Origin of the sequence: Streptomyces sp. NPDC089919 (genome assembly GCF_040684615.1) — a bacterium.
Classification (GTDB): Bacteria; Actinomycetota; Actinomycetes; order Streptomycetales; family Streptomycetaceae; genus Streptomyces.
The window spans coordinates 1-57,550 of sequence record NZ_JBFBGK010000029.1; the positions used below are offsets into that span (position 1 = coordinate 1).

The 57,550-nt window shown below is 73.0% G+C and carries 47 protein-coding genes and 1 pseudogene (1 of these 48 cut by a window edge); 29 read left to right on the top strand and 19 right to left on the bottom strand.

Annotation, left to right across the window (positions count from 1 at the left end):
* Positions 1-141: 141 nt before the first annotated feature.
* The 3 genes from AB0O40_RS14875 to AB0O40_RS14885 form a co-directional block, all read right to left on the bottom strand.
* On the bottom strand, positions 142-666 hold the full coding sequence (locus AB0O40_RS14875; protein ID WP_365040341.1) for a peptidylprolyl isomerase: 525 nt from the start codon (positions 664-666) through the stop codon (positions 142-144).
* 325 nt (positions 667-991) lie between these two features.
* Positions 992-1,405, bottom strand: a complete 414-nt coding sequence (locus AB0O40_RS14880) for a hypothetical protein (RefSeq protein ID WP_365040343.1) — start codon at positions 1,403-1,405, stop codon at positions 992-994.
* Positions 1,406-1,427: 22 nt separating this feature from the next.
* Complete coding sequence (locus tag AB0O40_RS14885; protein ID WP_365040345.1) at positions 1,428-2,621, bottom strand: hypothetical protein; 1,194 nt, start codon at positions 2,619-2,621, stop codon at positions 1,428-1,430.
* Between the two features lie 431 nt (positions 2,622-3,052).
* Here AB0O40_RS14885 and AB0O40_RS14890 point away from each other — a divergent pair, with 431 nt between their 5' ends.
* Complete coding sequence (locus tag AB0O40_RS14890; RefSeq protein WP_365040347.1) at positions 3,053-3,427, top strand: SAV_915 family protein; 375 nt, start codon at positions 3,053-3,055, stop codon at positions 3,425-3,427.
* Entirely contained in the window at positions 3,424-4,755 is a 1,332-nt protein-coding gene (gene lysA / locus AB0O40_RS14895) for a diaminopimelate decarboxylase (RefSeq protein ID WP_365040350.1), read from the top strand. Before AB0O40_RS14890 ends, lysA begins: the two co-directional genes overlap by 4 nt.
* A gap of 74 nt (positions 4,756-4,829) precedes the next feature.
* Here lysA and AB0O40_RS14900 read toward each other — a convergent pair whose 3' ends face one another.
* Both AB0O40_RS14900 and AB0O40_RS14905 read right to left on the bottom strand, forming a co-directional pair.
* On the bottom strand, positions 4,830-6,764 hold the full coding sequence (locus AB0O40_RS14900) for an amino acid transporter (protein ID WP_365040497.1): 1,935 nt from the start codon (positions 6,762-6,764) through the stop codon (positions 4,830-4,832).
* Between the two features lie 202 nt (positions 6,765-6,966).
* A complete protein-coding gene (locus tag AB0O40_RS14905) occupies positions 6,967-8,856 on the bottom strand; it encodes an APC family permease (protein WP_365040353.1) in 1,890 nt (629 codons plus the stop codon).
* A 479-nt stretch (positions 8,857-9,335) separates the two neighbouring features.
* On the opposite strand from AB0O40_RS14905, the gene kdpF reads away from it, so the two are divergent.
* The 10 genes from kdpF (at position 9,336) to AB0O40_RS14955 (ending at position 24,106) form a co-directional block, all read left to right on the top strand.
* Positions 9,336-9,425, top strand: coding sequence for a K(+)-transporting ATPase subunit F (gene kdpF, locus AB0O40_RS14910; protein WP_365040356.1), 90 nt, complete (start codon positions 9,336-9,338; stop codon positions 9,423-9,425).
* Positions 9,426-9,431: 6 nt separating this feature from the next.
* Positions 9,432-11,096 carry a potassium-transporting ATPase subunit KdpA gene (gene kdpA, locus AB0O40_RS14915; protein WP_365040359.1) on the top strand — a complete coding sequence of 555 codons (1,665 nt, stop codon included), beginning with the start codon at positions 9,432-9,434 and terminating at the stop codon, positions 11,094-11,096.
* Positions 11,093-13,228, top strand: a complete 2,136-nt coding sequence (kdpB, locus tag AB0O40_RS14920) for a potassium-transporting ATPase subunit KdpB (protein WP_365040362.1) — start codon at positions 11,093-11,095, stop codon at positions 13,226-13,228. Before kdpA ends, kdpB begins: the two co-directional genes overlap by 4 nt.
* 6 nt (positions 13,229-13,234) lie before the next feature.
* Positions 13,235-13,915: a potassium-transporting ATPase subunit C gene (locus AB0O40_RS14925; protein ID WP_365040365.1), complete on the top strand. Its 681-nt coding sequence runs from the start codon at positions 13,235-13,237 to the stop codon at positions 13,913-13,915.
* Between the two features lie 104 nt (positions 13,916-14,019).
* Positions 14,020-14,703: a response regulator gene (locus tag AB0O40_RS14930; RefSeq protein WP_365040368.1), complete on the top strand. Its 684-nt coding sequence runs from the start codon at positions 14,020-14,022 to the stop codon at positions 14,701-14,703.
* Between the two features lie 69 nt (positions 14,704-14,772).
* The gene (locus AB0O40_RS14935; RefSeq protein WP_365040371.1) at positions 14,773-17,316 is read left to right on the top strand and encodes a sensor histidine kinase KdpD; all 2,544 of its coding nucleotides are present in this window, start codon (positions 14,773-14,775) and stop codon (positions 17,314-17,316) included.
* A 467-nt stretch (positions 17,317-17,783) separates the two neighbouring features.
* A complete protein-coding gene (locus AB0O40_RS14940) occupies positions 17,784-18,590 on the top strand; it encodes an SDR family NAD(P)-dependent oxidoreductase (RefSeq protein ID WP_365040374.1) in 807 nt (268 codons plus the stop codon).
* A gap of 174 nt (positions 18,591-18,764) precedes the next feature.
* On the top strand, positions 18,765-19,538 hold the full coding sequence (locus AB0O40_RS14945; protein ID WP_365040377.1) for a GNAT family N-acetyltransferase: 774 nt from the start codon (positions 18,765-18,767) through the stop codon (positions 19,536-19,538).
* Positions 19,539-19,751: 213 nt separating this feature from the next.
* Positions 19,752-19,841: a K(+)-transporting ATPase subunit F gene (locus tag AB0O40_RS14950; protein ID WP_365040380.1), complete on the top strand. Its 90-nt coding sequence runs from the start codon at positions 19,752-19,754 to the stop codon at positions 19,839-19,841.
* Between the two features lie 524 nt (positions 19,842-20,365).
* A complete protein-coding gene (locus tag AB0O40_RS14955; protein WP_365040382.1) occupies positions 20,366-24,106 on the top strand; it encodes an ATP-binding protein in 3,741 nt (1,246 codons plus the stop codon).
* Positions 24,107-24,393: 287 nt separating this feature from the next.
* On the opposite strand, the gene AB0O40_RS14960 is transcribed toward AB0O40_RS14955, so the two are convergent.
* Positions 24,394-26,994, bottom strand: coding sequence for a tetratricopeptide repeat protein (locus AB0O40_RS14960; RefSeq protein WP_365040385.1), 2,601 nt, complete (start codon positions 26,992-26,994; stop codon positions 24,394-24,396).
* 207 nt (positions 26,995-27,201) lie between these two features.
* On the opposite strand from AB0O40_RS14960, the gene AB0O40_RS14965 reads away from it, so the two are divergent.
* On the top strand, positions 27,202-27,609 hold the full coding sequence (locus AB0O40_RS14965; RefSeq protein WP_365040506.1) for a hypothetical protein: 408 nt from the start codon (positions 27,202-27,204) through the stop codon (positions 27,607-27,609).
* A 121-nt stretch (positions 27,610-27,730) separates the two neighbouring features.
* Here AB0O40_RS14965 and AB0O40_RS14970 read toward each other — a convergent pair.
* Positions 27,731-27,832: pseudogene (locus AB0O40_RS14970) on the bottom strand (IS5/IS1182 family transposase); the annotation flags it as partial.
* Positions 27,833-28,046: 214 nt separating this feature from the next.
* Between AB0O40_RS14970 and AB0O40_RS14975 the strand changes: the two are divergent.
* Positions 28,047-28,589 carry a hypothetical protein gene (locus AB0O40_RS14975; protein WP_365040387.1) on the top strand — a complete coding sequence of 181 codons (543 nt, stop codon included), beginning with the start codon at positions 28,047-28,049 and terminating at the stop codon, positions 28,587-28,589.
* Positions 28,590-28,765: 176 nt separating this feature from the next.
* On the opposite strand, the gene AB0O40_RS14980 is transcribed toward AB0O40_RS14975, so the two are convergent.
* Entirely contained in the window at positions 28,766-29,731 is a 966-nt protein-coding gene (locus AB0O40_RS14980; protein WP_365040389.1) for a pirin family protein, read from the bottom strand.
* A gap of 171 nt (positions 29,732-29,902) precedes the next feature.
* Positions 29,903-30,256: a tetratricopeptide repeat protein gene (locus AB0O40_RS14985; RefSeq protein ID WP_365040392.1), complete on the bottom strand. Its 354-nt coding sequence runs from the start codon at positions 30,254-30,256 to the stop codon at positions 29,903-29,905.
* Positions 30,257-30,578: 322 nt separating this feature from the next.
* Here AB0O40_RS14985 and AB0O40_RS14990 point away from each other — a divergent pair, with 322 nt between their 5' ends.
* From AB0O40_RS14990 to AB0O40_RS15000, 3 genes are all read left to right on the top strand, one after another.
* Positions 30,579-31,751, top strand: a complete 1,173-nt coding sequence (locus tag AB0O40_RS14990) for a methyltransferase (RefSeq protein WP_365040500.1) — start codon at positions 30,579-30,581, stop codon at positions 31,749-31,751.
* A gap of 106 nt (positions 31,752-31,857) precedes the next feature.
* On the top strand, positions 31,858-32,427 hold the full coding sequence (locus AB0O40_RS14995) for a DinB family protein (RefSeq protein ID WP_365040395.1): 570 nt from the start codon (positions 31,858-31,860) through the stop codon (positions 32,425-32,427).
* Positions 32,428-32,529: 102 nt separating this feature from the next.
* Complete coding sequence (locus AB0O40_RS15000) at positions 32,530-34,341, top strand: beta-galactosidase (protein WP_365040398.1); 1,812 nt, start codon at positions 32,530-32,532, stop codon at positions 34,339-34,341.
* 56 nt (positions 34,342-34,397) lie between these two features.
* On the opposite strand, the gene AB0O40_RS15005 is transcribed toward AB0O40_RS15000, so the two are convergent.
* The gene (locus AB0O40_RS15005; RefSeq protein ID WP_365040503.1) at positions 34,398-35,315 is read right to left on the bottom strand and encodes an NADP-dependent oxidoreductase; all 918 of its coding nucleotides are present in this window, start codon (positions 35,313-35,315) and stop codon (positions 34,398-34,400) included.
* Between the two features lie 397 nt (positions 35,316-35,712).
* Here AB0O40_RS15005 and AB0O40_RS15010 point away from each other — a divergent pair, with 397 nt between their 5' ends.
* Positions 35,713-36,585 (top strand): chitosanase, encoded by an 873-nt coding sequence (locus AB0O40_RS15010; RefSeq protein ID WP_365040401.1) that lies wholly within the window; start codon positions 35,713-35,715, stop codon positions 36,583-36,585.
* A 74-nt stretch (positions 36,586-36,659) separates the two neighbouring features.
* Here AB0O40_RS15010 and AB0O40_RS15015 read toward each other — a convergent pair whose 3' ends face one another.
* The 5 genes from AB0O40_RS15015 to AB0O40_RS15035 form a co-directional block, all read right to left on the bottom strand.
* Positions 36,660-38,090 carry an NAD(P)/FAD-dependent oxidoreductase gene (locus tag AB0O40_RS15015; RefSeq protein WP_365040404.1) on the bottom strand — a complete coding sequence of 477 codons (1,431 nt, stop codon included), beginning with the start codon at positions 38,088-38,090 and terminating at the stop codon, positions 36,660-36,662.
* A gap of 92 nt (positions 38,091-38,182) precedes the next feature.
* Positions 38,183-38,563, bottom strand: coding sequence for a thioredoxin (trxA, locus tag AB0O40_RS15020; protein ID WP_365040407.1), 381 nt, complete (start codon positions 38,561-38,563; stop codon positions 38,183-38,185).
* 100 nt (positions 38,564-38,663) lie between these two features.
* Positions 38,664-40,103: an aldehyde dehydrogenase family protein gene (locus AB0O40_RS15025; RefSeq protein WP_365040410.1), complete on the bottom strand. Its 1,440-nt coding sequence runs from the start codon at positions 40,101-40,103 to the stop codon at positions 38,664-38,666.
* A gap of 207 nt (positions 40,104-40,310) precedes the next feature.
* Complete coding sequence (locus AB0O40_RS15030) at positions 40,311-41,495, bottom strand: thiolase family protein (protein WP_365040413.1); 1,185 nt, start codon at positions 41,493-41,495, stop codon at positions 40,311-40,313.
* Positions 41,496-41,700: 205 nt separating this feature from the next.
* On the bottom strand, positions 41,701-42,735 hold the full coding sequence (locus AB0O40_RS15035) for a LacI family DNA-binding transcriptional regulator (protein ID WP_365040416.1): 1,035 nt from the start codon (positions 42,733-42,735) through the stop codon (positions 41,701-41,703).
* Between the two features lie 282 nt (positions 42,736-43,017).
* Here AB0O40_RS15035 and AB0O40_RS15040 point away from each other — a divergent pair, with 282 nt between their 5' ends.
* From AB0O40_RS15040 to egtD, 8 genes are all read left to right on the top strand, one after another.
* Complete coding sequence (locus tag AB0O40_RS15040) at positions 43,018-44,265, top strand: MFS transporter (RefSeq protein ID WP_365040419.1); 1,248 nt, start codon at positions 43,018-43,020, stop codon at positions 44,263-44,265.
* 156 nt (positions 44,266-44,421) lie between these two features.
* On the top strand, positions 44,422-45,117 hold the full coding sequence (locus tag AB0O40_RS15045) for an alpha/beta hydrolase (RefSeq protein ID WP_365040422.1): 696 nt from the start codon (positions 44,422-44,424) through the stop codon (positions 45,115-45,117).
* Positions 45,118-45,295: 178 nt separating this feature from the next.
* Positions 45,296-46,708, top strand: coding sequence for an amidase (locus tag AB0O40_RS15050; RefSeq protein ID WP_365040425.1), 1,413 nt, complete (start codon positions 45,296-45,298; stop codon positions 46,706-46,708).
* A gap of 101 nt (positions 46,709-46,809) precedes the next feature.
* Positions 46,810-47,280 (top strand): type II toxin-antitoxin system PemK/MazF family toxin, encoded by a 471-nt coding sequence (locus AB0O40_RS15055; protein WP_365040428.1) that lies wholly within the window; start codon positions 46,810-46,812, stop codon positions 47,278-47,280.
* A 338-nt stretch (positions 47,281-47,618) separates the two neighbouring features.
* A complete protein-coding gene (gene egtA, locus AB0O40_RS15060) occupies positions 47,619-49,034 on the top strand; it encodes an ergothioneine biosynthesis glutamate--cysteine ligase EgtA (RefSeq protein WP_365040431.1) in 1,416 nt (471 codons plus the stop codon).
* The gene (gene egtB / locus AB0O40_RS15065) at positions 49,031-50,335 is read left to right on the top strand and encodes an ergothioneine biosynthesis protein EgtB (RefSeq protein WP_365040434.1); all 1,305 of its coding nucleotides are present in this window, start codon (positions 49,031-49,033) and stop codon (positions 50,333-50,335) included. Before egtA ends, egtB begins: the two co-directional genes overlap by 4 nt.
* Positions 50,335-51,093: an ergothioneine biosynthesis protein EgtC gene (gene egtC, locus AB0O40_RS15070; RefSeq protein WP_365040437.1), complete on the top strand. Its 759-nt coding sequence runs from the start codon at positions 50,335-50,337 to the stop codon at positions 51,091-51,093. Before egtB ends, egtC begins: the two co-directional genes overlap by 1 nt.
* The gene (gene egtD / locus AB0O40_RS15075; RefSeq protein WP_365040440.1) at positions 51,090-52,052 is read left to right on the top strand and encodes an L-histidine N(alpha)-methyltransferase; all 963 of its coding nucleotides are present in this window, start codon (positions 51,090-51,092) and stop codon (positions 52,050-52,052) included. The genes egtC and egtD overlap by 4 nt, the downstream gene beginning before the upstream one ends.
* Here egtD and AB0O40_RS15080 read toward each other — a convergent pair.
* The 3 genes from AB0O40_RS15080 to AB0O40_RS15090 form a co-directional block, all read right to left on the bottom strand.
* Positions 51,947-52,969, bottom strand: coding sequence for a 1-acyl-sn-glycerol-3-phosphate acyltransferase (locus AB0O40_RS15080; protein WP_365040443.1), 1,023 nt, complete (start codon positions 52,967-52,969; stop codon positions 51,947-51,949). The genes egtD and AB0O40_RS15080 overlap by 106 nt on opposite strands.
* Complete coding sequence (locus AB0O40_RS15085) at positions 52,966-53,790, bottom strand: GNAT family N-acyltransferase (RefSeq protein WP_365040445.1); 825 nt, start codon at positions 53,788-53,790, stop codon at positions 52,966-52,968. The genes AB0O40_RS15080 and AB0O40_RS15085 overlap by 4 nt, the downstream gene beginning before the upstream one ends.
* A 322-nt stretch (positions 53,791-54,112) precedes the next feature.
* Positions 54,113-55,372: an extracellular solute-binding protein gene (locus tag AB0O40_RS15090; protein WP_365040448.1), complete on the bottom strand. Its 1,260-nt coding sequence runs from the start codon at positions 55,370-55,372 to the stop codon at positions 54,113-54,115.
* Positions 55,373-55,632: 260 nt separating this feature from the next.
* Here AB0O40_RS15090 and AB0O40_RS15095 point away from each other — a divergent pair, with 260 nt between their 5' ends.
* Entirely contained in the window at positions 55,633-55,848 is a 216-nt protein-coding gene (locus AB0O40_RS15095; protein WP_365040451.1) for a dodecin, read from the top strand.
* A 21-nt stretch (positions 55,849-55,869) separates the two neighbouring features.
* Here the strand turns inward: AB0O40_RS15095 and AB0O40_RS15100 are convergent, their stop codons facing one another.
* Positions 55,870-56,361 (bottom strand): hypothetical protein, encoded by a 492-nt coding sequence (locus AB0O40_RS15100; protein WP_365040454.1) that lies wholly within the window; start codon positions 56,359-56,361, stop codon positions 55,870-55,872.
* A gap of 125 nt (positions 56,362-56,486) precedes the next feature.
* Between AB0O40_RS15100 and AB0O40_RS15105 the strand changes: the two genes are divergently transcribed.
* Entirely contained in the window at positions 56,487-57,527 is a 1,041-nt protein-coding gene (locus AB0O40_RS15105) for an LLM class flavin-dependent oxidoreductase (protein ID WP_365040456.1), read from the top strand.
* Between the two features lie 10 nt (positions 57,528-57,537).
* On the top strand, positions 57,538-57,550 hold the beginning of the coding sequence (locus tag AB0O40_RS15110) for an excinuclease ABC subunit UvrA (protein ID WP_365040459.1). Its footprint extends 2,483 nt past the window's final position; only the first 13 of its 2,496 coding nucleotides appear in the window; it begins with the start codon at positions 57,538-57,540; its stop codon lies off the right edge, out of view.

The window sequence follows — 57,550 nt, forward strand, 5'->3', positions numbered from 1 at the left end:
GGGGGGGGGGGGGGGGGGGGGGGGGGGGGGGGGGGGGGGGGGGGCGGGGGGGGGGGCCGGCGGCGGGGCGGGGGCGCCCGCCCGGGGCCGTTGGGCGGGGGCCGGACGACGGGTGCGCGGCCCGTGGCCGCGCGGAGTGCGTCAGTGGCGGCAGGCCGGCCGGACGCGGAGCAGTTCGGTGCGCAGCACGGGCGTGCCGTCGACCGGTGCCGGCTCCTCGGCGGTCGGCGCGATGCCGCCGGCGGCGACCTTGTCGAGCGTCTTCAGGCCGTCGGCACCGACCGTGCCGAAGACCGTGTAGTTCGGCCGCAGCGCGGAGTCGCCGTAGACCACGAAGAACTGCGAACCGTTCGTGTCCGGACCGGCGTTGGCCATCGCCAGCAGGCCGCGCCCGTAGAGGCGGCGGGTGCCGGTCGGGTCGGTCGGCGCCGGCGGCAGGTCCACCGGGAGCTCGTCCTTGTACTTGTACCCGGGCCCGCCCTCACCGGTACCGGTCGGGTCGCCGCACTGCAGGACCTTCAGGGTCGGGTACGCCGTCAGCCGGTGGCACACCGTGCGGTCGTAGAAGCCGTGCCGCGCCAGGTGCAGGAAACTCTGCACCGTGCAGGGCGCCTTGGCCCGGTCCAGCCGCAGCGGGAGCGCACCCTGGCTGGTCGGAACGGCCATCGCGACCGTGCCGCGAGCGGGCGTGCGCCGCGGGTCGGGCGGCAGCGGCACGGGGCGCGCCGGCGGCTCGTCCGGGGTCTGCGTGTACTGGCACGGGCCGTGCGTGGTGCGCGGCGGAGCGCCATCGGAAGCGGTGGCCACGCTCCCCCCGGACGCGACCAACGCCACCGCCGCTAAAGCGCTGACCAGGACTCGGTTCATCGTGCACGCCCTCCCGAAGATCGTCAGGTTCTGGAGCGGTCGCAGTCTAGGGCGTGGTGCGGCCCGCGGGAATGGGGCCTGGCTCCGGGACTCCGCGGCGGGGCCGGGATCCGCCGCCCGGTCGTCAGTCGGCGTAATACCGGTCGTAGGAGGCGGAGCGCTCCGCCACCGAGAAGTCCTCGAACTGCCCCTGGGCCTCGAGCTCGCACAGCCTCTTCAGCGCCGCCGCCGCAGCGGGTGCGGGGTGGGCCGTGAGGTACGCCTTGGTCGCGTCGAGGCCGCGCCCCAGCAGGAACTCGGCGTCGATCGAGCAGGCCGCGTCGAAGCTGGCCTGCTTCGCGCTCCAGACCAGGAGCACGTCGTCGAGGTCGCCGTTGCGGAACAGCTGGTAGCAGCAGAGCCTCATCAGCTCGGTGTCCCCGTCGCCCTGCCCGCCACGCTCACGCGCCGCGTGCTCGCGCAGCAGCCCCCGGACCTCCTCGAGCTCCGCCCCGACGGGCCGCAGCCCGTACCGCCGCACGCTCTCCTCAGCATCCATCGACGCCCTCCCCCCTGGTCCCTCAGCGCCGCCCCACGCTACCCGACGGCCTACGCCCACCCCCGGGGGACGTCTCGTCCGCCTCCTGCTCTCCCCTGTCGGCACACGCCGCCCAGATCCCGCGCAGCAGCTCCGGGTAGTGCTCGCCGTACGTGGCCACCGCGTGCCACACCGCCTCCAACGCCGCCGTCAGTGGGTCGGGGTCGGCGGCGGCGACCACGGCGGAAAGGGCGAAATACGGCTGTGCGATGCGTCCGGGGCGGCACGGACCGCCGTCCGACCGCGTCCACACCACCGCCGGAGACATCTCCGGCCGGTCCGGCAGCCACGGCGGAGGCACCGCCGGCCGCACCGTCCGATCCGGGACCTGGGGATCGGAACTCAGGGTCTCCCACATCCGGTCCGGGTCGTCGAACGGCGGCGGCAGGGGACGCCTCTCCGTCACCGCGGCGAGCGCCCTGGTGATCCACGGGAGGCCGGTCAGGCCGGCCGCCTCGCAGGCCCGCCGGGCGGCCAGCGACGCCACCGCGCGCTGGACCTCGGCCCCTGCGTCGTCGAGCGCGTGCACCAGATCGCTGTCGAAGCGGAGGAGACCGTGGGCGTTTTCGCTGACCGCGCGCAGTGCGTCGCTCGGCAGCCGACCGCCCCACTCCGCTCGCTCGTGGTCCAGTCGCCGCTCCTCGGCCTCCCGCTCCTCCTCCTGGCGGGCCAGGAGTTCGGCCGCGGCGCGTTCCTCGGGGGTGGGCGGTGGCGGAAGGTCGCGCGCGTAGGCGTGCCAGTAGGCGGCGTCCTGCGCGGTCTGGCGGACCACCAGGTCCGCACGCGGCGGCGCGGGCCAGAACTGCAGGAGGTAGCGGTCCACCTCCGGCTCCTCCGCCATTCTCGTGTCGAGCTGCCCACCCTCGTCCATCCGCTGGGCGCAGTACCGCACCCGGTAGTCGGTCTGCGCGAGATCCAGGTCCCCCACGTCCTCGCCCGACCACTCCACCAGGCTGGTGCGTTCCGACACCGGACGGAAGGACACCTCCACCACGTCCTCCCACTCCGTGTCCAGCGGAGGTTCCTCGTCGTGGACCTCCACGACGAACCCGACGTGGCCCGTGTGCAGTCCGGTGATCAGCCAGAGCGCGCCGGGCACCGCCGCGCCGCACAACCCCCCGCTCTGGCCCGCGAACGCCTCGGCCATCTCCGGGACCTCGTCGTCCGGATCGCTCACGACGTAGATCTGACCGTAGTGAACATGCACGACACCTGCGACCGGCCTGCGCACAGCACCCTCCCCGGACAGCCGACGGCCCCGACGGCCCGCGGTCGGACGGGCCGTCACATGCCGCGCATCATGCCGCAGCCCACTGACAGCGCCGGCCTCCCGGTCGTGGCGTCGCGCAGCCGGGGCGCGGGCCGTCCGGGGAGCCGGTCCCGCTGACGGCCTCCTGATGCGGTCGGGCGTGGTTCTGAGGCGTTGAGGACGCCGCGGCGGTCCCGTCGTCAGCGATCCGTATGGACTGCGGCGGTCGCCGTCAGGATCCCGTCAGGGGCTGGCCGCGGGGGGCGGCGGGCGGGGATAGCTTCCGAGAGCCGCCCCGGACGCCTCCCCGCGTCCGGGGCACGCATCAGCTTCCTGCCACGGCTCCTTCAGGAGGGCCCATGTGCCTCTTCCAGTACGACGACGATCCCGAGCCCGAAGAACGCGTCCCGGCCGGACTCCTCCACGTCCCCGTCCGGCCGGGAAGGGCGGAGGTCGTGGTGCGCCTGTTCCGCACCCCGCTGGGCGCACGCACCGCCGTCGGCTTCACCGACCCCGACCGGCTGACCGCCACCCTCGGCGCCGGTCACCCCTGGATCAGGCTCTCCGAGCCCGCGCTGCGGGCACTGGCCGAGCCCCTCGGAGCGGGCCTGCTGACCGTCGACCCGACGCTGACCGCTCCCCCGGTCGCGGGACCGCCCGCGGCCGGTCCGGTCCCGAGCGCTCCGGTCACAGCCCCGGCCCCGGCCTCACGGGAGACGGAGACGGCACGATGACGACCGCGGTGGTACCGACCCCGGACTCCGGCACCGACGACCTGTCGGTCTGGCCGGCCTCCACGACCCGGCTCGGCCATGGCGGCCTGGCCGTCGGCGGGGTGGACCTCGCCGAGGCGGCGGAGCGCTTCGGCACGCCGGTCTACGTGCTGGACGAGGGCGAGGTGCGCGAGCGCTGCCGGACGTACCGGGCGGCCTTCCCGGACGCCGAGGTCCTGTACGCGGCCAAGGCCTTCCTCTCCCGCGCGATGGTGCGCTGGGTCGACGAGGAGGGGCTGGGCCTGGACGCGTGCTCGGCCGGCGAGCTGGAGCTGGCCGTCCTGGCCGGCTTCCCGCCCGGGCGGATCGTGCTGCACGGCAACGCCAAGTCGCCCCGGGACCTGGACAGCGCCCTGCGGCTGGGGGTCGGGCGGATCGTCATCGACAGCCCGTCGGAGATCGCCCGCATCGCCGCCGCCGTCGGGCCCGCCGGGCGCCAGAAGGTGCTGGTGCGGGTGGTACCGGGCGTCTCGGCCGGCGGCCACGACAAGATCCGCACCGGCACGGACGGGCAGAAGTTCGGCCTCTCCCTCACCGACGGGTCCGCGCTCAGCGCCGTCGCCCACGTCCTGTCCCAGCCGGGCCTGGAACTGGCCGGGCTGCACTGCCACATCGGCTCCCAGATCACCGAGGTCGAGCCCTACCTGACCGCGCTCCGGCGCATGGTCGGGCTGCTGGCCCGCATCCGCGACGAACACGGCCGCGTGCTGCCCGAGCTGGACCTCGGCGGCGGCCACGGCATCGCCTACCGCCCGGGCGAGGCCGCCCTGGACGTCACCGCCCTCGCGCGCAGGCTCCGCGGCGCGCTGGCCGAGGGCTGCGCGGCCGCCGGGCTGCCCGTGCCCCGCCTGGTCATCGAGCCGGGCCGGGCCGTCGTGGGGCCGGCCGGGGTCGCCGTGTACCGGGTCCTCGCCGTCAAGAGCACCGGGGACACCGTGTTCGTGGCCGTCGACGGCGGCATGAGCGACAACCCCCGGCCCGCCCTGTACGGGGTCCGGTACGCGCCCCGGCTGATCGGCCGCACCCCGGCGGCGCCCCGGCCCGCCACGGTGGTGGGGCGGCACTGCGAGGCCGGGGACGTGCTCGCCGCCGGCGTGGCACTGCCCGGCGACGTCCGGCCCGGCGACCTGATCGCCGTACCGGTCGCCGGCGCGTACCAGCTGTCGATGGCCTCCGGCTACAACATGGTCGGCCGGCCTCCCGTGGTCGCGGTCCACGAGGGCGCCGCAAGGCTCCTCGTACGCCGCGAAACCCTGGCGGACCTGCGCCGACGCGACATCGGCGAGTAGCCCGCGCCCACATGAGAGTCCCGGTGGCCCCGCGCCTGCGGGGCCACCGGGACGGGGCTGTCCGTACGGAACGGTCAGCCGGCGTGGACGTGGGGCCGGCGGCTGCGGTCCGGCTCGGCCTCCCGGATGACCTCGCGGGTGACGGGGGCGACCTCGCCCTGCCCGAAGAGGAAGAACCGGAAGAAGTTGGCCATCGGGTTGCCCTCGGTCCACTCGAAGTAGATGTGCGGCCGCTGCCCGGTCTCGTCCCGTACGTGGAGCAGCAGCGCGGCGAGCGCGTTGGGGATGCTGGAGCTCTCCAGGGTCAGGACCCGGTAGCGGTCGTGCAGGACCTCGCCGCGCACCCGCATGCCCGATTCGAACTCTGACGCGTCCAGGACGGTCACCTCGACGAAGACGACGTCGTCCTCGGACGGGATGTCGTTGTCCGCGCGGATCTGCGCCTTCTTCTGCCGGTACTCCTCGGCGTCGCGGCTGTCGGGCTCGTTGGCGATGAAGCGGATCGTGCGGTTGGCGGTGTCGCGGATGAACCGCTGCGCCATGTCGTCGAACTCGATGTCCGTGACGCGCAGCTCGAACACCCGGGCGAGGCGGGAGAGCAGCGAGAGGGCCATGATGCCGGCGATGAAGCAGGCGCCGATCTTCACACCGTCGGGGCGTTCGGCGACGTTGATCGCCGTGGTGTAGATGAAGACGGCCGCGATGACCCCGAAGCCGATGGTCCAGCCGCGTTCGCCGGCCTTGCGGGCGGCGATGGTCACCGCGACGGCGGCCGAGGTGATCAGGACCAGGACACCGGTGGCGTACGCGCCGCCCTGGGCGTCGACGTCCGCGTCGAAGAGCCAGGTCACCAGGAAGGCGATCAGGGTGAAGACGATGACCATGGGGCGCAGCGCGCGGGCCCAGTGCGGGGCCATGCCGTACCGGGGCAGGTAGCGCGGCATCAGGTTGAGCAGGCCGGCCATGGCGGAGGCGCCGGCGAACCACAGGATGCAGATCGTGGAGACGTCGTAGACGGTGCCGAAGGCGGAGCCCAGGTGCTCGTGGGCCAGGTAGGCCAGGGCGCGGCCGTTGGCCTCGCCGCCGGTCTTGAACTGGTCGGCGGGGATCAGGAGCGTGGTGACGAAGCTGCTGGTGATGAGGAAGACGCTCATGATCACGGCGGCCGTGGTCAGCAGCTTCTTCGTGCCGCGGATCCGGCCGGCGGGCTTCTCGTCCGTGTCGTCGGGGGAGCCCGCGACGTGCGGCATGACCGCGACACCGGTCTCGAACCCGGACAGGCCCAGGGCCAGCTTCGGGAAGACGACGAGGGCGATGGCGATCATCATGAACGGGTTGCCGTGCTCGGTGACCAGCGCCTGCTTCCAGTCGGTGATCACGTGCGGCTCGGAGAGGACCTGCCACAGGCCGACGCCGATGACGACGACGTTGAGGGCGAGGTAGGAGAAGACCAGCACCACGGCCACGCCGATGGCCTCGCTGAAGCCCTTCAGGAACACGCCGCCCAGCAGGGCGATCAGGATCAGCGTGATCAGTACCTGGTGGCCGTCGAGGGTGGCGGTCAGGTGCGGGTTCTCGACCATGTGCGCGGTGGCGTCGGCCGCCGAGAGCGTGATCGTGATCAGGAAGTCGGTCGCCGCGAAGCCCAGCAGGGTCAGGACGAACAACTTGCCCTTCCAGAACGACAGCAGCCGCTCCAGCATCGCGATCGAGCCCTCGCCGTGCGGGCTCTCCTCCGCCACCCGGCGGTAGACGGGCAGCGCCCCCAGCAGTGTCAGCACCACCAGCACGATCGTCGCCAGCGGCGAGAGCAGACCGGCCGCCAGGGCGGCGATGCCCGGCTGGTAGCCGAGGGTCGAGAAGTAGTCGAGGCCGGTCAGGCACATCACGCGCCACCACGGGCGGCCCTCGTGCGCGGTCTCCGGCTGCTGCTGCTGTTTGTGGCGCTGGTCGGTCAAGCCTTCCAGCAGCCACGCGCGCAGGCGCGTGCTGCGGGCAGGGGTGGCCATCGTGGGGTCGCTCCCGTCGTACGGCAAGGATTCAGCCATCGACCTCGACGGCCGAGCCAGCGTACGCATCGGAAACTCGACCGATACGTCTATAGCCTCGTCTGATGAAATCCTGACGCGCCCTTAACGCTCTTCCTCCCGGTGGCGCAGCGCAATCAGCCGACAGCCGCACGGAATGCGCCAGGCGGCCGTCACGGGCACGTCAGCGCCGCGCACCGGCCGCGATGCGGAACCGCAGTCGGCAGATCACCGCGTCGGTGTCCCGGCGGACGGCATGGGCGACCACCGAGCCGCGCTGGTTCTGCAGGAGCCGCTGCCACAGCCGCTCCGGCTCGGTCTCCGGGATCAGGACGGTGACCTGGGTGCCGGGCTGCCGCTCCGCCAGCGCCCGGACGTACCCGGAGACGGGGCGGCCCAGGGAGCGGGTGGGCGAGGGGAGTTCGACGAGCTCGACGCCCGGGTTCCACAGCTCCCAGTCGCGGCGCAGCGCCTCCGCGGTCCGGCGGTCCTCGAGGGTGTGATGGGTGACGGTCACCGCGAGGACTTCGTCGCCGAGGGAGCGGGCCGCGGTCAGGGCCCGGCAGGTCAGCAGCGACAGCCCTGAGACGGGTACGACGACCAGGGAGCGGGAGCGTTCGGGGGCCCGGGGGATGCGGCCGAGCTCCAGCCGCTCGCCGATCCGCCCGTACGTGCGGTGCACCTTCTCGAAGGCGAGGACGAGCAGCGGCAGCGCGACGACGATCAGCCAGGCGCCCTCGGTGAACTTGGTCGCGGTCACCACGACCGCCGAGACACCGGTCAGGAGGGCACCGAAGCCGTTCAGCGCCGCCTTCCCCCGCCAGCCGGCGGGCCGCTCCAGCGCCCAGTGCCGGACCATGCCGACCTGGCAGATCGTGAAGCCGACGAACACGCCGATGGCGAAGAGCGGCACCAGGGTGTTCGCGTCGCCGCCCGAGAACACGAGGAGCACGGCCGAGACCACGGCCAGCCAGACGACCCCGTGCCGGTGGACCTGCCGGTCTGCCTTGAGGGCGAAGACGTGCGGCAGGAAGTTGTCCCGGGCGAGCAGGCCCATCAGGACGGGCAGGCCGCCGAAGGAGGTGTTGGCGGCGAGGGCGAGCAGCACCACGGTGGCGAACTGGACCACGTAGAAGGCGGCGTTGTGGCCGAAGGAGGCGTCGGCGAGCTGAGCCAGGACGGTCACGCCCTCGACCGGCTGGAGGTGGAAGCGGCCGATCAGCACCGACAGGCCGATGAGCATCACGCCGAGCAGGGCGCCGAGGGCGACCTCGGTGCGCTGGGCGCGGCGGGCGGCCGGGGCGCGGAAGGACGGCACCGCGTTGGCCACGGCCTCGACGCCGGTGAGGGCGGAGCAGCCGGCGGCGAAGGCCTTGAGCAGGAGCAGGGCACCGACGGTGGTGGCACCCTCGCCGAGGGCGGAGGCGTGTCCGGCCGCGGTCTCGGTGGAGACCAGCCCGTCCCGGAACAGGCCCACGGCGATCATGGCGAGGATCGAGCCGACGAAGACGGCGGTGGGGACCAGGAAGGCCTTGGCGGAGTCCACCACCCCGCGCAGGTTGACGGCGGTGACGAGGACCAGCACACCGAGGCAGATCCACCCCCGGTCCCCGTACAGGCCGGGGAAGGCGGAGGTCAGGGCGGCCGTGCCCGCGGTGACCGAGACCGCGACGTTGAGCACGTAGTCGAGGATCAGCGAGGCGGCGGCGACCAGGCTGGTACGCCGTCCGAGGTGCCGCTTGGCCACGGCGTAGGAGCCGCCGCCGTCCGGGAAGGCGGCGATGACCTGGCGGTACGAGGCCACCAGGACGGCCAGCAGCGCGGCGATCGCCACGGTCACCGGGAGGGTGAAGCCGAGGCCGTGGGCGCCGGCGGCCGCGAGGACGAGCACGATGGACTCGGGTCCGTAGGCCACCGAGGCCATGGCGTCCAGCGACAGGGCGGCCAGCCCCTGGAGGGCGGTCAGCTTGTGCCGCTCCCCCTCGTCCGCAGCCGGCGCGGCGCCGGTGTCGGGGGGCTCTTCCTGGCCCGGCCCCTGTCCGGCGGACGTCGGTTTTCCTGTGTGTGTGGCCATGTCGCCGTGTTCCTCCGAAGTGAGCAAAGTGAGCACAGCGTCGAAGCCCCGCACCACCACCGCCAGCCGTCTTGGCGAGATCCATACGCCGCTCCCACGGCTCTTCACGTGTTTCATACGCGGCTCCCGGCCCGGCGTACGGGACGCGTCAGGAACTCCCCCGCACCCGAGCCGGTCCCGCCCTGGCCGCGCTGGGCCGGTGCCGCCCTCGACACGGCCGGAGCGGCCCGGAGGGGAGGAAACCCGCACTTCTCGGCAGTCGGCGTCAGGGCCGCGTTAAAGGTTCCGGTGCACCCGTATGGAGCTCATCAAGGCGTCCTGACGCGGCCCCTGCCACACGGTTTGCTCGGTCTCGGCCAGTCCGGCCGATTCCATTCATCACTTCATCAGGAGCTCACGATGGCCGATCTGGCCTTCGTCGTCACCACGATCGCGGTCTTCGCGCTGGTGGCTCTCATCGCCCGGGGGGTGACCAAGCTGTGACCGTCGAGAACATCGTCGGCCTCATCGTGGCCGTCGCCCTGCTCGGGTACCTCGTCCTCGCCCTCGTCAAGCCGGAGAGGTTCTGAGCCGACATGAGTCCCCAGATCGCCGGCGTGCTCCAGCTCCTCGCCCTGATCGCCGCCCTGGCCCTCGCGTACCGCCCGCTCGGCGACTACATGGCCCGGGTCTACTCCTCCGAGAAGCACTACCGCCCGGAGAAGTGGATCTACAAGGCCATCGGTGCCGACCCCACCACGGAGATGCGCTGGACCGCGTACCTGCGGGGCGTCCTCGCCTTCTCCGCCGTGGGCGTGCTGTTCCTCTACGCCCTGCAGCGGCTCCAGGGCGTGCTGCCCGGCTCGCTCGGCTTCGCCGCCATCGACCCGGACCAGGCCTTCAACACCGCCGCGTCCTTCGTGGCCAACACCAACTGGCAGTCGTACGCGGGTGAGCAGGCCATGGGCCACGTCGTGCAGACCGGCGGCCTGGCGGTGCAGAACTTCGTCTCCGCGGCCGTCGGCATGGCCGTCGCCGTCGCCCTCGTACGCGGCTTCGCCCGCTCCCGCACCGGGGAGCTGGGCAATTTCTGGGCCGACCTGGTCCGCGGCACCGTCCGCATCCTGCTGCCGCTCTCCGTCGTCGGCGCGATCGTGCTGGTCGCCTGCGGCGCCATCCAGAACTTCGCCGGGATCCACGAGGTCGGCCAGTTCTTGGGCGGCACCCAGCAGTGGAACGGCGGCGCGGTGGCCTCCCAGGAGGTCATCAAGGAGCTGGGCACCAACGGCGGCGGCTACTTCAACGCCAACTCCGCCCACCCCTTCGAGAACCCCACGCCGTTCTCCAACCTCTTCGAGATCTTCCTGATCCTCGTCATCCCCTTCGCCCTGACCCGCACCTTCGGCAAGCTCGTCGGCAGCGTCAAGCAGGGTTACGCGATCCTCGCGACCATGGCGGTCATCTGGCTCGGCTTCACCGCGCTGATGATGTGGACCGAGTTCTCCCACCACGGCCCGGCGCTCCAGGCGGCCGGCGGGGCGATGGAGGGCAAGGAGAACCGCTTCGGGATCGGCGCCACGTCGATCTTCTCGGTCGCCACCACCCTCACCTCGACCGGTGCGGTGGACGGCTTCCACTCCTCCTTCACCGGCCTCGGCGGCGGCATCCAGCTGCTCGGCATGCAGCTCGGCGAGATCGCCCCCGGCGGCGTCGGCTCCGGCCTCTACGGCATGCTCGTGATGGCGGTCATCGCGGTGTTCATCGCCGGTCTCATGGTCGGCCGCACCCCCGAGTACCTCGGCAAGAAGATCGGCACCCGCGAGATCAAGTTCGCCGCCTGCTACATCCTGATCACCCCGGCCCTCGTCCTGTGCTTCACCGCCGCGGCCATGGCCCTGCCCACCCCGCCGCACTCGATGCTCAACTCCGGTGCGCACGGCTTCTCCGAGGTCCTGTACGCCTACACCTCGGGCGCCAACAACAACGGCTCCGCCTTCGGCGGCCTGAACGCCGACACCCAGTGGTACAACTCCACGATCGGCCTGGCCATGCTCCTGGGCCGCTTCCTGCCCATGGTGTTCGTCCTCGCGCTGGCCGGCTCGCTCGCCGAGCAGAAGCCCGTCCCCGAGACGGCCGGCACCCTGCGCACCGACAAGCCGCTCTACGCCGGCCTCCTCGTCGGCACGATCGTCATCATCACCGGTCTGACCTACTTCCCGGCCCTCGCGCTGGGCCCGCTCGCCGAAGGACTGGCGTCATGACCACGGACGTAAAGAAGCAGAACGCCATGTCCACAACCACTTCCGCCCCCGCCCCGCACCAGGACGCCCCCACCGGCCACAAGCCGGGCGAGGGACGCGTGGGCGGCGGCCTCTTCGACCCCAAGCAGCTGCTGACGTCCTTCCCGGACGCGGTCCGCAAGCTCGACCCCCGGGTGATGGTCAAGTCCCCGGTCATGTTCGTGGTCGAGATCGGCTCGGTGCTCACCACCGTCCTCGCCGTCAAGGACCCGACCGACTGGTTCGGCTGGGCCATCACGGCCTGGCTGTGGCTGACCACGATCTTCGCCAACCTCGCCGAGGCCGTCGCCGAGGGCCGCGGCAAGGCCCAGGCCGACACCCTGCGCAAGGCCAAGACCGACACCGTCGCCCGCCGCCTGACCCGGGACGGCACGGCGGAGGAGCAGGTCCCCGGCACCGATCTGAGGATCGGCGACCTGGTGGTCTGCGAGGCCGGCGACATCATTCCCGGCGACGGCGACGTCGTCGAGGGCGTGGCCTCCGTCGACGAGTCCGCCATCACCGGCGAGTCCGCGCCCGTGATCCGCGAGTCGGGCGGCGACCGCTCGGCCGTCACCGGCGGGACGAAGGTCCTCTCCGACCGGATCGTCGTCAAGATCACGACCAAGCCCGGCGAGACCTTCATCGACCGCATGATCAACCTGGTCGAAGGCGCGGCCCGGCAGAAGACGCCCAACGAGATCGCCCTCAACATCCTGCTGGCGTCCCTCACCATCGTCTTCCTGCTCGCCGTCGTCACCCTCCAGCCCTTCGCCATCTACGCCGGGGCGAAGCAGTCGATGATCGTGCTGACCGCCCTGCTGGTCTGCCTCATCCCCACTACCATCGGCGCGCTGCTCTCCGCCATCGGCATCGCCGGCATGGACCGGCTGGTCCAGCGCAACGTGCTCGCCATGTCCGGCCGCGCGGTGGAAGCCGCCGGTGACGTCTCCACCCTGCTGCTCGACAAGACCGGCACCATCACCCTCGGCAACCGGCAGGCCGCCGAGTTCGTCCCCGTCAAGGGCACCACCGAGGCCGAGGTGGCCGACGCCGCCCAGCTCTCCTCGCTCGCCGACGAGACCCCCGAGGGGCGCTCGATCGTGGTCCTCGCCAAGGAGAAGTACGGCCTGCGCGAACGCCACCAGGGCGAACTCACCCACGCGGAGTGGATCGCCTTCACCGCCCAGACCCGCATGTCGGGCGTCGACGTCGACGGCCGCAAGGTCCGCAAGGGCGCCACCGGCTCCGTCATCGCCTGGGTGAACGAACGCGGCGGCACCGTCGCGGCCGACGCCCAGACCCTCACCGACACGATCTCCCAGGCCGGCGGCACCCCGCTGCTGGTCGCCGTCGAGGACGCCGACGGCGCCCGCGTCCTGGGCGTCATCCACCTCAAGGACGTCGTCAAGGAGGGCATGCGCGAACGGTTCGACGAGCTGCGCCGGATGGGCATCAAGACCGTCATGATCACCGGCGACAACCCGCTGACCGCCAAGGCCATCGCCGAGGAGGCGGGGGTGGACGACTTCCTCGCCGAGGCCACCCCCGAGGACAAGATGGCCCTCATCAAGCGGGAGCAGGCCGGCGGCAAGCTGGTCGCGATGACCGGCGACGGCACCAACGACGCCCCGGCCCTGGCCCAGGCGGACGTCGGCGTCGCGATGAACACCGGCACCTCGGCCGCCAAGGAGGCCGGGAACATGGTGGACCTGGACTCCAACCCCACCAAACTCATCGAGATCGTCGAGATCGGCAAGCAGCTCCTGATCACCCGGGGCGCCCTGACCACCTTCTCCATCGCCAACGACGTCGCCAAGTACTTCGCGATCATCCCGGCCATGTTCGCCGTGGTCTACCCGGGCCTGGACAAGCTCAACATCATGGGCCTCGCCTCCCCCGAGTCGGCCATCCTCTCCGCGGTGATCTTCAACGCGCTGATCATCATCGCCCTGGTGCCGCTCGCCCTCAAGGGCGTCCAGTACAAGCCGACCAGCGCCGACAAGATGCTCCGCCGCAACCTCGGCCTCTACGGCCTCGGCGGCCTGATCGCCCCGTTCATCGGCATCAAGCTCATCGACCTGCTCATCTCCCTCATCCCCGGAATCGGCTGATCGGCAATGAACTCTTCCGTATCGAGCACCGCACGTCTGGTCGGAGCGGGTCTGCGGGCCCTGCTGGTCCTGACGGTCGTGTGCGGCGTGCTCTACCCGCTCGCCGTCACCGGGATCGCCCAGGCCCTCTTCCACGACAAGGCCAACGGCTCCGAGATCACCGACGCGCGCGGCAGGGTCGTCGGTTCCTCCCTCATCGGGCAGACCTACGACCTGCCCAAGAAGGACCCGAACGACGCCGACGAGGCCACCCGGCCGGACCTCCACTGGTTCCAGCCCCGCCCCTCCAACGGCCTCGGCACCAACAGCGTCAACACCCAGTACTCCCTCATCCTGTCCGGCGCCACCAACAAGGCCGCCGACAACCCCGACCTCGTCAAGCTGGTCGAGGCCGCCAAGGCGGCCGTGGTCGCCGACAACTCCACCGCCGGCTACCAGGTCAGGCCCCAGGACGTACCCGCCGACGCGGTCACCTCCTCCGGCTCCGGCCTGGACCCCGACATCTCACCGGAGTACGCCCGGCTCCAGGTCCATCGCGTCGCCGAGAAGAACGGCCTGGACGTCCAGCAGGTCGAGAAGCTGGTCACGGACAACACCGAGGGCCGCACGCTCGGCTTCATGGGCGAGCCCACGGTCAACGTCCTCAAGCTCAACATCGCGCTCAAGGGCCTGACGGCCAAGGGCTGAACCGCCCCACGGCGGCAGTGGGAGCCCGGCGCAGGAGCGGACAGGACCGCCCCTTCCGCCGGGCTCCCCGCCACATCGAGAACCGAAGGAAAGGCTGCACACCGATGACCCGGGTGCTCGTGGTGGAGGACGACCCGCAGCTCGTCCGCGCGCTGAAGATCAACCTCCAAGCACGCAAGTTCGACGTCGAGCAGGCGACCAACGGCACCGCGGCCCTCAGACTCGCCGCCGCCGACAAGCCGGACGTCATCATCCTCGACCTCGGACTGCCCGACATGGACGGCATCGACGTGATCAAGGGCGTACGGGGCTGGAGCCGGGTGCCCATCCTCGTCCTCTCCGCCCGGCACACGTCCGAGGACAAGATCCGCGCGCTGGACGCGGGCGCCGACGACTACGTGACGAAGCCCTTCAGCATGGACGAGCTCCTGGCCCGGTTGCGGGCCGCCACCCGGCGCCAGGAGGGCCCGGACCGGCCCGACGAGGTCGTCATCGTCACCACGGAGGACTTCTCCGTCGACCTGGCCGCCAAGAAGGTCCGGCGCGGCGAGCGGACCGTACGGCTCACCCCGACCGAATGGCACCTGTTGGAAATCCTCGTCACCCACCCCGGGCACCTCGTCAGCCAGCGCAAGCTGCTGCTCGAGGTCTGGGGGCCCACGTACGCCGAGAACACCAACTACCTCCGGGTCTACATGGCCCAGCTCCGCAGGAAGTTGGAGCCCGACCCCTCCAGCCCGCGGTACCTGGTCACCGAGGCGGGGATGGGCTACCGCTTCGAACCGTGAACGCCGCCCGCAGCGGGCCGGCCGACAGCACCTCCTGGTGACAACGCCACACCTCGGAAGAATCGGATCATGGGACGCGGAAAGCTTCGGATCTACCTCGGCGCGGCACCGGGCGTCGGCAAGACCTACTCGATGCTCTCCGAGGCCCACCGCCGCACCGAGCGCGGCACCGACTGCGTGGTCGGCTTCGTCGAGCACCACGACCGGCCTCGGACCGAGGTGATGCTGCACGGCCTGGAGACGGTCGCGCGGCGTGCGATCGAGTACCGGGGTGCGTCCTTCACGGAGATGGACACCGACGCGATCCTGGCCCGCCGGCCCTCCGTGGTCCTCGTCGACGAACTCGCGCACTCCAACGTCCCCGGCTCGCGCAACCCGAAGCGCTGGCAGGACGTCGAAGAGCTCCTCCAGGCCGGCATCGACGTCGTCTCCACCGTCAACATCCAGCACCTCGAATCCCTCGGCGACGTCGTCGAGACGATCACGGGCGTGCGCCAGCGCGAGACCGTGCCGGACGAGGTCGTCCGGCGGGCCGACCAGATCGAGCTGGTCGACATGTCGCCACAGGCCCTGCGCCGGCGCATGGCGCACGGCAACGTGTACAAGTCCGACAAGGTCGACGCCGCCCTGTCCAACTACTTCCGCCCCGGCAACCTCACCGCCCTGCGCGAACTCGCCCTCCTCTGGGTCGCCGACCGGGTGGACGAATACCTCCAGCAGTACCGCGGCGAGCACGACATCCGCACCACCTGGCAGGCCCGCGAACGCATCGTCGTGGGACTCACCGGCGGGCCCGAGGGCCGTACGCTCATCCGCCGCGCCGCCCGGCTGGCCGAGAAGGGCGCCGGCGGTGAGGTCCTGGCCGTCTACATCGCGGCCAGCGACGGCCTCACCTCCGCCTCCCCCAAGGAACTCGCCGTCCAGCGCACCCTCGTCGAAGACCTCGGCGGCACCTTCCACCACGTCATAGGCGACGACGTCGCCACCGCCCTGCTGGAGTTCGCCCGCGGGGTCAACGCCACCCAGATCGTGCTCGGCGTCAGCCGCCGCAAGCCCTGGCAGTACGTCTTCGGGCCCGGCGTGAGCGCGACCGTGGCCCGGGAGTCGGGGCCCGACATCGACGTCCACCTCGTCACCCACGACGCCGTCGCCACGGGCCGGGGCCTGCCCGTCGCCCGAGGCGCCCGACTCGGACGTACCCGCATCCTCTGGGGCTGGCTCACCGGTGTCCTCGGCCCTGCCCTGCTCACCCTGCTGCTCAGCGGGGTCCTTCCCGAGCTCGGGCTCGCGAACGACATGCTGCTCTTCCTCACCTGCACGGTCGCGGCCGCGCTCCTCGGCGGGCTGCTGCCCGCGCTGGCCTCCGCGGCCGTCGGCTCCCTCCTGCTCAACTACTTCTTCACCCCTCCCCTCTACCAGCTCACGATCTCCGACCCGCGCAACATCGTCGCCATCGCGATCTTCGTGGGGGTAGCCGTTTCCGTGGCCTCCGTCGTGGACCTGGCGGCCCGACGCACGCACCAGGCCGCCCGGCTGCGCGCCGAGTCCGAGACCCTCTCCTTCCTCGCCGGCAGCGTCCTGCGCGGCGAGGACTCGCTCCAAGCCCTGCTCGAACGGCTCCGCGAGACCTTCGCCATGCGCTCCGCCGCCCTGCTCGAACGAGCCGGCGAGGTCGACGCCTGGACCACCGCGGCTGCCGTCGGAAGCGAACCGGTCACCAGGCCCGAGGACGCCGACGTCGACATGCCGATCGGCGACCATCTGGCCCTCGTCCTGTCCGGCCGGGTCCTGCCCGCCGAGGACCGGCGCGTCCTCGGCGCCTTCGCCGCCCAGGCCGCCGTCGTCCTCGACCGGCAACGCCTGGTCGACGAGGCCGCCAAGGCCCGCGAACTCGAAGAGGCCGGCCGCATCCGCACCGCGCTCCTCGCCGCGGTCAGCCACGACCTGCGCACCCCGCTGGCCGGCATCAAGGCCTCCGTCACCTCCCTGCGCTCCGACGACGTCGAGTGGTCCGAGCAGGACAAGGCCGAACTCCTCGAAGGAATCGAGGAAGGCGCGGACCGCCTCGGCCACCTCATCGGCAACCTCCTCGACATGTCCCGCCTCAACACGGGCACGGTCGTCCCGCTCATCCGGGAGACCGACCTCGACGAGGTCGTCCCGATGGCCCTGGGCGGCGTACCCGAGGACAGTGTCGTGCTCGACATCCCCGAGACCCTTCCCATGGTCGCCGTCGACCGCGGACTCCTGGAGCGCGCCGCCGCCAACATCGTCGAGAACGCGGTCAAATACAGTCCCGGGGGCACACCCGTGCTGGTAGCCGCCAGCTCCCTCGCCGACCGGGTCGAACTCCGCGTGGTCGACCGCGGTCCCGGCGTCCCCGACGATGCCAAGGACCGCATCTTCGAACCCTTCCAGCGCCACGGCGACGCCCCGCGCGGCACCGGCGTCGGGCTGGGCCTCGCCGTCGCCCGCGGCTTCACCGAAGCCCTCGGCGGCACCCTCACCGCCGAGGACACCCCCGGCGGCGGCCTCACCATGGTCCTCTCCCTGCCCGTCGCCGGCGCCGCCACCACACGACCGTCGGAGCCGCCCTCGTCGGCGACCGGCTGAGCCGCGCGCGGCGAACCGGCTGCGTCCCCCGCGTGCCGGACCTCGCGTGCCGGACCTCGGGCGCCGAACAGGCCTTGACGGCCTTCGTACGCCGTGCGGCCTCCGGCGTATGAAGCGTGTCAAAGCGGGACATCAGGGCTTGCCGAGCGCCGGGCCGATGCGCTGGGATACCGGTCATGAACAGCGGCCCGCGCTACGAGGACCGGCCACCTCATACGGTGACGCCGGCGGCGCCCGCTGCCCCCACGGCCGGCTGAGCCGACCGCACCGCTCCCGACGGCACCGCCCGGCGCGTCCGCGCCGACGCAGCGGCAGCCGCGGACAGCCCTCGTCTCCGGACCTCCCGTCCTGCTCACCGCGTGTGCGCCGCTGATCTGGCGCACACGCCGGTGGCCGCTTCCTGTCCCAACGGGGACCGGCCCGGAGCATCCCTCACCATGCGTCCCTTCACACCCAAGGAACCCACCATGTCCTCCACCCTGTCCGGACGTTCCGTCCTCGTCACCGGTGCGACCGCCGGGATCGGCTACGAGGCCGCCCGTCAGCTCGCCGAACGGGGTGCCACCGTCCTCATGCACGGCCGCACGCCCGCAGAGGCCCAGGCCGCCGCAGACGCGCTGGTCGCCACCTCCGGCATCGACTCGTCCCGACTCGTGCCGCTCGCCGCGGACTTCACCCACCTCGACGAGGTCGAATCCCTGGCCCGCACGGTCAACCGTGCACACCCCGACCTGTTCTGCCTGGTCAACAACGCCGGCATGGCCGCGCCGGAACGGCACACCCTCACCGCGGACGGCAACGAGATCGCCCTCCAGGTCAACTTCCTGGCCGCGTACCTCCTCACCAACCTCCTGCAGGACGCCCTGACGAATGCGCCCGGCGGCCGCGTCGTCAACGTCTCCTCCTCCCTGCACCGCACCGCGGCCATCCAGTGGAACGACCCGCACCGGCTGCGCCGCTACTCCCGCCTCGCCGCCTACGCCCAGTCCCAACTCGCCCTCACCGTCTTCGCGTCGGACCCACGCGTGACCGCCGTATCCGTCCACCCGGGCGTCTGCGACACCGGGCTCCTCCACCTGTACGGCAACGAGGGCGAGACCGCCGCCGAAGGCGCCGGGCACGTCGTACGCCTGGTCGACCCGGCCACCGAGATCGTCAACGGCGCCTACTACGACCGTGACCGGTGCGTCGCGCCCGCCCCCGTCGCCACCGAGGAGCGAACCGTCAAGCGCCTCACCAAGCTCGCCGACCTGCTCGTCAGCCACACCGGCTGAAAGCACCGAAGAGAAAGCCACCCCGATGTCCAAGCGCGCACGCAAGAAGAGGACCCGCCGCAGGAAGGGCGCCAACCACGGCCGCAAGCCCGGCCAGTAGCTCCACCACCCCGGCGGGGCGGCCTCCCCACGAGCCGCCCCGCCGTCGTCCGTCCCCACTCAGGAGGAGAGTTCGTGATCAACCTGCCGACCCGCCGGCTCCCGGCCCTCGTCCGCTGGTTCCCCGCCGGACCGCCCGGCTCGGCCGCCCTGACGGAGCACGTACTGAGCACCGACAAGGGCCGCTGGTGGGCCGACCGTGCCGTCCGGCCCCGCGCCATAGCCGTGGAGTGCGGCGACCACGTGCTGCTGCGCGGCGAGCCGGACGCGCTGGTCCCGGCCGACCTCGCCCGGTTCGCCGGCTGCACCATCGAGGCACCCGAACCCTTCCGCCCCCTCATCGCGGCCTCGTTCGAGCCGGTCAGGCCCTGGCAGCGGATCGTGTACGTCAAACGGTCCGCGACACCCCCCGCCCGACCCCCGCACGAGGTGACCGTACGGCGGTTGACCGGACGCGACGGCCGTGCCCTGCACCGGCTCCCGCCTGCCATGCACTGGATCCTGCGCACCTGGGGCGGACCGCACCCTTTCGCTCGCTCCGGCTACGCCTGGGCGGCGTTCCACCAGGGCCGGATCGTGGCCCTCGCCTGCACCTACTTCCTGGGCTCCGAGTACGAGGACATCGCCTGCGCGAGCGTGCCGGATCCGCGGCTGCGGCCCGCGGTGCTCGCCTGCGTGCACGCTCTCTGCTTCGACATCGCCGCCCGCCGCCGTACCCCCAGTTGGACCGTCGGCGCCGGTGACCGCTCCTCCCGCCTGCTGGCCTGGCACGCAGGCTTCCGCCCCGAGCACGAGTTCACGCGCTTCGCCGTCGGCGACCCGGCGAAGCGAGCCGGAGCAGCCAGTTGACGCATCTCCCGTGGCCAGGTCGAGGAAGCGCCGGAGGTTCCGGCGGGTGGTGTCCTCCGATCTCGTGGGCGGCGTACAGACGCGCAGCGTCAATATCGCGTGCCCAGTGCGCCAGGAACGCATCAACGGAGGTGCTGCCAGGGCATCAGCGGTCGTTGACTGCGATTCCCTTGGTGTGCGCCGGGGTTCGGTAGGCGGGGAGACGAGGCACGCGTGAGTACGGAGAAAGTCGTCGGCATCATCATCGCCGCCGGTCTGGTCGGCTATCTGCTCCGGGCCTGGTCGCGGCCCGAAGGGCACTGAACATGACGTCCGTACAGGAGAGAGGCACCTCCGCCCGCGACACGGTCGTACGAGACCTCCCTGGCTGCTCCCGACAGTCGGCGACCACAGGAGTTCCATCACGCCCCTTGCGTCTTCCCGCTCCAGGCCCGAGTCGGCCGAACCGACGCTGTGTCCCTGGACGTTCCGGCGTCGCAGGCCGCTCTGATCGGGGCTCAGCCCGATGACGGTCCGGTAGATTCGGCGACACGGCTGATCTTCAGGGGAGCGACAAGATGCCGCACGTGCGACACGGGGGCAGTGGGGTGCGGAGCAGACACGCGCAGGGTGGTCGGCGGCAGGCCCTGCTGAAGTGCTGGCGCGCGATCGAACTGTTCAGTCCGCCGGCCATTCCGGCGCTACCCCGTCGGCGCCCCGCTGCGCGCACCGGGCCGAGGGACGAGTACGTGGTCGACCTGACGCCGGAGCCGGGCCGGTTACCACCGCTCCTGCCGTGGGCTCCCGACCATCCAGAGACGGGGGTACGGCGGGCACCGCACGGCTACGTGTGGCGGCACGAGGTCTACTGCGGGGTCTTTGATCTGGAGCTGCTCCGCCAGGCGATGATCGCCGTACTGCCCGCCGGTACCGATCCCGACCCCGGCGTGCCGCAGACCGAGCTGGTTCTGCCGGGCCAGAGCGCGATGTTCGCGCTGGTCCTGGACGACGAGGGCCGACCGCTCGAGGACACGTCCGTGATCTCCGCCTGCGCCTGGGCGACCGGCCGCCTGTTCGATCCGGGGCCTTCTGCACCGGGGTGGCTGGACGGATTCGAGGAACTCGACGATGCGTTCGGCGGGGCGATCGACGAGCTCACGGCCACTGCGATCGCTTACGGCCTCACCGCCCCGGCGGCGGGACCGGCGTACGACCGGGGGCCCGTCTCGGGGGGTGGGCCCCAAACGCCCGCCGGGGCCGGTGGCGGGGGCTGGCAGCGGCTGCTCGCCGAGATCCTGGGCGGCGCTGCCGTCGGTGCGGTCGGGGCCCTGTTCGGGGAGGTCGCCGGCGCCGCGATGCAGGGCGCGGCGGAACCCCTGGTTCGCCGCGCCGCGGACTGGGTCGCGGCCCGCCGGACCGCGGAGGAGCTAGCGGGGTCCGGGCGGCCGGACGCCGCCGGGGGCGTTCCCGAGGGGGCGTCGGCCGACGCTCCTGACCGCTCGGCGGATCAGGGGGTCGGCGCCGGTCCCCGTGCCCTCGGGTTCGCCGATCTGGTCGCCCTGACCGCGCAGATCTCCGACCTGTGCGGGGTGCAGGACCACCTGCGGCCCGCGGTGATCCGGGTGCGCAGCAGGCTGGTCCACCGGCCGCGGGACCCGCAGGCGAAGGCCGCCGCCGCGGCGCCGTTCCTGAACAGTCTGCTCCCACCCGATCTGGCCCGGGTGTCCGCGGCCGTCGACAAGGGGATCGGCCCGGCGCTGGAGGCCTACCTGACCGAGCTCGATGCCGTCGCCGTGGGGGCGCGGACGGACGTGCGCCTGGAGCGCGGGGTCGTCCTTGAAGGGGTGGCTCCGGAGCTGGTTCCGGCCGGCCGCTGGCCCGCGCCGGCGGATCGCCCGCTCGCGCTGAGCCAGCAGTTCGCGGTCGACCGCATGCTCGCCGACCGGGCGGGTACCGAGGGCGGGATGTTCTCCGTGAACGGCCCGCCGGGCACGGGCAAGACCACGATGCTGCGCGACCTGGTCGCCGCACTGGTCGTCGAGCGGGCGGCGGTGCTGGCCACGTTCGACCGGCCCGGGCAGGCGTTCACAGGTCCGGCGTGGCGGGGCAGGGACCGCCAGGGCAGGCACGCCCGGTTCATGTCGCGGCTCGACCCGCGGCTGACCGGGTTCGAGATCGTCGTCTCCTCCTCCAACAACGGTGCCGTGGAGAACATCACCGCCGAACTGCCCGGCATCGATGCGCTCGGCCGGCACTGGCGGGCCGGTGGCGACCACCTCTCCGACCACTTCTCCGACCTCGCCTCGGCACTCCTCGGCGGGGAGGCTTGGGGCCTGGTCGCGGCGGTGCTGGGCAACAAGGCCAACCGCAAGGAGTTCGGCGACCGGTTCTGGTGGGGCCGGCTCCCCAAAAAGGAGACCGACGCCCGGACCGCTGCAGGGCTGCCGCCGCTGCGCGGCATGCAGGCCGTTCTGAGCGACTGGATCCCGCCGAAGCCTCCGCCCGGCGGTCGGCATCCCGCCACTCCGGCGGACGGGGGTGCGGCCGCCGGACCCGCCCGGCCCGTGCCCTCGTGGACCGATGCCGTCGCCGCGTTCCGTGCCGCCCGGGCCGAGGTCGAGCAGCTGCGCGCCGGGCGCGCCCGGCTGGCCGGGGCCCTGGCCGCCGTCGAGTCCCCGTCGGCCGGGCAGCGGATCGCGGACCTGGAAGCCTCCGTGTCCCGGGCCGACCAACAGGTCGCCGCCGCCACCGCGGTCCTGGACCGGGCCAGCGCCGCCACCGCCGCCGCCCGGGCCGCCACCGCGGCGGCCGAGGCCGGACACCGGACGGCCTCGGAGCACGTGCCGCGCGCCCGCGGGGAGCTGGCCACTGCCCGGGCGGACCTGTCGGCCGCCCGCGAACTGGTCGCACACCACCGCGAGTACGTGACCGCGCTCACCGCCCGCCACGACGCGCCCCCGGCCGTCGAGCGGGGCCTGCGCGGCGGGCTGCGTCGCCTGCTGCAGAGCACGGCCGACCGGCAGGCCGCCGAACGACAGCAAGAGCACACCCAGGCCGAGATCGCCCACCTTCTCGTCCAGCAGCGCGCCGCGCTCGAGGACTCCCTGGAGCGGGTCGCCGCGGCTGTGCGCGCCGAGTCCCTGGCCGCCGACCGGCACACCCGCTCGGGCGGCGCCGTCGACGATGCCGCCGCCAGCCTCACCACGGCCCTCGACCACGAACGGGCTGCGAGCGCGCGGGAGGCCGCGGCAGCCGCCGCCCTCCGGCACTCCCGGCAGGTCGCCGACTCGTTCCGCCGCGGCCTGCGGGTCGCCGTGACCGAACTCGACGGCCGCCACCGCGAACTGCGGGAGGCGGCCCGGACGCTGCGGTCCCTGCCGCTCGGCTGGCAGCACCTCGACGAAGCCGACCAGGAACTGGGCTCACCCTGGTCCGACGAGGCATGGTCCACCGCACGCAGCGACCTGTTCCTGCGTGCCCTCGACCTGCACCGCGCCTTCGTCGCCGGGGCCGCGAAAAGGGTCCGCGGCAACCTCCAGGTTCTGATGGAGCTGATGGCCGGCACCAACGGACACGTCCCCGACGAGGAGGTCGAGTGCGCCTGGCAGACCCTCTTCCTCCTCGTGCCCGTCGTCTCCACCACGTTCTCCTCCATCGGCAGCATGTTCGCCCGCCTCGGCCGGGAGTCGATCGGCTGGGTCCTCGTCGACGAGGCCGGGCAGGCGACTCCACAGGCCGCCGTCGGCGCGCTGTGGCGGGCCCGCCGTGCCGTGCTGGTAGGCGATCCGCTCCAGCTCGAACCAGTCGTCACCATGCCCACGGCCCTCCAGCGCCGGCTGCTGCGCGCCTACGGCATCGACGAGCACTGGCTGCCCTCAGCCACCTCCGCCCAGGCCGTCGCCGACCGGACCAACCGCTATGGCACCTACCTGCCGGCCCCGGGCACCGACGACGAGCACGTCTGGGTGGGCTCGCCGCTGCGGGTACACCGCCGCTGCGAAGAGCCGATGTTCACGGTCAGCAACGAGGTCGCGTACGGGGGCCTCATGGTCCACGGCACCAGACACGAGGCGTTCCCCGATGCGGATCGGGACGGCCTGCTGCCCAGCCGGTGGCTCAACACCGACGATCCGAATCGCCCGTCCGACGCACCATGGGGCGAACGCGACCGCCGGGCCTTCGAGTTCGTGCTCGACCATGTGCACAGGCAAGGCGTCGGTGTCGAGCGTGTCCGCGTCATCGCCCCCTTCCGGGCCCTCGTCGCCGAATGCCAGAAGATCTGCCGCGGCCGTGAAGGCTGGACGTCCGAACTGATCCAGGAACGCTGCGCCACCGTGCACCGGGCCCAGGGGAAGGAAGCCGACGTCGTCGTCCTCGTGCTCGGCGGGGGCCGGCCCGGCGCCCGCGACTGGGCGGCCCGCACCCCACACCTGCTCAACGTGGCCGCCAGCCGCGCCAAACGCCGCCTCTACGTCGTTGGCGAGCGCAGCCTGTGGGCCCCGCTCCCGCACTTCGACGTCCTCGCAGCCGAGCTGACGGAGTTCCACCACCTCCGCGACCACACCACCTGGCCGCCGGATACCGAGTAACCGCCGACGAATCGGCCAAGAGGTACGCGGATGAGTGAGCTCTGTGACCACGCGCAAGCGGTCACAAAGCTCACCCGCAAGTCCTTAAGAAAACTGGGCAGATCAGGACGAGCCAGCGACAAGATTCCGTGCCGACGGTGTGGTGGAACACACCATTCCGTCGACATCTCCATCACTCTCCGTCACCCTAATCGCGGGTCGGAATCGTTCGCCGCACAGACCCTTCTCGGGCCCTGATCGTCGCACGGATGTCGGGGCGTGTCAGATCCGTGCTCTTCACACAGCGGTCACGACGGCTGAGGGCCTCCGTCGCGTTCGGTACGGACAATGCCAAGTTTGCCCCGGACAATCCCAGTCAACGGGTGCTTCTCGCCCAGCACCCGCACGATGTCGGCAAGAGTCTGCTCGTACAAGTCGATCGCCCGCCCCAAATCCCCCACCGACCCATAAGCCCCGGCCAGGTCGCTACGCGAAGTCAGCGTGTCGGGATGATCCTCCCCCAGCACCCGCACACGATCGGCAAGAGTCCGCTCGTACAAGTCGATCGCCCGCCCCAAATCCCCCACCGACCCATAAGCCCCGGCCAGGTCGCTACGCGAAGTCAGCGTGTCGGGATGATCCTCCCCCAGCACCCGAAGCTGATCCAGCAGCAGGCCCTCAAGGGCCACCGCAGCTCCAGCTGGGTCGCCCGATTCTCCCCTCCAGTAGGCAAGGTGATGGCGGGCCGCGAGCGTGTCGGGATGGTCAGGGCCCAGTACCCGTACCTCGTCACCCAGGAGGTCGGCAAACGCGGCGACGGCTCCTGCTGCGTCTCCTGCCTTGCCTCGCCAGTGGGCGAGGTGATGGCGGGCCGCGAGCGGGTCGGGATGGTCAGGGCCCAGTACCCGTACCTCGTCACCCAGGAGGTCGGCAAACGCGGCGGCGGCTCCTGCTGCGTCTCCTGCCTTGCCTCGCCAGTGGGCGAGGTGATGGCGGGCGGTGAACGTGTCAGGGTGGTCAGATCCCAGGCAGCGGAGAGAGCTCTGGGAAAGGCGTAGGAAGTAGTCCGCGGCGGCGGAGACATGACCTGCCTGCCCAAGGCTGTTCCCCGCGCGGTGGAGGACTGCGTGGATGCTGGGCTTGTACAGCGATTCCTCGGTACGAAGAGTGAGAGCGACGGTGTTGGCCCGCAGGGCCTGAGCCAGTGTGACGTCGCGCTCGATGTCTGGCCAGCTGGCCAGTAGAGCGTCGGCAGCAGCACGCGCGGACAGATCGAGTTCGTGAGAGGCGAGTGTGTCGCGGGTGGCGCGCTGGACCAGTGTGTGGACGCGAACGACCTGATGGGCTTCGTGGGTGCAGTGGTCAATGAGACTCAGGCGGTGCAGGGCACGCAAGGCACGCAGAGCGTCATGAGGTGAGGTCGAGTGAGGTTTCTCGGCGAGGTCCGTGCAGGTCCTGTGCTCGGCAAGGTAGGCCAGGGCGGGATAACTGGTCAGAACGGCCTCGGGAATGCCGGTGGGGTCGAGGAGCGCGGCGAGCTGAAGCATGGGACGGGCCAAGCCGACAGGGCGGAGTTTGTCTGCGCGCTCAACGGACAACGACCAGGCTGCAGCCATGGAGTGAGATTGGCTGTCGGGTAGGACATCAGGGCTGGCGTCGTCGAGCCTGGTGACGTGGTCGGCCAACAGGTTTCGGTAGGCGGCCACGGTTTCCGCGCTGTCTATGAGATAGGCGGCGGCCTGCGCGAGAGCCAGTGGCAGATATCCGAGGGCCTCGGCCAGGGCGATGAGCTCATCGGCGGGCTCATCACGGCCATGTTCGGTCAGGGCGCCGGTGAGGTAGGCGACGGCCTCTGTCTGGGTAAACAGACCGAGCGAGAGCATGGTGCTGCCCTGCGCGATGAGGGCGGCATCCCGGCGACGGGTTGTGACCAAGGTGCGGCCACTGGGACTGGCGGGCGGCCACAGACCGGACAGATCCCCTGGGTCGGTGATGTCGTCCAAGACAACCAGCCACCGGCATCGTTGCGCAGCGCCTTTGGGCGTGAGCCAGGCCAGGAAGGTCTGAGCGGCTCGCTCAGGGCTGTCGGGATCAGCCCCGCACAACTCGACGCCGGCTTGGGCATACGTGCTCACGATGGCCTCACGGCTGCTGGCGGCAACCCAAACCAAGACATCCAGGTTGGCTTCCGCCCAGGCTGTGCGCGCGTAGTCGGCGGCGAGTTGGGTCTTGCCGACTCCGCCCATGCCACTCAGGACTTGGGTGATCACCGCAGTGCCGCCGCCGTCGATCGCCGCACTCAGGTGGTGCGCCTCGGCCGCCCGCTGCTGGAAGGATCGCGCAGCAGGCGGGATGACTCCGACTTGATGCGGCCAGGGTGCCGGCTCACGAGTGCCACCAACTGCATGAAAGAGGGCGTCCCGTACGACACCACGGCGCTCCTTCGGCAGTTCCTCGATGAGCACTCCAGCGGTGTGAAAGCTGAGCGGAAGCGCTTGACTCGGATTGCGCAGCGCACGGTCGATGCTGGATTTGCCTGCGTCGATGCCTTGGGAAGCCATCCGATCCGCGATCTCCCGAACGCTAAGACCTGACTCGTCCTTCAAGGTGTCCAGGAGTCCGGAAAGTTGCTCCTGCCGCGGGGGAGCTCCGGAGGTGAGACCAGCGGGATTCCTCGGCGTCGCCGCATCGCGCTCTGCTTGCGCCATCTCATACAGCTCATGCAATCGGAGGCCCGGCATGTTCGGCTCCAGGTTCAGAGCCTGAACGAGATCGCGCCACGTGGCCGGACTAGGCAAGCGAGACCCGTTAGTGATCTTAGAGAGGGTTCCGGCGCTGATGTGCGCACGACCGGCAAGCTGCCGCAAGGTCAGCCCCGCCTCCTCGCGACGAGATCTGAGCTCGTTCACGAACTCCCTCCAGGCAGGGGGGAGATCGGGCGGAAGGGCCCCTTCGGGACGCCCTGCACCGCGTGCCGTCATGCGGCCTCACCTCCTCGTTCGCGACGTTGTTTCCATTGTTGCCCAAAGTCTGGGACATTGGTGTCGTGGGGGAGCACCCTGCCATCCCACGTTCCTTTGTCGCGCCCGTACTGCACTTCGCTCAGGGGAGTCGCTGTGTCTGTGGTCGTTGCCGTACTCCTAGGGTGCACCGCGCTGGCGGCCGCGGTCGGCGCGCGCATCGCCTTCCGCCTGGCTCGAACTACCGGTTCCACCCCTGCGATGGCATGGGGATCTGCCGGAGCCACCGCTGTCGCAACGATCGCCAACGTATGCACCATCGCCGGCACCCTCGATCTTGGCCACGGACAGCCCACTGGAGGACGGATCGCGATCAGCGTGGTCACCCTCGCCGTGGCCCTAGGACTGGCGTACCTCGCGTACGACGTCACAGGCCCGTCCATCCCCGCGACGGGAGGCACGCCGGCTCCTGGCCTGAGCAGGCCCAAGCGCTTTGCATCAGCAGCGGCTACCTTTACCGGCACGTTCGTCATTCTCGCGCTGATCCTGCCACTACTGAAGTGAAAGAGCCTCCCCGCGCCCTGCCTCGGCCGGTGAGTACCGCGTTCACCCGTGCTGATCCTCGCCCTCGCCCACGATGGGAATCATGACGAGGCCAGGTTCCCATGGCGAAGCCAGTTCCGTGGATGCGGGCGGTGCTGCAGCGGAGCTTCCGCAGGAGGTGCCAGCCTTTCCGCTCGGCCATGGCCTGGTCGTCGAGGCGGCGGATCCTGGCGTGCGTGCTGTCTGGCACCAGACGGGCTCGAGAGTCCCACTCAGGCGGGCCGGCCAGCAACGGTTTTCGGTCAACAATATTCGGACGCAGTGGGACGCAGCTGGACGCCGGCGGACTCACCCGAACACAGCCGGACGCAGTGGGACAGGGCTCACCGGGGCTCCGCCTGTCCGGTCTGCATCCGCCCCTCGTTTCGGCCGGAGCGTACTGCGCAACACTTCACGTCATGCCGAGCTTTCAGCAGAGGAAGGCCGTGGGCGACGCCCACGAGAAGCGCATCGCCGAAGAACTGACCGCGCGAGGGTGGTCGGTCAACCCGTGGGGGCAGGGAGTCCTCACCCAGCCCGTTCAAGCCGCCCTCCGCATGACCGACAGCTCTCTCCGATGGACCCCTGACCTCCTCGCCGCCAAGGGCGATCACCTCACGATGATCGACTGCAAGAGCAGCATGACCAGCCGGGCCACGCGCCGCCACGCGATCGAGCGGGCCGCGGTCCACTCGCACTTCCAGCTCGTCGCTTGGAGCGAGCTGCCCATCTACTACGTGTTCGACAACCTCGACGTACTGACTCCGTACGACGCCCTTACTGCAGGGCAGACCGGCCCGCACTCGCTCTCGGGTTCGGGAGCGCCGTACCTGCTCGTGCCCACCACGGAGCGCCGCACCTTTGACTCCACCTTCGGCCTGCGGAAACACCCCGTCGCCCCTATGACGCAGGCGTCTCGACACCCTCTGCGGCTGACGAACCGTCACCAAAGTCAGCATTGAGTCAGCATTGGTCCTGGCAAAGCTGACCCCAGCCGGTCACACATGGGAAGGATCGACACCCCGGAGATGGTCCTTCCGGAGGCTCTGCCAGCCCCTCCCGCTGAACGATCACCACCGGATCGACCTCGACCCCCGGCTGGGTCTCAACCAGTCCACCTGCATCGCAAAACCGCAGGTCAGCGCACCCGTCCGCGCGGCTTCAGGCGCGTCGGCGGAAGCTCAGGAGCGGGGATGGGGGGGCCGGCGTAGCCCTTTACCTCGCCGAAGCGGTTGCCCTCCATCCAGTCCTGGCGGGCTTGGACGATCTCCTCGTTGGAGCGGCCGATCCAGTTCCAGAACATGATCAGCTCCTCCTCGAAGGGCTCGCCGCCGAGGAGCATGACGGAGGCGTCGGAGGCGGCGCGGAGGGGGAGTTCGGTGCGGCCGCAGCCGAGGTAGAGCATCGAGCCGGGGAGGACCGGGACGCCGTCGACGTGCGCCTCGCCGGACATGCCGAGGACGGCGTACTCGAAGTCCGGCTCCAGCGGCAGCCGGGTCTCCGCACCGGCGGCCAGGGACAGGTCGGCACCGACGATCGGGCTGTAGGTGGTGCCGGGCGAGGTGGCACCGTCCAAGGAGCCGAGGATGAGGGTGGCGTCCACGCCCGGCGCCGTGACGTGCGGCAGGTCGGCGTGGTGCTGGAAGTGCGGGTCGACGTGCCGGTGGGCGTCGGGGAGGGCGACCCAGAGCTGCGCGCCGTGCAGGAAGCGGGCGTGCGGGCGGGGGCTCTCCTCGGAGTGGCTGATCGCCTTACCGGAGGTCATCAGGCCCAGCTCGCGGGGGCGGATGGTCTCCAGGCTGCCGACGCTGTCGCGGTGCAGCACCTCGCCCTCGTGCAGCCAGCTGACGGTCTGGAGGCCCATGTGGGGGTGGGGCGGCACCTGCATGCCGGGTTCGTCGGCGATGTCGTCCGGACCGTAGTGGTCGACGAAGCACCAGGCGCCGATCATCCGGCGCCCGAGGTTCGGGAGCAGTCTGCGGACCTCGGTGGCTTCGCCGAGCTTGACCCGGCGCGGGGTGAGGAGTTCGCGTACGGGCTCGGCGACGACGAAGCCGCGTCCCCCGCACACCGAGAGGCTGGCCTGGCGATCGAGATTGCTCATGCCCCCAAAGTAGACGGACCGGGCCGGGCGGGGACCCCGTACCGCGCCGACCGGGCGCGGGGCGGGCGCGCCCGGCCCGGCCGGCCGGCCGTCGCTCGGCGCCCGCCCCCCCCCTGCCTGCCGCCCCCGCAGCCGAGCGCGGGCCGTCACGTCCCGGCGCCGGCCCCGTCCTCACGCCTCGTCGAAGTCGCCGGACATCGCGGCCGCCAGCCGCAGGTACGGGGCGGCGTCCGCGGCGCGGCCCTGGCGTTCCAGGGTGCGGCCCAGCATCAACTGGGCGTAGTCCTCGACCGGCCAGCGCTCCAGGATGCCCCGCAGCTCGGTCTCGGCGCGGCCCAGCTGGGCCGAGTGGTAGTACGCGCGGGCCAGCAGCAGGCGCGGGGCCAGCAGCTCCGGGGACTCGGCGGCCAGGCCCTTCAGGGTGCGGGCGGCGTTCGTGTACTCCTTCGCGTCGAAGAAGAGCTGGGCCCGCGCCCAGCGCTCGGCCGCCGTCCCGTGCTCGTAGTACGCCGTACGCTCGCTCATCGGATCCTCTCCTTCGGGTGCCGTCCCGGCACGCCGGGTGACGGGCGCCGCGCTCCTGGCGGCGGCACCTCCCGGAACGCCACCGGGCGCCGCCGCATTCCGCCCGGGGGATCTCGCCAGCCGCGCCAGCCGCCCGCAGCGGCGCCCGCACCCCGCCGGGCACGAGGACCGGGGCGTGCAGCACGGCCGTACCCGCCCCCACGCCCGGCCCCAGGTACCGCCGGTACGGGGGCCCGCGGCGCGTGGCGCGGTGCGGGTGCCCGGGGCGGGGCCCGGCTCGGTTAGCCTGGGCAGCACGATGACTGGCACCGCTGAAGACCGCATGACGGCCCCCTGGGGCGACTACCGACTCACCCGCTTCCCGGAGGACCCGCGCGACCAGATGCGCGCGTGGGACGCCTCCGACGAGTACCTGCTGCGCCACCTGGAGGGCGGAACCGGCGAGGTGGGGCCGGTCGACCTCGAGAAGAGCCAGGTCACCGTGGTCGGCGACCGGTGGGGTGCGCTGGTGACGGCGCTGGCCGGGCGGACCGCCGGGCTGACCCAGATCACCGACTCGTACCTCGCCCACGAGGCCACCCGCGCCAATCTGGCGCGGGCCGAGGTCCCGGCCGGCGCGGTGGCGCTGCTGAACACGCAGGACGCGCCGCCGGAGCGGATCGACGTGCTGCTGGTGCGGGTGCCCAAGAGCCTCGGTCTCCTCGAGGACCAGCTGTGCCGGCTCGCGCCGCGGCTGCACGCCGGGTCCGTGGTCGTCGGCACCGGCATGGTGAAGGAGATCCACACCTCCACGCTGAAGCTCTTCGAGCGGATCGTCGGCCCGACCCGCACCTCGCTCGCCGAGAAGAAGGCGCGGCTGATCTTCGCCACCCCCGAGCCCGCCGCGCAGCCGGTCGCCAACCCGTGGCCGCTGGTCTACACGCTGGGGCCGGAGGCGGGCGCGGGGCCGGCCGAGGGGCTGACCGTCACCAACCACGGCGGCGTGTTCTGCGCCGACCGCCTCGACATCGGTACCCGCTTCCTCCTCGCCCACCTGCCGATGTGGCGGGGCGAGGGCCGGGTGGTGGACCTCGGCTGCGGCAACGGCGTGGTCGGCACGGCGCTGGCCAAGGGCAGCCCCGAGGTCGACGTGGTCTTCACCGACGAGTCGTACCAGGCGGTGGCCTCGGCCCGGGCCACCTACCGGGCGAACGCCGCGCACCGGGACGGGCTGGCCGAGTTCGTGGTGGGCGACGGTCTGGCTTCGCTGCCGGAGGGTTCGGTGGACGCGGTCATCAACAACCCGCCGTTCCACGCCCACCAGTCGACCACCGACGCGACGGCCTGGCGGATGTTCAGCCAGGCCCGCCGGGCGCTGCGCCGCGACGGCGAGCTGTGGGTGATCGGCAACCGGCACCTGGGCTACCACCTGAAGTTGCGCCGCCTGTTCGGCAACTGCGAACTCGTCGCGAACGACGCCAAGTTCGTCGTCCTGCGGGCCGTCAAGACCCGCTGACCATGAGCCGCCGGGACCCCGCGGAGGGGGCCCGGCGGCGTTCGCCGCCGGCGCCGCCCCTGAAATCCGGTGGCGGGGCGGCGCCGTGCGGGCGATCATGTCGGCCATGACCGGTACGAGCGAACGGCCCGAGCGCTGGACCCAGTCGACCGTGTACGCCGACATGTGGGCGGATCCGGACGACGATCCCCGGAACACCGAAGGCCCGAGCCCTGAGGGCGAACTCGGCACGCTGCACGACTTCCTGACGAACTATCGGCTGACGCTGCGGATGAAGTGCGAGGGCCTGGACCCGGAGCAGTTGGCCCGCCGGTCCGTTCCGCCGTCGACGATGTCGCTCCTCGGGCTGGTCCGGCACCTGGCGGAGGTGGAGCGCGACTGGCGCAACTGGATCACGCTGGACGAGCCGCTGCCGAAGCTGTACGGGGCCCGGGACGCGGACTTCCACGGAGCGGTGGCCGAACAGGCCGCGGTCGACGCCGCCTTCGCCGACCTGGCCCGCGAACAGCATGCCACCGACACCGCCCTGGCCGCCCTCCCCGACCTCGGCGCCCGGGTCGGCCGCGACGCCGTGGCCGTCCGCGAACTCCTCGTCCACCGCGTGGAGGAGTACGCCCGCCACTGCGGCCACGCCGACCTCCTGCGCGAATCCATCGACGGCCGCACCGGCCAGTAACCGCCTCCGGCGCACGCACCGGCCCCGGCCGCCGCCGGATCCGCAGGTCACAGCGTGGTCAAGAGGGTGCGTGGGGGGTCGGGAGTGGCTGAGGATGCGGCCATGAACCCTGTGTCCAGTTCCCGTGCGCTGACCGTGGAGGGGGACGTCCTGCTGCGCGGCGGGCGTCCGCACCAGGTCGTTTCGGCCGCCGTCCACTACTTCCGCGTCCGGCCCGAGCTCTGGCGGGACCGGCTGCTGCGGCTGCGGGCGATGGGCGTCAACACCGTCGAGACGTACATCGCCTGGAACTTCCACCAGAGCGCCCCCGGCCGGGCCCGGTTCGACGGGGACCGGGACGCGGCCGGCTTCGTCGCGCTCGCCGGCGAGCTGGGGCTGGACGTGATCGTCCGTCCGGGCCCGTACATCTGCGCCGAGTGGGAGGCCGGCGGCCTGCCCGGCTGGCTGCTCGCCGACCCCTCGGTCCGGCTGCGCCGCCGCAACGCCCCGTACCTGGCCGCCGTGGACGCCTGGTTCGACGAGCTGGTGCCGGAGCTGCTGCCGCTGCTCGCCTCCCGCGGCGGCCCGGTGGTGGCGATGGCCGTGGAGAACGAGTACGGCAGTTACGGCAACGACACCGGCTACCTGGAGCACCTGCGGGCCGGGCTGGTCCGGCGCGGGGTGGACTGCCTGCTCTTCACCGCCGACGGCGCCGCGGACGCCTTCCAGCTGGGCGGCACCCTGCCGGGCCTGCTGACCACCGGCACCTTCGGTTCCCGCCCGGAGTCCTCGCTCGACTGCCTGCGCCGCCACCAGGGCACCGGCCCGCTGGTGTGCATGGAGTACTGGCACGGCTGGTTCGACCACTGGGGCGCCCCGCACCGCACCCGGGACGCCAAGGAGGCCGCCGACGTGCTGGAGCGGCTGCTCGCCGCCGGGGCGTCGGTCAACGTCTACATGGGGCACGGCGGCACCAACTTCGGCTGGTGGAACGGCGCCAACCACGAGGACGGCCGCTACCTCCCCGACACCACCAGCTACGACTACGACGCCCCGGTCGGCGAGGCGGGCGAACTCCGGGAGAAGTTCCACCTCTTCCGCGAGGTGATCACCCGCCGGCTCGGCACCGAACCGCACCCCCTGCCGCCCGAGCCGGCCCGGCTCGCCCCGCGCACGGTGGAAGTCACCGGCTCGGCACCGCTGTTGCCCCACCTGGACACACTGGCGCGGGTGGTGCACCGGCGTCTGGACACCGAGCCGATGGAGTCCTTCGGCCAGAACCTCGGTCTGATCCACTACCGCACCCGGCTGCGCGGCCCGCTCGCCGAGGCGGCCCTGCGCGTGGACGGACTCGCCGACCGGGCGCAGGTGTTCCTCGACGGGCGGCCGCTCGGGGTCCTGGAGCGGGACCGGCCGGAGGAGGCCCTGACCGTGCGGGTGCCCGAGGGCGGGGCCGTCCTGGACCTGCTGGTGGAGAACATGGGCCGGATCAACTACGGCCCCCTGCTGGCCGACCGCAAGGGCATCACCGGCGGCGTCCGGCTCGACAACCAGTACCAGTTCGACTGGGAGATCCGCCCGCTGCCGCTGGAGGACCTGGCCGGACTTCGCTTCGGGCCGCCCGCCGGGGCCGACCAGGCGGACGGCCCGGGCGCCCCGGCCTTCCACCGGCTCGAACTGGACCTGGCCGAGCCGGCCGACGGCTTCCTGGCCCTGCCCGGCTGGACCAAGGGCATGGTCTGGCTCAACGGCTTCGCCCTCGGCCGCTTCTGGGACCGCGGACCGCAGCGCACCCTCTACGCCCCCGCACCGCTCTGGCGCGCCGGGCGCAACGAGCTGGTGGTCCTGGAACTGCACCGGCAGGGCGGCCCGTTGGAGCTGCGAGCCGAGCCGGACCTCGGCCCCGGCGAGGCGGCCGAGATCCCGGAGTGGTGACCGGCCGGCCGGGGCTGCGCGGGCCCCGGCCGGCCACTCGGTCTCTGCCCCACCCCTCACACCGCGATGGTGATCTTCCCGTGGACGTGCCCCGTCATGCTCAGCCGGAACGCCTCGGGCAGCTCCTCCAGGGGGAAGACCTGCGCCACCGGCACGCCGAGCTGGCCCAGTTCGGCCAGCTCGCCGACGGCCGCCAGGTCCGCCGCGTCCGGCCGGACCCACATCCACTGCCCGCCGGCCCCCAGTACGGCGGGGTCCGCGATGGAGGCGTGCCGGCCGCCCTCGGCCAGGACCGCGGTGGTCACGTCCAGGACGCCCCCGACGAAGTCGGCCACCAGGTCCACCCCGTCCGGGGCGAGCGCCCGGACCCGCTCGACCAGGCCCTCGCCGTACTCCACCGGCTCGGCGCCGGCCTCCCGCAGCCGCTCGTGGTTGCGCGGCGAGGCGGTGCCGATGACCCGCGCACCGCGCGCCCGGGCGATCTGGGTGCCGAGGAAGCCGACGCCGCCGGCCGCGCCGTGGATGAGGACGGTGTCCTTGCCGGACAGGCCGAGCCGGGTGAGCAGCTGGTAGGCGGTGAGGCCGGCCAGCGGCAGCCCCGCGGCCTCGTCCCAGCCCAGCGCGGCGGGCTTGGCGGCGAGGCACCGCACGGGCACGCTGACGTACTCGGCGAAGGTGCCGCCGGAGACGTGGTCCTTGCGCGCGTAGGCCATCACCTCGTCGCCGGGGGCGAATTCGGGGACGTCGATGCCGACCCGGGCCACCACGCCCGCCACGTCCCAGCCGGGGACGACCGGGAAGACGGCGTCCATCATGCCGTCGAGCCCGCCGGCCATCAGCTTCCAGTCCACCGGGTTGACCGCGGCCCGCCGCACCCGTACGAGCACTTCGCCGGGCGCGACCTTGGGCAGCGGCACCTCCCCCAACCGGAGGACCTCGGGACCGCCGTACGCGTCGTAGAGCATGGCGCGCATCCGCTCGGGCGGGTCGGCGGTCGGGTCGTCCTGGTGCGATGCGGGCATGGGGCAGCCTTCCTGGTCGGACGCCGGTACGAGGGCAGGCGCGGGGCCTCCCGCCCGCAGACCCTATGCGCCCGGAGGGCGTTTCCCCGGGCGGCGCTCAGGGCCTCCGTCGGATGGAGGCGGGCCGGTCGGACGGCCGGGCCGGGTACGGCCGGCCGCCCGGCCGGCGGGACCACTCCGGCCGGCGCCGCATCCGCCCTCACCCCTCTGAACTCGGCTTTCCACCCGGTGGTTTGACCGGTGGCAGCTCGCTCCCGGAGTAACCCCCGAGGCCCCATTGACGGGGGCACGCCATTGGGATCAGACTGACAGGAAAGTTTCCTGTCAGTCCCTCTCAGTCGGAGGTCCCATGACCACCCCTCACCGGCGCCCGGTCTCCCGTCGCGCCCTGATCGCCGGCGTCCTCCTGGGATCGGCGGCGCTCGCCGTCCCCGTCACCGCCCTCGCCTCCACCGACGCGCCCGGCTCCGCCGGCACCTCCGCCCCGGCCGCCGCCCGCACCGGGGTGCAGCGGCTGGGCCTGGACGACCCGGCGAAGAAGGAGATCGCCATGAAGCTGGTCTCCAGCGCCGAGAACTCCTCGCTGGACTGGCAGGCCCAGTACAAGTACATCGAGGACATCGACGACGGCCGCGGCTACACCGCCGGCATCATCGGCTTCTGTTCCGGCACCGGCGACATGCTCGACCTGGTCGAGCTCTACACCCAGCGCAAGCCCGGCAACGTCCTCGCCAAGTACCTCCCGGCACTGCGCCGGGTCAACGGCACCGACTCGCACAGCGGCCTCGGTTCGGCCTTCGAGCGCGACTGGAAGACCGCCGCCTCGGACTCCGCCTTCCGCACCGCGCAGAACGACGAGCGGGACCGGGTCTACTTCAACCCGGCCGTCTCCCAGGGCAAGTCGGACGGCATCGGCGTGCTCGGGCAGTTCGCGTACTACGACGCGATCGTCATGCACGGTGATGGCGACGACTCGACCAGCTTCCGCAACATCCGCAAGCGCGCGCTGCGTTCGGCCAAGCCGCCGGCCCAGGGCGGCTCCGAGACCACCTGGATCGGCGCGTTCCTGGACGCTCGGGTCTGGGCGATGAAGCAGGAGGAGGCGCACAGCGACACCAGCCGGGTCGACACCGCCCAGCGGGTCTTCCTGAACAAGCGCAACCTGGACCTCAACACCCCGCTGGACTGGAAGGTGTACGGCGACAGCTACCACATCGGCTGACCCGGCCCGGGCGGGCGGGGAACCTCCGGCGCGGCGCCCCCGCCCGCCCGGTACGCCCCCGCCCGCCCGGCCGTTCAGCCCCGGTACGCCTCCAGCAGCCGCAGCCAGACCTCGCTGATGGTCGGGAAGGCGGGGACCGCGTGCCACAGCCGGGCGATCGGGACCTCGCCGGCCACCGCCACCGTCGCGGCGTGCAACAGCTCACCCGCGCCCGGGCCGACGAAGGTGGCGCCCAGCACGACCTCCCGGTCCAGGTCCACCACCAGCCGGGCCCGGCCCGTGTACCCGTCGGCGTACAGTCCGGCGCCCGAGACCGCGCCCAGGTCGTGGTCGACGGCGCGGACCCGGCGACCCGCCCGCTCCGCCTCGGCCAGGCTCAGCCCGACCGCGGCCGCCTCCGGGTCGGTGAACACCACCTGCGGCAGTGCGTCGGTGTCGGCGGTGGCGACGTGGGCACCCCAGCGGTCGGTCTCCAGCAGCGGCGCCCCGGCCGCCCGGGCCGCGATCGCCGCGCCCACGATCCTTGCCTGGTACTTGCCCTGATGGGTCATCAGGGCACGGCGGTTGACGTCTCCGACGGCGTACAGCCAGTCCTGCCCGGCCACCCGGCAGCCGTCGTCCACCGCGATCCACTCCCCCGGCACCAGCCCCACCGTCTCCAGCCCGATGTCGTCGGTGCGCGGGGTCCGGCCGGTCGCGAAGAGCAGTTCGTCGGCCTCCACCGGTTCGCCGCCCACCAGGACCACGGTCACCGGGCCGGTGCTGCCGTCCCGGACGACCGCCTCGACCTCGACACCGGTCCGCACCACCACGCCCGCCTCGCGCAGCCCGTCGGCGACCAGCTCGCCGGCGAACGGTTCCATCCGCGGCAGCAGCCGGGAGCCGCGCACCAGCACCGTGACGGCCGAGCCCAGGGCCCGCCAGGCGGTGGCCATCTCCACGGCCACCACCGACCCGCCGACGATCACCAGCCGCTCCGGTACGTGCTGGGAGCTGGTGGCCTCGCGGGAGGTCCAGGGGCGGGCACCGGTCAGCCCCGGCAGCTCCGGCAGCAGGGCGGCGCTGCCGGTGGCGACCACGACGGCGTGCCGGGCCACCAGGACGTGGTGCTCGCCCTCGGGGCTGGTGACCGCCACCTTCTTCGCCCCGTACAGGCGGCCGTGGCCCCGGTAGAGGTGGGCGCCGATCGAGTCGAGCCAGTCGAGCTGGCCGTCGTCCTTCCAGTGGCCGGTCCAGTAGTCCCGGTGCGCGAGCACCGCGGCCGTGTCCAGCGGGCCCTCGACGGCCTCGCGCAGGCCCGGCACGCGGCGGGCGTCGGCCCGGGCCAGGGCCGGCCGCAGCAGGGCCTTGCTCGGGATGCAGGCCCAGTACGAGCACTCCCCGCCGACCAGCTCCGCCTCGACCACGGCCGTGCTGAGGCCGGCGGCGCGGGTCCGGTCCACGACGTTCTCGCCGGCCGGGCCCCCGCCGAGGACCACGACGTCGTATTCCACAGCATCAGTCATACGGTCAGTCTGGCCCGGACGGGCTACGGGCACCCGGGCAACGCGCCGGGGCGGCCGAGCCCCGCTCGGGTCAGGCGTCGGCCCCGCTCGGGTCAGGCGTCGGACTGGCCCTCCGCCTGGCCGGCCTCGATCTTCTTGCGTACCTCGTCCATGTCCAGCGCGCGGGCCTGGCCGATCACGTCCTCGAGGGCGGCCTCGGGCAGCGCGCCCGGCTGCGCGAAGACCGCGACCCGGTCGCGGACGATCATCAGCGTGGGGATGGAGGAGATCCCGAAGGCGGCGGCCAGTTCCTGCTGCGCCTCCGTGTCGACCTTGCCGAAGACCAGGTCGCCGTGGGTCTCCGAGGCGCGCTCGTAGACCGGGCCGAACTGGCGGCAGGGCCCGCACCAGGACGCCCAGAAGTCGATCAGGACGAAGTCGTTGTCGGTCACGACCTGGTCGAAGTTGTCCTTGGTCAGTTCCACGGTGGCCATGGGTGCGTCCCTGCTTTCGTCTACCTCGGGCCTCTTCCGGAGGGCCCATCATCAGGCGTCCCCCTCAACCGTGCCCGGAGCCCGGCTATTCCGGGTCCTCTCAGAACGGGTACCCCGCAGGGTCGCGCCTGACCGTCGTCCACCGGACTTCCGTGAACGCGTCCAGATTCGACTCCCCGCCGAAGCGGGCCCCGGTACCCGAGGCACCCACCCCGCCGAAGGGTGCCACCGCCTCGTCGTTGACCGTCTGGTCGTTGATGTGGACGATGCCGGTGGGGATCCGGTCGGCGAGCGCCAGGCCCGCGGCGGTGTCACGTGTAACGATGCCGAGCGCCAGGCCGTAGGGGCCGGCCGCGGCCAGCGCGGCGGCCTCCTCCGGCGTGCCGAAGGCGCGCACCGGAGCCACCGGCCCGAAGACCTCCTCCGCGTACGCGGCGGTGTCGTCGCCGACCCCGGCCAGCACCGTGGGCCGGTAGAACAACCCCTCGTACGAACCGCCCGCGACGATCTTCGCGCCCTGCTCCGCGCTCGCCTCCACCAGGGCGTGCACCCGCTCCAGCTGGCCCCGGTCGATCAGCGGACCCAGGTGGACCTGCTCCCGGAACGGGTCTCCCACCAGCAGCGATTCCGCCTTGGCGGCCAGCCGCTCCACGTATTCCTCGTACAGGGAGGCGTGGACCAGGTGGCGGCCGGCCGTCATGCAGATCTGCCCCTGGTGGAAGAAGGACCCCCAGGCGGCCTGGCCCACGGCCGCGTCGAGGTCGGCGTCCGCCAGCACGATCAGCGCCGAGTTGCCGCCCAGCTCGAGGTGGGCGCGCTTGAGGCCGCGGCCGGCCAGCTCCCCGACGGCCCGGCCGGAGGCGGTCGAGCCGGTGAAGGACACGACCCGCACCAGCGGATCCGAGACCAGCGCCCGCCCGGTCTCGGCCCCGCCGGGCAACACGTGCAACAAGCCCGCCGGCAGCCCGGCCGCGGCGAACACCGCCCCGACCGCCAGCCCGCCGGACACGGCGCTGCGCGCATCGGGCTTGAGGAGCACCGCGTTGCCCAGCGCGAGGGCGGGCGCCACCGAGCGGACCGCCAGCACCAGCGGCACGTTGAACGGGGCGATCACGCCGATCACGCCCGCCGGCACCCGCCGGGTGTACGACAGCCGGGGCGCCTCGCTCGGCAGCACCTGCCCGGCCGGCCGGGAGGCCAGGGCGGCGGCCTCGTAGCACTCCTGGGCGGCGACGTGCAGCTCGAAGGCGGCCTTGCCGGGCACCGAGCCGGTCTCCCGGACGATCCAGTCGCGCAGCTCCGCGGCGTGCTCGGTGAAGAGGTCCCCGGCCCGGCGCAGCACCGCGGCCCGCTCGTGGTACGGGGCCCCGGCCCAGGCGTGCCGGGCCGCCTCGGCGGCGGCCGCGGCGGCGGGGACGTCCCGGGGGGCGGCGAGTTCGACGGTGGCGAGCCGGGCGCCGGTGGCGGGCTCGGTGACCGGGGCGGCGCCGCCCGTGAACGGGGCGGCGGACTGCCAGGTGGCGGGGTCGAGCAGCGGCATGGGGAGGCCTCCGGGATACGGGCGCCCGGTCACGGCGGGCCCGGCCGGGCTCCGGGCAGCCGCCATGGTAGCCAGCCGCCCTCCCCAAATCTGTTCAGTTATAAGGCAGTTGGTGTCCAGAAATGATCGACGACCGGGTACCGGTCACCGCCCCGGCCCTGGCCGTCGGTCACGGCGGCGGGGGCCCGTCCGGCCCCCGCCGGGGGGTCAGCGCTCCAGGACGAGGGCGATGCCCTGACCCACGCCGATGCACAGCGCCGCCAGTCCGGTACCGGATCCGGCCGCCGCCAACTGGTGGGCCACCGAACCCGCCAGCCGGGCACCGGAGGCGCCGAGCGGATGCCCGATGGCGATCGCGCCGCCGCGCGGGTTGACCAACGCCGGGTCGAGTTCGGGCCATTCGGCCAGGCAGCCCAACGCCTGCGCGGCGAAGGCCTCGTTGAGCTCGACCGTGGTCAGGTCTCCGAAGCCGCGGCCCGCCTTGGCGAGCACCCGCTGCACCGCCTCGACCGGGCCGAGGCCGAAGAGCTGCGGCTCGATGCCGGTCACGGCGGAGGCGCGGATCCGGGCCAGCGGCTCCCGCCCGGTGGCGGCCAGCCCCTCCTCGTCGACCAACAGCAGTGCCGCGGCACCGTCGTTGAGCGGGGAGGCATTGCCCGCGGTGACCGTGCCGTCCGGACGGAAGGCCGGCTTGAGCCGGGCCAGCGCCTCCGGGGTCGAGCCCTCGCGGATGCACTCGTCGCGCTCCAGCGCCACGTCCGGGTAGGGCACGACCTCACGGTCGTACAGCCCGGCGGACCAGGCCGCGGCCGCCTTGCGGTGACTCTCCAGCGCGAAGGCGTCCTGCGCCTCACGACTGATCCCGTGCTTGTCCGCGACCAGTTCGGCGCCCTCGCCCAGCGAGACGGTCCACTCCTCGGGCATCCGCGGGTTGGTCATCCGCCAGCCGAGGGTGGTCGAGTACATCTGCTGGTGGCCGGCCGGGAAGGCGCGCTCGGGCTTCTGCAGGACGAACGGCGCCCGGGTCATCGACTCGACCCCGCCCGCGATCGCCACCGAGGCGTCGCCCAGCGCGATGGCGCGGGCCGCCTGGATCACGGCCTCGAGGCCGGAGCCGCAGAGCCGGTTGACGGTCACCCCGGGCACGCTCACCGGCAGGCCGGCCAGCAGCACGGCCATCCGGGCCACGTCCCGGTTGTCCTCGCCGGCGCCGTTGGCGTCGCCGAAGACCACGTCGTCGATGCGGGCCGGGTCCAGCGCGGGCGTACGGTCCACCAGCGCGCGCACCACGTGCGCGGCCAGGTCGTCCGGCCGCACCCCGGCGAGGGCGCCGCCGAACTTGCCGATGGGGGTGCGGACGGCGTCGACGATGTACACGTCGCGGATGCTCATCGGGGTCTCTCCTGGGCGGGTCCGTACGGGGCGCGTGCGGGGTGCCGCGTGCGCGGGGGTGCCGACCGGGGCGCGCCCTGCGGTCGGGGCGCATCCTGATCAACGCGCCCGCAGTCTCCGCCCGGCGCGCCCCGCTGTCAACGGCCCCCCGCCCCCACCTGCGACGATGCCCCGGCGAGGGTCCCGCGTACCCCCTCCGGACCGGTCAGCCGGACTCGCGGGCCAGTACCCGGGCGGCCATCAGGTCGTGCCGCTCCTGCGCCTCGACCGGCTCCCGGACCACCCGGTCGACCAGCGCGGCGAGGGTGTCGCCGGTGGGCAGCTCGATCTGGACGGTGCTCAGCCGCGGCCGGAGCAGCCGACCGATCAGCAGGTCGTCCGCACCGATCACGGCCACGTCCTCGGGGATCCGCTGCCCGGCGTCCTGCAGGGCGCGCATCAGGAGCATGGCGTACTCGTCGTTGTACGCGAAGACGCCGTCCAGGCCCAGCCCGCCCCAGCGGGCGGCCAGGCGTTCGGCGCTGACCTCGGTGTAGCTCATCGGCAGCGGTTCCACGTGCGCCCCGACGGCCTCGGCCGCCCTGCGCGCCCCTGCCAGGCGGGGAGCGGAGAAGAGGTCCAGCCCCTCCTCCTCGGGGACCACCACGCCGATCCGGCGCCGGCCGCCCTCCAGCAGGTGCCCGACGGCCCGCAGGCCCACCTCGGACTGGTCCATGACCAGGGCGTGCGCCCCGGGCACCCCGCCGGTGCCGAGGGTGATCACGGCGCGCGCTCCGGCCCGCTTGAGGGTGCCGACGTTGCGGGCGGAGAGGGCGATCTCGCCGAGGGAGATCACCGCGACCGGGCGCAGCTCCGCCCAGGCCCGGGCCGCCTGGTCACCGCTCAGGCCGAGGCTGCCGTACTGCACGACGGTGTAGTCCAACCGCCGCAGGGCCCACTGGAGTTCGTTGAAGAAGCGGCTGTAGAGCGGGCCGATGGGGATGTGCGGGGTGGGCAGCAGCACGATCCGGGTGTGGCCGGCGCGCAGGCTGCGGGCCGCGGCGTGCGGGACGTACCCCAGCTCCTCGGCGGCCTCGCGGACCTTGCGGCGGGTCGGTTCGCTGATGCGGACGGACTCGGCGTTGTTCAGGACGTACGAGACGGTGGCGCGGGACACGCCGGCCAGGCGGGCGACGTCCGCACTGGTCGGCACGGCGGGGGCGGCGGGGGCCGCGGCCCCCGGCTTCGATGAATGTGACATTGCGCTGGCATCTTTCCAGACCGGTCGGATCCGGGGTCTAGCGGATGGCCTGAAACGGATGCTAGACAGTGGTTACACGAGTTACTTACACGTGTCACCGCATGATCGCGTTCGGCCCTCGCCCCCCCTGCGCAGTCCCGCGCGGTTCACCCATCCAGTCCTCCGCAGTCCCCTCTCGTCAGTCCCCTCTCGTCGCCCGGGCAGGGCCGTTCTCCCCGGCTCTTCCGGTCGACGCCGCCCGTTCCCCCGCCCCCTCCCCCGTCCCCTGCCCTGGAGGGCACCGTGGCCCTTACCTCCCCCGGCACCGGCACGTCCGAGGCCGCCCCGACCCCTCGGAGCGCACCCGCCCGCGGGCTGCTGCCCCTGCTCCTGGTCGGCAACACCGCCATGTACGGCCTCTACATCGGCGTCGCCGGCGTCCTGCTCGCACTGCAGGTGGAGTCCGTCGACCCGGCGAACAAGGTTTCCAACTTCGGCCTGATCGCGGGGGTCTCCGCGATCTTCGCGACGGTCTTCAACCCGGTCGCCGGCGCGCTCTCCGACCGCACCGGCCGGCGCAACCCGTGGATCCTCGGCGGCGGCCTGCTCGCCGTACCGGCGATGCTGCTGCTCGGCGCGGTCGACACCATCGCCCTGATCACCCTGGCCTGGTGCCTGGGCCAGGCGGTCATGAACGTCTACCAGGCCGCGATCACCTCCGTCGTCCCCGACCGGGTGCCGGTGGCCGCCCGCGGCAAGGCCTCCGCCGCGGTCGGTCTGGGCCTGCCCTTCGGCTCCACGCTCGGTGCGCTGCTCGGCGCGGCCTTCTCCGACCACTACCGCACCGGCTACCTGGTCTTCGGCGCGATCGTGGCCGCGGCGGCGGTGCTCTTCACCGCCTGCACCCGGGAGGAGCGACGGCCGGCCAAGGCCCCGCTGCCGGTCCGGGCGCAGCTCGCGGCCTTCGCGGGGGCGCTGCGCGACCACGACTTCCGGTGGGCGTTCATCGGGCGCGCACTGCTCGTCCTCGGCTACTTCTCGGTCAGCGCCTACCAGCTGTACATCCTCCAGGACCACACCCGGCTGCCGGCCGGGATGGAGCCGGAGGCGGCGGTGGCGATCCTGATGCCGCTGACCAGCGTGACCATGGTGGTCTCCACCGTGCTGGGCGGGTACCTCTCCGACCGCTTCGACCGGCGCAAGCTCTTCGTCGGCGCCTCCGCGCTGCTGTCGGCGCTCGCCCTGGCCATCCCGGCGGTCTCCGCGAGCTGGCCCGCGATGCTGGTCTTCTCGGTGGTCAACGGGCTGGGCTTCGGCTGCTACATGGCGGTCGACACGGCCCTGGTGACCATGGTCCTGCCGGCCGCCGAGGACGCGGCCCGCGACATGGGCGTACTGAACATCGCCAACGCCGGGCCCCAGATCGTCGCGCCCTTCATCGCCTCGGCCATCGTCTCGGTCAGCGGCGGGTACACCGCCCTGTTCATCGTGGCGGCCCTGCTGTCCGTGGCCGGCGCGCTCGCCGTCCGGCCGATCCGCTCGGTGCGGTGAGGCCGGTGCGCTGAGGCGGGTGCGGCGGCCGCCCCGCCCTGAGCGACCGCCACCGCCACCGCCACCGCCACCGCCACCGCCACCGCCACCGCCACCGCGGCAACACGTGTAACACCCTTCGCGACATCACCCGTAACACCTCAGAAAGGCACCACCGTGCAGCTCCACACCCACACCTGGGGCGAGGGCGACCGCATCGCCCTGCTCGTCCACGGCATCATGTCCGACCACCGCACCTGGCGGCGGGTGGGTCCCGCGTTGGCCGACCGCGGCTACCGGGTCATCGGGGTCGACCTGCGCGGCCACGGCGCCAGCGGCCGGGGCGACTACGGGCCCCGGGAGTTCGCCGACGACCTGGTGGAGAGCCTGCCGGCGGGCGCGGAGCTGGCCATCGGCCACTCCCTCGGCGGCCTGGCCCTCTCGCTCGCGGTCGACCGACTGCGCCCGGCCCGGGCGGTCTACTCGGACCCCGCCTGGCACCTGGCCGCGCCCGAGGAGGGCTTCGGGCCTGAGCTGTTCGCGCAGTTCAAGTCGGCGACCCGGGAGCAGGTCGCACAGCTCAACCCCCGTTGGGAGGCCGCCGACGTGGCGGTCGAACTCGCCACGCTGGCTGCCTGGGACGAGGCCACCGCCCTCTGTCTGGCGCCGCTGTCGGGCACCGACCTGCTGCCGGCCACCCCGGTGGTCCCCTCTCTGGTGCAACTGGCCGGGCCCAGCTTCCTCATCGACGAGGCGCGGGCCGCCCTGCTGACCGGGCGCGGCTTCGAGGTCCGGACGGTCGAGGGCGCCGGACACACCATCCACCGCGACGACTTCGACGGTTTCATGTCGTCCCTGACCGGCTGGATCTGACGCGCCGGGACCGGTTCGTCCATACCGCCCCGCAACGACCCGGGCGCGCTCGACATCACGTCTCGGACCGGTCCGGATCGACTCGAGCTGCACGGCAGAGCCGGTCCTGATCGGATCAAGTACCGGACGAGGCCGCCCCGTTACTTTCGGTACGACCGAGCGGTAACGGGGAGGGTCCATGTCCGAGACACGTACGGCCACGCGCGCGGCGGGTCTGACCGAGACGGTGCGCATGCTCGCCGCAGGCGAGGTGTCCGCGCGGGAGTTGACGCTCCAGTCACTGGAACGCATCCAGGAGTCGCAGCCGCGGCTGAACGCCTTCCGGATCATCCGGGCGGAGGCCGCGCTGGCCGAGGCGGCGGACGCCGACCGGCGGCTGGCCGCCGGTGAGCGGCTGCCGCTGCTGGGGGTGCCGCTGGCCGTCAAGGACGACATGGACGTGGCCGGGGAACCGACCGCGTTCGGCTGCCGGGGCGCATTCCCGCGCAAGGCGGCGGACAGCGAGGCGGTACGCCGGCTGCGGGCCGCCGGCGCGGTGATCGTGGGGAAGACCAACACCCCCGAGCTGGGCCAGTGGCCCATCACCGAGGGCACGGCCTTCGGCAACACGTGTAACCCCTGGAACCCGGCGCACACCCCCGGTGGTTCCTCCGGCGGCTCCGCGGCCGCCGTCGCCGCCGGGCTGGTGCCGGCCGCGCTGGGCTCCGACGGCGCCGGGTCGATCCGCATCCCGGCGGCCTGGACGCACCTGGTCGGCATCAAGCCGCAGCGCGGCCGCATCTCGACCTGGCCGGAGCCGGAGTCCTTCCAGGGCATCACCGTCAACGGCGTGCTGGCCCGGACGGTCGGTGACGCCGCCGCCCTGCTGGACGCGGCCAGCGGACAGCACCCCGGCGATCTGCACCGGCCGGGCACGGTCGACGCCTCGGCCGCGGCCCGCCGCACCCCGCGCCGGCTGCGGATCGCCCTGTCCCTGCGGATGCCGTTCACCGCCACCCCCAAGTCCCTGGACCCCGAGGTGCGTTCGGCGGTCGAGTCGCTGGCGGGACGGCTGCTGGCACTGGGCCACGAGGTGGCGGTGGCCGATCCGCGCTACGGGCAGATCGGGCTCACCTTCGTACCCCGCGCCACCGGCGGAGTCCGGGACTGGGCCGCCAAGGTGCCCGACCAGAGCCTGCTGGACCCCCGCACGCGGGAGACCGTACGCACCGGACGGCTGCTGGGCGGGGCGCCGCTGCGGCTGGCGCGGCGCACCGAGCGGACGATGCACCGGCGGATCGGGGAGATCTTCGGGCGGTTCGACGTGGTCCTGACCCCCTCGACGGCCGTACCGGCGCCGCGGATCGGCATGCTGTCCGGCCTGAACACGCTGGACACCGAGCGGACCGTGATAGCCGCCTGCCCGTACGCCTGGACCTGGAACGTCCTGGGCTGGCCGGCCGTCAACGTCCCGGCCGGCTTCTCCCCCGACGGCCTCCCGGTCGGCGCCCAACTCCTGGGCCCCGCCCACAGCGAGCCCCTCCTGATCTCCCTGGCCGCCCAACTGGAAGCCGACCGCCGCTGGTTCGAGCACTGGCCGACCGCCGCCTGAGACCGCCGCCCACGAGCCCGCGGGCCCCCGCCGGCCGCCGCCGCGCGGCCCCGGACCGGCGGCCGGGGTGACGACGGTGCCGGACCACTACCCTCTGGGACATGACGGCACCTTCGCAGCAGGGCAGTGGGCAGGTCGGGCGGCAGCGGGAGAGCGGGGCGGGGCCCGGCGGGGACACCGTGGAGGTCGAGGCCGCCGCGGTCGGACGGGTGCGGACCGAGTACGCGCCCGAGCACGACGGGGACCCGGACCCGGGGGAGATCGTGTGGACCTGGGTGCCGTACGAGGAGAACGACGGGCGGGGCAAGGACCGGCCGGTGCTGGTGGTGGCGCGGGAGCCGGGCGGGACCCTGCTCGCCGTACAGCTGTCCAGCAAGCGGCACGACCACGACCGCGAGTGGGTGCCGATCGGCACCGGGCCCTGGGACCGGGAGGGGCGGGAGTCCTGGGTGGACGTGGACCGGGTGCTGCGGGTGACGGAGGCCGGGATGCGGCGGGAGGCCTGCGCGCTGGACCGGGGGCGGTTCGACGTCGTGCGCAACCGGCTGCGGGAGCGCTACGGCTGGAGCTGAGCCGCGGAGAGCCCCGGTTTCCCGGCCCCTGCCCCGTTCGGAGCAGCGGACCCGGCCCCCTGCGACGCACCGCATCCGCCCGGGTGCGGTGCGTTCCGGTACCCGGCGGGGCCCGCGACCGGCGTCCGCCGTCTGGAATATCCGATTTGCCTATGGGTAGGCTGAGTCTCGTCCCGACCGCTTCGTCGTGACGGAAGGCGCTCGCGCGTCGTGCCGCACCCCGGCGCGGTCGTGTGAACACCGTGTTTCAGCATCTTGAGGATCTTTCAAGTGCCCCTCGAATAGCGTTGCTTAGCCTGGCAAGGACCCGTCATGGCTTTCGAGAGGAGGATCCCGCAATGCCCCACGAATCCCGCTCCGACGACGCCCCGGCCCTCACCGAGGCCGAGACGGAGGAGCTGGTGCGCGGCATCTGCTTCAAGACCGGCCCGCCCGGGCGGATCGGTGCCGAGCTGGAGTGGCTGGTCCACGACACCGGGGACCCCGCCGCAGTCCTCACCCCTGAGCGCCTCGAGGCCGCTCACCAGGCCGTCCGCGGCCTGACCCTCGCCTCCCGGTTCACCACAGAACCCGGCGGACAGCTCGAGCTCAGCTCGCCGCCCGCCGACTCCCTGATGGAGTGCATCGACACCCTCCGGGCGGACCTGGACCTGGTCCGCGCCACCCTCCGCACGCACGACCTGCGCCTGACCGGCCTGGGTCACGACCGCCGGCCGCCGCGCCGCGTGCTGCGGGCCCCGCGCTACGACGCGATGGAACGCTACTTCGACCGCACCGGCCCGGCCGGGCGCGCCATGATGTGCTCCTCCGCCTCCGTCCAGGTCTGTGTGGACGCCGGTCAGGAGGAGCCGGGGCCGCTGGGGCACGCCCGGCGCTGGGCGCTGGCGCACCTGCTCGGCGCCGTCCTGGTCGCGGCCTTCGCCAACTCCCCGGCCGCCGAGGGGCCGTACCGCGGCTGGCGGTCCGCCCGCCAGGGCGTGTGGGCCGATCTCGACCACCGCCGCAACCTGGCGCCGCCGCCCGGGGAGCCCCGGGCCGCCTGGGCGCGGCACGCGCTGGACACCGAGGTGATGTGCCTGCGGTCCGCCGACGGTGCCCCCTGGGACGCGCCGGGTGGGCTGACCTTCCGCGACTGGACCCGGACGGCGGCCGGCGACGGCCTGCGCCGGCCCACCCGGGAGGACCTGGAGTACCACCTGACCACCCTCTTCCCGCCGGTGCGCCCCCGCGGCCACCTGGAACTGCGGATGATCGACGCGCAGCCGGGCGAGGACGGCTGGCTGGTGCCGGTCGCCGTGGTGGCGGCGCTGTTCGACGACCCGGAGGCTGCGGAGACGGCCTACCGGGCCGTGAAGGCGCTCGGGGACACCGCCGGGCCGGCCGCCGCGCCCCGCAACCCGCTGTGGCGGGCCGCCGCCCGGTACGGCACGGCCCATCCGGACCTCGGGGCGGCCGCCCGGGCCTGCTTCCGGGCCGCCCTCGACGCGCTGCCCCGGATCGGCGCGTCCGGGCCGGTGTGCGACGCGGTCGCGGACTTCACCGAGCGGTACGTCGAGCAGGGCCGCTGCCCGGCCGACGACCACCCCCTCGGCCGCGCCTCCACGGACGCCCGCCGCGCCGACGGGGCCCTCGCCCACGCCCGCCCGGCGGCCGGCGCCCGGGCCGCCGCGGGGCGTCCCGTACCGCCGCCCGCCGACCGGCCGCACCCCTCGTACCCGATGCTCCGGACGCACCGGAAGGAACCCCGAACGTGAACCACGCCCCGCAGGACGCGCGCGAGCGGGCGCTGGCCGCCCTCACCACCGCGCGGGCCCGCACCAGCGCCCTCACCGACTGCGTCGAGGACCCGGACCTCACGGCGCAGCACTCGCCGCTGATGTCCCCGCTGGTCTGGGACCTGGCGCACATCGGGAACATGGAAGAGCTCTGGCTGCTGCGCCAGGTGGCCGGCCGGGAGGCCATGCACCCCGAGATCGACCCGCTCTACGACGCCTTCGAGCACCCGCGGGCCGAGCGCCCCAAGCTGCCGCTGCTGCCGCCGGACGAGGCCCGCAAGTACGCCGCCGAGGTCCGCGGCCGGGTCTTCGACGTGCTGGAGCACGCCCCCTTCGAGGGCAGCGACCTGCTCGACGGCGGCTTCGCCTTCGGCATGATCGCCCAGCACGAACAGCAGCACGACGAGACGATGCTGATCACTCATCAGCTCCGGCGCGGCGCGCCCGTGCTCACCGCACCCGATCCGGCGCCACCGAGCGGACCGGCGCCGGTCGCCGCCGAAGTGCTGGTCCCGGGCGGTCCCTTCACCATGGGCACCTCGGCCGAGCCCTGGTCGCTGGACAACGAACGCCCGGCGCACGACCGGGAGGTGGCGCCCTTCTGGATCGACACCGTGCCGGTGACCAACGCCGACTACCAGGCCTTCATGGCCGACGGCGGCTACACGGACCGTCGGTGGTGGGCTCCGGAGGGCTGGGACCAGATCCGCCGGCACGGGATCACCGCCCCGCTCTTCTGGCGGGCCGAGGCCGGCCAGTGGCTGCGGCGCCGGTTCGGGGCGACGGAGATGGTCCCGGCCGACGAGCCGGTGCTGCACGTGAGCTGGTACGAGGCCGACGCGTACGCCCGTTGGGCGGGCCGGCGGCTGCCCACCGAGGCCGAGTGGGAGAAGGCCGCCCGCTTCGACCCGGCGACCGGGCGGTCCCGCCGCTATCCGTGGGGCGACGAGGACCCGACGCCGGAACACGCCAACCTGGGCCAGCGGCACCTGCGTCCGGCGCCGGCCGGCAGCTACCCCAAGGGCGCCTCGCCGCTGGGGGTGCGCCAGCTGATCGGTGACGTGTGGGAGTGGACCGCGAGCGACTTCACCGGCTACCCGGGCTTCCGGGCGTTCCCGTACCGGGAGTACTCCGAGGTGTTCTTCGGCCCCGAGCACAAGGTGCTGCGCGGCGGTTCCTTCGCCGTCGACCAGGTGGCCTGCCGGGGCACCTTCCGCAACTGGGACCTGCCGGTGCGCCGGCAGATCTTCGCCGGCTTCCGCACCGCCCGGAGCCTCTGATGTGCCGTCACATTGCATACCTGGGACCGCCGGTGCCGTTGGGAAGGCTGCTGACGGATCCGGCGCACGGCTTGTTCCGGCAGTCCTGGGCGCCGCGGCGGCAGCGCTACGGCACCGTCAACGCCGACGGTTTCGGCGTGGGTTGGTACGCGGACCAGGATCCGGTGCCGGCCCGCTACCGCCGCCCGGGCCCCATCTGGGCCGACCCGTCCTTCACGGACCTGGCCCGGGTGGTGCGCAGCGGGGCGCTGCTGGCCGCCGTCCGGGACGCGACCGAGCCCGGGGCGGACGGCGAGGCCGCGGCGGCGCCGTTCGCGGACGGCCGCTGGCTGTTCAGCCACAACGGCGCGCTGCGGGACTGGCCGGACGCGGTCGCGCCGCTGGCCGCCGGTCTGCCGCCGGCCGCCCTGCTGTCCCTGGAGTGCAGAACCGATTCGGCGCTGGTCTGGGCGTTGATCGCGCACCGGCTGCGCGCCGGCGAGGACCCGGCGGCCGCGGTCTCGGAGCCGGTCCGGGAGCTGGCCGCGGCGGCACCCGGCTCCCGGCTGAACCTGCTCCTGACGGACGGCGACCGGATCCTCGCCACGGCCTGGGGCGACTCGCTGTGGTACCTCGCCGATCCGGCGGCCGGCCGGGTGGCGGTGGCCTCGGAACCGTACGACGACGATCCGCGCTGGGCCGAGGTGCCCGACCGGACCCTGCTGACCGCCACCCGCGACGACGTCCTGCTGACCCCGCTCAAGGAGCCGACCCCGTGAGCCGTTTCCTGCTGACCCGCACCCTCGACGAGAACGCCGCGGAGAGCGCACTGCGCGCCGACGTGCTGGCCGGGCTGACCCGGCCCGACAAGTGGCTGCCGCCCAAATGGTTCTACGACGGCCGCGGCAGCGAACTCTTCGAGGACATCACCCGGTTGCCCGAGTACTACCCGACCCGGGCCGAGCGGGAGATCCTGCTGGCGCGGGCCGGGGAGATCGCCGCGGCCAGCGGGGCGCGCACCCTCGTGGAACTCGGTTCGGGCTCATCGGAGAAGACCCGGCACCTGATCGAGGCGATGCCCGGCCTGGAGCTGTACGTACCGGTGGACGTGAGCGAGAGCGCCCTGACCGGGGCGGCCGAGACCCTGCTGGCCGAGCACCCGCGACTGCGCGTGCACGCCCTGATCGCGGACTTCACCCGGCCGTTGGAGCTGCCCGACTCCCCCGGCCCGCGGCTGGTGGTTTTCCTCGGCGGGACCATCGGCAACCTGCTGCCGGCGGAGCGGGCGGAGTTCCTGCGGGCGGTCCGGGCGATGCTCTCGCCCGGCGACGCCCTGCTGCTCGGTACGGACCTGGTCAAGGACGAGGCGACCCTGGTGGCCGCGTACGACGACGCGGCCGGGGTCACCGCGGAGTTCAACAAGAACGTGCTCTCCGTGATGAACCGCGAGCTGGACGCGGACTTCCACCCGGCGGACTTCGAGCACGTGGCGGTGTGGGACACGGAGCAGGAGTGGATCGAGATGCGCCTGCGGGCCCGTACCGAACTCAACGTGAAGATACGGGCCTTGGACCTGGTCGTGCCCTTCGGCGCGGGTGAGGAGATCCGCACCGAGGTCTCGGCGAAGTTCCGTCAGGAGCGGGTACGGGAGGAACTGGCAGCGGCAGGACTCGAACTGACGCAGTGGTGGACAGACGCGGCCGGGCGCTTCGCGCTCTCGCTGGCGACGGCGGGCTGACGGGGGACGGCGGGCAGGACGGGCGCGGGAACCCCGGGGGCAGGGGCCTGGGAGGCCGGGGCCTCGGACGCCGGATCGAGGTCCGGAGCGGGCCCCGGATCGAGGTCCGGGCCGAGCACCGGCTCCGGGGCGGTGGCCACGGCCTCCTGGGCGGCCCGGGCCAGGGCCCGGCGGTCGGGGTGGCGGCCGGGCGGTATCCGGGGCAGCAGCCGGACTTCGGCGCGGACGCCCCGGGCCCGGGCCACCCGCCACAGGGACGTGCCCAGCCCGTCGTCGCCGACGAAGGCCGGGGCGGTGGCCAGGCCCCCGTCGGGCAGCCGGTAGTCGATCCGGACGGGCTGGACCGGCACCCCGGCGTCCAGGGCCGCCTGGAAGACGGCGGGCCGGAAGCGGCCCCGGGCCCGGCCGCACCAGGTGCTCCCCTCGGGGAAGACCGTTACACGTGTACCCGCGGCCAGCAGCCGGGCGAGCCCGGCCACGGTGCGGGGCAGGGCGCGCAGCCGGTCCCGCTCGATGAACAGCGTGCCGGCCCGGGCCGCGAGGGCCCCGATGACGGGATAGCCCCGCACCTCGCTCTTGGCCAGCATCCTGCTCGGCAGCGCGGCGGCCACCAGCGGGACGTCCAGCCACGAGATGTGGTTGGGCACCACCAGCCGCCCGCCGGCCGGCCCGGGCCCGCCGTGCACCCGCACCCGGACGCCGAAGGCGCGGACCAGCGCCCGGGCCCAGAGCCGGGTGAGCTGCGCCCGGCGGGCCGGGCGCAGCGGCCGGACCGCCGCGGCGCCCGTGATGCCGACCAGGAGCACGGCCATGGCGGCGGTCAGCCGGAGCACGGCCAGCGGCGCGGCGACCCGGGGGACGTCCGGGTCGGCGCAGTCCTGCGGGGTGCAGGGCGCCCCGGGCAGCCAGCTGCTCATGCCTCGGGCACCAGGGACAGGAAGTGGCGCAGGTAGCGGGGGTTGGTACGGCGCAGCGAGAGCAGCACGTACAGGTCGGCCACGCCGAACTCGGGGTCGTGCGCGGGCTCGCCGCAGACCCAGGCGCCCAGCCGCAGGTATCCGCGCAGCAGGGGCGGCAGCTCGGCCCGGCCGGGACGCAGCACGCCCTCGTGGTCCCAGGGCCGCAGGGGGGTGACCCGGTACTCCTCGGGGGCGAGGTTGCGGGACATCACGGTGTCTCGTGTAACGGCCGCCAGCGCGCCGCCGTCGGCCAGCGGTACCGAGCAGCAGCCGGCGAGCCAGTTGTGCCCGCTCTGCGCCATGTAGCGGGCCAGTCCGGCCCAGATCAGGGCGATCACGGCGCCGTTGCGGTGTGCGGGGTGCACGCAGGAGCGCCCGACCTCGACGAGGTCGGAGCGGATCGGGTCGAGGTTGCGGAGGTCGAACTCGCCGTCGGAGTAGAGCCGGCCGGCCACCGCGGCCCGCTCGGGCGGCAGCAGCCGGTAGGTGCCGACCACCTCGCCGGTGGCGTCGTCCAGGACGAGCAGGTGGTCGCAGTAGGCGTCGAAGGCGTCGGAGTCCAGGCCCGGCTCGGGGCCTTCGAGGAGGGCGCCCATCTCGCCGGCGAAGACCTGGTGGCGCAGCCGCTGGGCGGCGCGCACCTCGGCCTCGTCGCGGGCCAGGCGGACGGTGTACCGGGGCTCCGCGGTGCCGTCGGGGGCGGGCGCGGGCAGCAGGACGGGGGCGGGGGCCGGGGCGGTGAGGGGGGCGGGGACAGGAGAGAGCGGGGCGATGGTCATGGCGGCTCCAGGTCCGAGCAGGTCGCCGGGCCCGGTGGTCGGGCCTGGCTCCTTACTTCTTCCGTGACCGGCTGGATTCGACATGACGGCCCAGGGGCCCCCGGATGTGCGAACGGCGAATGGCGGGTTCCGGCCGCCGCGGACGGCCGGAACCAGGCGCCGGGGCGTCGGCGTAACACGTGTTACTCCAGCGCCTCGGGAAGCATGGCGAAGCCCACATCCAACACGTGTTACCCCCGTGGCCGGAGCCGCGCGGCGGCCACGCGACCCCGCCTCGCCCGGCCCCGCCCAGCCCTGCCCCGCCCTCCCGGACCCCGCCCGGTCACCGGTCCTGGTTGAGGACCCGGGCGATCTCCTGGTCCGCCACGGCGGCCGCCCGGGCGGGGTCCGCGCCGGACAGGACGGCGGTCATGTAGGGCTTGATCGGGTTCTTCGCCTCGACCTCGGCCCACCGTGCGGAGGTCGGGGTGGCCCGGCCCTGGGCGGCCCCGGCCGCCATCGCCGCGGTGGCCTCGTTGTCCTCGATCACGTGCGCCAGGGTGGTCTTGTTCGGCACGTAGCTCATCGTCCGGGCCAGATCGGTCTGCCACTTCTCGCTCACCAGCGCCGAGATCACCTCGACGGCGGCCCGGCGGCGCCCGGTGTTCGCCGGGATGATGAGGTCGGAGCCGCCGGTGAAGACCGCGCCGCGCTTGCCGGCCGTCTTGCCGGGGATCGGGAAGTAGCCGAGCTTGCCCTTCAGTTCGGGGTTGCGCTGCTCGATCTGGGCGGCGCTGCCGGGGGTGGCGATGATCTGCGCCACGTCCCCGCGGGCGAACACGTCGGTCTGCGGGGGCGTTTCCTCGTCGCCGTTCGCGGGTCCGTCGCCCAGGGCCTGGAGTTCCTTGTAGAAGCTCATGCCGCGCTGGGCCTGCGGGCTGCCGAGGCCGCCCTTCCACTGGCCGTCGCCCTGGTCGGCCAGCTCGCCGCCCTCGTCCCAGATGAACCCGGCGAGCACGTACCAGTTCTGGCCGGCCAGGTAGATGCCCTGCCGGGTGCCCTCGTCCAGCTTGCGGGTGTCCCGGATCCACTCCTCGCGGGTGGCGGGCGGGGTCTTGATGCCGGCCGCGGCGAAGAGGTCCTTGTTGTAGATGACCACGCGGTTCGCGGCGTACCAGGGCACGCCGAACTGCGCCCCGTCCACGCTGCCGGGCTCGGCCAGGCCCTTGAGCCAGTCCTTGTTGCCCCAGTCCCGCAGCCCCTCCAGGGTCACCTCGCTGAGCTGGTCGGACTCGGCGTACTGGGCGACCTGGGTGTTGCCGACCTCGATGACGTCGGCGGTGTCCTTGCCTTCGAGGACCTTGTGGACCTTCGCGCCGATGCCCGTCCAGTCCTGGATCTTGATCTCCAGGTCGACGTCGTCGTGCTCGGCCTCGTAGGCCTTCTCGAAGCGGTCCAGGAACTCGTCGGAGGCGCTGCCCTTCATCAGCCAGAGGGTGACCTTCTCCGTGCCCGACCCCCCGCCGGGGAGCATGCCGCAGCCCGTCAGGGCCATGGCGGCCACGACGGAGGTGCACGCGGCCAGGGGGATGCGGATCTTCACTAAAGCCACCTTCGGGTAGATCGGGGATGGCTTGAAATTGGCATGGACCAATTGAAGGGGTCAAGGGGGATCGGCCAGGTTTTCTTCACGAAAACCACACGTGGCACACCCCGACTGGTGGGCAAAACGGCAGAATTGGCGTGGTACCGGGCAAGGAGTGCCCGGTTCGTCACCCGTCCGCCGGGGTGTGACGCCTCGCGGACCTGGGTGACGTGGGGCACGGTGGAGTGAGCACCAGCTCACCGCACCGGGAGTGGCACATGTCCAATCACACCTACCGCGTGACCGAGATCGTGGGCACCTCCCACGAGGGTCTCGACCAGGCGATCCGCAACGGCGTCAAGCGGGCCGGGCAGACCCTGCGCAACCTGGACTGGTTCGAGGTCACGCAGGTCCGCGGCCACATCGAGAACGGCGAGATCGCGCACTACCAGGTGGGCATGAAGGTCGGCTTCCGGCTCGACGGCGAGGACTGACCGGCCGGCCGGGTCCGTCCGTCAGGTGCGCCCGTCGCGCTCCTGGGCCGTGCGCAGCTCCTCCGAGGGGGTCGCCCAGTCGGCCGTCAACACCCGGAATCCGGCCGCCCGCGCCGCCTGGCACACCAGTTCGTCGTCGTCCACCAGCATCCGGACCTCCCGGCCCCGGGCGAGCCGTCGAAGCGTCTCCAGCTTCGTCGCCCGGGCCGGCCGGCGGTCCTGGTCCCCGCGCATCCACAGCCGCCCCTCCGGCAGCCCCTGCGCGGCCAGCCAGTCGAGGGTGTCCCGGCGGCAGCGCTCGGGCCGGCCCGTCAGGTAGACCACCTCGCAGTCCTCGGCGCTCTCCCGCGCCAGCGCCGCGCCCCGCGCCAGCGGCGGGTCCTGCGGGGCCGCCGCGAAGAAGCCCTGCCAGTCCCGGGGCCGGCGCTCCAGGAAGTGCTGCCGGTGGGCGGTGTCGGCGAGCGTCCCGTCCAAGTCGAAGACGGCCAGCGGCCGCCGGGGTGCGTCAGTCATGCCGTCACCCTAGGCAGCCCCGGTGACACGGCCGCCGACGCGTCCGGCGGCCCGCCGGGCACCGCACCCGCACCGCCGGCCGGACCGGCCGGGAATCTCCGCGCCGCCGGCTTGTTGATGCAGGAGTGACCGCGAACCCCGCTCTGGCAGCCATCCGCTTCTCGGTCCTGGACCGCTCCCGGGTCCGGGAGGGCCGACCGCCCGCCGAGGCGCTGCGCGACACCGTCGCCTTCGCCCGCCGCGCCGAGGAGCTGGGCTACCACCGCTTCTGGGTGTCGGAGCACCACAGCGTGCCCGGGGTCGCCGGCTCCGCCCCGACCGTGCTCGCCGCCGCGGTGGCCGCGGCCACCACCACCCTCCGGGTCGGCACCGGCGGCGTGATGCTGCCCAACCACCAACCCCTGGTGGTCGCCGAGCAGTTCGGAGTCCTGGAGGCTCTGTTCCCGGGCCGGATCGACCTGGGCCTCGGCCGCTCGGTGGGGTTCACAGACGGGATCCGGCGCGCGCTGGGCCGGGACCTGACCGACGCCGACGGCTTCGAGGAGCAGGTGGCCGAGCTGCTGGGCTGGCTGGACGGCACGCAGCACGCCCACCCGCAGGTGCACGCGTACCCCGCGGAGGGGCTGCGCATCCCGCCGTACCTGCTGGCCACCGGCGAGGGCGCGGGGATCGCCGCCCGGGCCGGACTGCCGGTGGTGGTCGGGGACCTGCGCGGCCGGGACCGGGTGCGCGCGGCCGTGGACCGCTACCGCGCGGAGTTCCGGCCCTCACCCTGGGCCGCGCGGCCGTACGTGGTGATCTCGGGCACGGTCGCGGTCGCGGAGACCGAGGAGGCGGCCCGCCGGCTGCTGCTCCCCGAGGCCTGGTCGATGGCGTACTCCCGCACCCGCGGCAGCTTCCCGCCGCTGCTCCCGGCCGAGCGGATCGAGGGGATCGCCATGACGGCGAAGGAGCGGGGCTTCTACGAGTCCGCGCTCGCCGGCCACGTCCACGGCACGGCGGACCAGGTCGGGGCGGAGCTCGAGAAGGCGGTCGCGGAGACGGGCGCGGACGAGGTGCTGGTGACCACCAGCTCCTACGACCGCGAGGCCCTGCTGGACTCCTACGCCCGGCTCGCCGCCCTGGCGGGCACGACCCCGGGCGCCGGCGCCGGGACCGCAGCCTAGAATCGGACAAATGCACAGCTCGG

What these genes read in the sequence shown, in the direction of transcription:
- AB0O40_RS14990 (WP_365040500.1), top strand. Translation starts at nt 30,579, where the DNA reads ATGACGGCCCCCTGGGGCGACTACCGACTCACCCGCTTCCCGGAGGAC.
- AB0O40_RS14880 (WP_365040343.1), bottom strand. Translation starts at nt 1,405, where the DNA reads ATGGATGCTGAGGAGAGCGTGCGGCGGTACGGGCTGCGGCCCGTCGGG.
- AB0O40_RS15010 (WP_365040401.1), top strand. Translation starts at nt 35,713, where the DNA reads ATGACCACCCCTCACCGGCGCCCGGTCTCCCGTCGCGCCCTGATCGCC.
- AB0O40_RS15035 (WP_365040416.1), bottom strand. Translation starts at nt 42,735, where the DNA reads ATGTCACATTCATCGAAGCCGGGGGCCGCGGCCCCCGCCGCCCCCGCC.
- AB0O40_RS14925 (WP_365040365.1), top strand. Translation starts at nt 13,235, where the DNA reads ATGAACTCTTCCGTATCGAGCACCGCACGTCTGGTCGGAGCGGGTCTG.
- AB0O40_RS14980 (WP_365040389.1), bottom strand. Translation starts at nt 29,731, where the DNA reads ATGAGCAATCTCGATCGCCAGGCCAGCCTCTCGGTGTGCGGGGGACGC.
- AB0O40_RS15055 (WP_365040428.1), top strand. Translation starts at nt 46,810, where the DNA reads ATGACGGCACCTTCGCAGCAGGGCAGTGGGCAGGTCGGGCGGCAGCGG.
- AB0O40_RS15015 (WP_365040404.1), bottom strand. Translation starts at nt 38,090, where the DNA reads ATGACTGATGCTGTGGAATACGACGTCGTGGTCCTCGGCGGGGGCCCG.
- kdpA (WP_365040359.1), top strand. Translation starts at nt 9,432, where the DNA reads ATGAGTCCCCAGATCGCCGGCGTGCTCCAGCTCCTCGCCCTGATCGCC.
- AB0O40_RS14890 (WP_365040347.1), top strand. Translation starts at nt 3,053, where the DNA reads ATGTGCCTCTTCCAGTACGACGACGATCCCGAGCCCGAAGAACGCGTC.
- AB0O40_RS14975 (WP_365040387.1), top strand. Translation starts at nt 28,047, where the DNA reads ATGCCGAGCTTTCAGCAGAGGAAGGCCGTGGGCGACGCCCACGAGAAG.
- AB0O40_RS15025 (WP_365040410.1), bottom strand. Translation starts at nt 40,103, where the DNA reads ATGCCGCTGCTCGACCCCGCCACCTGGCAGTCCGCCGCCCCGTTCACG.
- AB0O40_RS14935 (WP_365040371.1), top strand. Translation starts at nt 14,773, where the DNA reads ATGGGACGCGGAAAGCTTCGGATCTACCTCGGCGCGGCACCGGGCGTC.
- egtC (WP_365040437.1), top strand. Translation starts at nt 50,335, where the DNA reads ATGTGCCGTCACATTGCATACCTGGGACCGCCGGTGCCGTTGGGAAGG.
- lysA (WP_365040350.1), top strand. Translation starts at nt 3,424, where the DNA reads ATGACGACCGCGGTGGTACCGACCCCGGACTCCGGCACCGACGACCTG.
- AB0O40_RS14930 (WP_365040368.1), top strand. Translation starts at nt 14,020, where the DNA reads ATGACCCGGGTGCTCGTGGTGGAGGACGACCCGCAGCTCGTCCGCGCG.
- trxA (WP_365040407.1), bottom strand. Translation starts at nt 38,563, where the DNA reads ATGGCCACCGTGGAACTGACCAAGGACAACTTCGACCAGGTCGTGACC.
- AB0O40_RS14905 (WP_365040353.1), bottom strand. Translation starts at nt 8,856, where the DNA reads ATGGCCACACACACAGGAAAACCGACGTCCGCCGGACAGGGGCCGGGC.
- AB0O40_RS14995 (WP_365040395.1), top strand. Translation starts at nt 31,858, where the DNA reads ATGACCGGTACGAGCGAACGGCCCGAGCGCTGGACCCAGTCGACCGTG.
- AB0O40_RS15080 (WP_365040443.1), bottom strand. Translation starts at nt 52,969, where the DNA reads ATGAGCAGCTGGCTGCCCGGGGCGCCCTGCACCCCGCAGGACTGCGCC.
- AB0O40_RS15030 (WP_365040413.1), bottom strand. Translation starts at nt 41,495, where the DNA reads ATGAGCATCCGCGACGTGTACATCGTCGACGCCGTCCGCACCCCCATC.
- AB0O40_RS14875 (WP_365040341.1), bottom strand. Translation starts at nt 666, where the DNA reads ATGGCCGTTCCGACCAGCCAGGGTGCGCTCCCGCTGCGGCTGGACCGG.
- AB0O40_RS15050 (WP_365040425.1), top strand. Translation starts at nt 45,296, where the DNA reads ATGTCCGAGACACGTACGGCCACGCGCGCGGCGGGTCTGACCGAGACG.
- AB0O40_RS15000 (WP_365040398.1), top strand. Translation starts at nt 32,530, where the DNA reads ATGAACCCTGTGTCCAGTTCCCGTGCGCTGACCGTGGAGGGGGACGTC.
- AB0O40_RS14940 (WP_365040374.1), top strand. Translation starts at nt 17,784, where the DNA reads ATGTCCTCCACCCTGTCCGGACGTTCCGTCCTCGTCACCGGTGCGACC.
- kdpB (WP_365040362.1), top strand. Translation starts at nt 11,093, where the DNA reads ATGACCACGGACGTAAAGAAGCAGAACGCCATGTCCACAACCACTTCC.
- AB0O40_RS15100 (WP_365040454.1), bottom strand. Translation starts at nt 56,361, where the DNA reads ATGACTGACGCACCCCGGCGGCCGCTGGCCGTCTTCGACTTGGACGGG.
- egtA (WP_365040431.1), top strand. Translation starts at nt 47,619, where the DNA reads ATGCCCCACGAATCCCGCTCCGACGACGCCCCGGCCCTCACCGAGGCC.
- AB0O40_RS14985 (WP_365040392.1), bottom strand. Translation starts at nt 30,256, where the DNA reads ATGAGCGAGCGTACGGCGTACTACGAGCACGGGACGGCGGCCGAGCGC.
- AB0O40_RS15085 (WP_365040445.1), bottom strand. Translation starts at nt 53,790, where the DNA reads ATGACCATCGCCCCGCTCTCTCCTGTCCCCGCCCCCCTCACCGCCCCG.
- AB0O40_RS14900 (WP_365040497.1), bottom strand. Translation starts at nt 6,764, where the DNA reads ATGGCCACCCCTGCCCGCAGCACGCGCCTGCGCGCGTGGCTGCTGGAA.
- AB0O40_RS15095 (WP_365040451.1), top strand. Translation starts at nt 55,633, where the DNA reads ATGTCCAATCACACCTACCGCGTGACCGAGATCGTGGGCACCTCCCAC.
- AB0O40_RS15005 (WP_365040503.1), bottom strand. Translation starts at nt 35,315, where the DNA reads ATGCGCGCCATGCTCTACGACGCGTACGGCGGTCCCGAGGTCCTCCGG.